Source organism: Methylobacterium sp. A54F, from assembly GCF_053346035.1.
This window is the reverse complement of record NZ_JBKFBF010000008.1, coordinates 55,377-108,760: the sequence shown is the minus strand read 5'-3', so window position 1 is coordinate 108,760 and position 53,384 is coordinate 55,377. Positions and strand designations below refer to the sequence as shown.

Annotated in this window: 61 protein-coding genes, 1 tRNA gene and 1 other RNA gene (2 of these 63 cut by a window edge); 23 read left to right on the top strand and 40 right to left on the bottom strand. The window is 71.9% G+C overall.

From position 1 onward, the window contains the following. From ACLBXP_RS14810 to ACLBXP_RS14790, 5 genes are all read right to left on the bottom strand, one after another. A protein-coding gene (locus ACLBXP_RS14810; RefSeq protein WP_447668487.1) for a S1C family serine protease crosses the window boundary here: on the bottom strand, positions 1-412 show its beginning. Its footprint begins 800 nt before the window's first position; only the first 412 of its 1,212 coding nucleotides appear in the window; its start codon is at positions 410-412; the stop codon falls past the left edge of the window. 28 nt (positions 413-440) lie between these two features. Then, complete coding sequence (locus ACLBXP_RS14805) at positions 441-788, bottom strand: hypothetical protein (RefSeq protein WP_447668486.1); 348 nt, start codon at positions 786-788, stop codon at positions 441-443. Between the two features lie 563 nt (positions 789-1,351). Next, positions 1,352-1,594 (bottom strand): hypothetical protein, encoded by a 243-nt coding sequence (locus ACLBXP_RS14800; protein ID WP_447668485.1) that lies wholly within the window; start codon positions 1,592-1,594, stop codon positions 1,352-1,354. Positions 1,595-1,611: 17 nt separating this feature from the next. Continuing rightward, entirely contained in the window at positions 1,612-1,887 is a 276-nt protein-coding gene (locus tag ACLBXP_RS14795; protein WP_447668484.1) for a hypothetical protein, read from the bottom strand. 498 nt (positions 1,888-2,385) lie between these two features. Next, positions 2,386-2,898, bottom strand: coding sequence for a hypothetical protein (locus tag ACLBXP_RS14790; protein WP_447668483.1), 513 nt, complete (start codon positions 2,896-2,898; stop codon positions 2,386-2,388). A 498-nt stretch (positions 2,899-3,396) separates the two neighbouring features. On the opposite strand from ACLBXP_RS14790, the gene ACLBXP_RS14785 reads away from it, so the two are divergent. Then, on the top strand, positions 3,397-4,497 hold the full coding sequence (locus ACLBXP_RS14785) for an acyltransferase family protein (protein ID WP_447668482.1): 1,101 nt from the start codon (positions 3,397-3,399) through the stop codon (positions 4,495-4,497). 831 nt (positions 4,498-5,328) lie between these two features. Here ACLBXP_RS14785 and ssrA read toward each other — a convergent pair. From ssrA to ACLBXP_RS14760, 5 genes are all read right to left on the bottom strand, one after another. Continuing rightward, positions 5,329-5,501, bottom strand: a transfer-messenger RNA (tmRNA) gene (gene ssrA / locus ACLBXP_RS14780). A 202-nt stretch (positions 5,502-5,703) separates the two neighbouring features. Beyond that, positions 5,704-5,931 (bottom strand): hypothetical protein, encoded by a 228-nt coding sequence (locus ACLBXP_RS14775; protein WP_447668481.1) that lies wholly within the window; start codon positions 5,929-5,931, stop codon positions 5,704-5,706. A gap of 196 nt (positions 5,932-6,127) precedes the next feature. After that, positions 6,128-6,202, bottom strand: a tRNA-Gly gene (locus ACLBXP_RS14770). 127 nt (positions 6,203-6,329) lie between these two features. Continuing rightward, positions 6,330-6,800 (bottom strand): NUDIX domain-containing protein, encoded by a 471-nt coding sequence (locus tag ACLBXP_RS14765; protein ID WP_447668480.1) that lies wholly within the window; start codon positions 6,798-6,800, stop codon positions 6,330-6,332. A gap of 7 nt (positions 6,801-6,807) precedes the next feature. Beyond that, positions 6,808-7,506 (bottom strand): fumarylacetoacetate hydrolase family protein, encoded by a 699-nt coding sequence (locus ACLBXP_RS14760; RefSeq protein WP_447668479.1) that lies wholly within the window; start codon positions 7,504-7,506, stop codon positions 6,808-6,810. A 132-nt stretch (positions 7,507-7,638) separates the two neighbouring features. Between ACLBXP_RS14760 and ACLBXP_RS14755 the strand changes: the two genes are divergently transcribed. The 3 genes from ACLBXP_RS14755 to ACLBXP_RS14745 all read left to right on the top strand — a co-directional run bounded on the left by ACLBXP_RS14755 (position 7,639) and on the right by ACLBXP_RS14745 (position 10,985). Beyond that, complete coding sequence (locus ACLBXP_RS14755; protein ID WP_447668478.1) at positions 7,639-9,081, top strand: FAD-binding oxidoreductase; 1,443 nt, start codon at positions 7,639-7,641, stop codon at positions 9,079-9,081. Positions 9,082-9,368: 287 nt separating this feature from the next. Next, entirely contained in the window at positions 9,369-9,662 is a 294-nt protein-coding gene (locus ACLBXP_RS14750; protein ID WP_447668477.1) for a DUF2218 domain-containing protein, read from the top strand. Between the two features lie 63 nt (positions 9,663-9,725). Continuing rightward, complete coding sequence (locus tag ACLBXP_RS14745; RefSeq protein WP_447668476.1) at positions 9,726-10,985, top strand: aminopeptidase; 1,260 nt, start codon at positions 9,726-9,728, stop codon at positions 10,983-10,985. Positions 10,986-11,007: 22 nt separating this feature from the next. Here ACLBXP_RS14745 and ACLBXP_RS14740 read toward each other — a convergent pair whose 3' ends face one another. From ACLBXP_RS14740 to ACLBXP_RS14685, 12 genes are all read right to left on the bottom strand, one after another. Continuing rightward, complete coding sequence (locus ACLBXP_RS14740) at positions 11,008-11,781, bottom strand: DUF1223 domain-containing protein (RefSeq protein ID WP_447668475.1); 774 nt, start codon at positions 11,779-11,781, stop codon at positions 11,008-11,010. 7 nt (positions 11,782-11,788) lie between these two features. Next, on the bottom strand, positions 11,789-12,790 hold the full coding sequence (locus ACLBXP_RS14735) for a lipid A biosynthesis lauroyl acyltransferase (RefSeq protein WP_447668474.1): 1,002 nt from the start codon (positions 12,788-12,790) through the stop codon (positions 11,789-11,791). A gap of 120 nt (positions 12,791-12,910) precedes the next feature. Next, positions 12,911-13,933, bottom strand: a complete 1,023-nt coding sequence (locus tag ACLBXP_RS14730) for a zinc-binding dehydrogenase (protein WP_447668637.1) — start codon at positions 13,931-13,933, stop codon at positions 12,911-12,913. Beyond that, complete coding sequence (locus tag ACLBXP_RS14725; protein WP_447668473.1) at positions 13,933-14,328, bottom strand: type II toxin-antitoxin system PemK/MazF family toxin; 396 nt, start codon at positions 14,326-14,328, stop codon at positions 13,933-13,935. Before ACLBXP_RS14725 ends, ACLBXP_RS14730 begins: the two co-directional genes overlap by 1 nt. Next, positions 14,315-14,668: a hypothetical protein gene (locus tag ACLBXP_RS14720; protein WP_447668472.1), complete on the bottom strand. Its 354-nt coding sequence runs from the start codon at positions 14,666-14,668 to the stop codon at positions 14,315-14,317. The genes ACLBXP_RS14725 and ACLBXP_RS14720 overlap by 14 nt, the downstream gene beginning before the upstream one ends. A gap of 53 nt (positions 14,669-14,721) precedes the next feature. After that, the gene (locus tag ACLBXP_RS14715; RefSeq protein ID WP_447668471.1) at positions 14,722-15,015 is read right to left on the bottom strand and encodes an SH3 domain-containing protein; all 294 of its coding nucleotides are present in this window, start codon (positions 15,013-15,015) and stop codon (positions 14,722-14,724) included. A 42-nt stretch (positions 15,016-15,057) separates the two neighbouring features. Beyond that, a complete protein-coding gene (locus tag ACLBXP_RS14710; RefSeq protein WP_447668470.1) occupies positions 15,058-15,807 on the bottom strand; it encodes an SDR family oxidoreductase in 750 nt (249 codons plus the stop codon). Next, positions 15,804-17,084 (bottom strand): beta-ketoacyl-ACP synthase, encoded by a 1,281-nt coding sequence (locus ACLBXP_RS14705; RefSeq protein ID WP_447668469.1) that lies wholly within the window; start codon positions 17,082-17,084, stop codon positions 15,804-15,806. The genes ACLBXP_RS14710 and ACLBXP_RS14705 overlap by 4 nt, the downstream gene beginning before the upstream one ends. A gap of 68 nt (positions 17,085-17,152) precedes the next feature. After that, positions 17,153-17,701, bottom strand: coding sequence for a formaldehyde-activating enzyme (locus ACLBXP_RS14700; protein WP_447668468.1), 549 nt, complete (start codon positions 17,699-17,701; stop codon positions 17,153-17,155). Between the two features lie 94 nt (positions 17,702-17,795). Next, positions 17,796-18,929, bottom strand: a complete 1,134-nt coding sequence (locus ACLBXP_RS14695) for a beta-ketoacyl-ACP synthase (RefSeq protein ID WP_447668467.1) — start codon at positions 18,927-18,929, stop codon at positions 17,796-17,798. Further along, positions 18,926-19,393 carry a 3-hydroxyacyl-ACP dehydratase FabZ family protein gene (locus ACLBXP_RS14690; RefSeq protein WP_447668466.1) on the bottom strand — a complete coding sequence of 156 codons (468 nt, stop codon included), beginning with the start codon at positions 19,391-19,393 and terminating at the stop codon, positions 18,926-18,928. The genes ACLBXP_RS14695 and ACLBXP_RS14690 overlap by 4 nt, the downstream gene beginning before the upstream one ends. A gap of 22 nt (positions 19,394-19,415) precedes the next feature. After that, positions 19,416-19,733, bottom strand: coding sequence for an acyl carrier protein (locus tag ACLBXP_RS14685; RefSeq protein ID WP_447668465.1), 318 nt, complete (start codon positions 19,731-19,733; stop codon positions 19,416-19,418). 270 nt (positions 19,734-20,003) lie between these two features. Here ACLBXP_RS14685 and ACLBXP_RS14680 point away from each other — a divergent pair, with 270 nt between their 5' ends. Next, positions 20,004-21,140: an AI-2E family transporter gene (locus tag ACLBXP_RS14680; protein ID WP_447668464.1), complete on the top strand. Its 1,137-nt coding sequence runs from the start codon at positions 20,004-20,006 to the stop codon at positions 21,138-21,140. 63 nt (positions 21,141-21,203) lie between these two features. Here ACLBXP_RS14680 and ACLBXP_RS14675 read toward each other — a convergent pair whose 3' ends face one another. The 6 genes from ACLBXP_RS14675 to relB form a co-directional block, all read right to left on the bottom strand. Then, on the bottom strand, positions 21,204-21,935 hold the full coding sequence (locus ACLBXP_RS14675; protein ID WP_447668463.1) for a metal ABC transporter permease: 732 nt from the start codon (positions 21,933-21,935) through the stop codon (positions 21,204-21,206). A 171-nt stretch (positions 21,936-22,106) separates the two neighbouring features. Beyond that, on the bottom strand, positions 22,107-22,469 hold the full coding sequence (locus tag ACLBXP_RS14670; protein WP_447668462.1) for a DUF4189 domain-containing protein: 363 nt from the start codon (positions 22,467-22,469) through the stop codon (positions 22,107-22,109). A 153-nt stretch (positions 22,470-22,622) separates the two neighbouring features. Continuing rightward, entirely contained in the window at positions 22,623-23,291 is a 669-nt protein-coding gene (ccmB, locus tag ACLBXP_RS14665; protein WP_447668461.1) for a heme exporter protein CcmB, read from the bottom strand. Then, complete coding sequence (gene ccmA, locus ACLBXP_RS14660) at positions 23,288-23,905, bottom strand: heme ABC exporter ATP-binding protein CcmA (protein ID WP_447668460.1); 618 nt, start codon at positions 23,903-23,905, stop codon at positions 23,288-23,290. Before ccmA ends, ccmB begins: the two co-directional genes overlap by 4 nt. 128 nt (positions 23,906-24,033) lie before the next feature. Next, positions 24,034-24,303: a type II toxin-antitoxin system RelE family toxin gene (locus ACLBXP_RS14655; protein WP_447668459.1), complete on the bottom strand. Its 270-nt coding sequence runs from the start codon at positions 24,301-24,303 to the stop codon at positions 24,034-24,036. Next, positions 24,287-24,511: a type II toxin-antitoxin system RelB family antitoxin gene (gene relB, locus ACLBXP_RS14650; protein WP_447668458.1), complete on the bottom strand. Its 225-nt coding sequence runs from the start codon at positions 24,509-24,511 to the stop codon at positions 24,287-24,289. The genes ACLBXP_RS14655 and relB overlap by 17 nt, the downstream gene beginning before the upstream one ends. Positions 24,512-24,816: 305 nt before the next feature. Here relB and acnA point away from each other — a divergent pair, with 305 nt between their 5' ends. The 5 genes from acnA to ACLBXP_RS14625 all read left to right on the top strand — a co-directional run bounded on the left by acnA (position 24,817) and on the right by ACLBXP_RS14625 (position 29,661). Then, positions 24,817-27,516 carry an aconitate hydratase AcnA gene (acnA, locus tag ACLBXP_RS14645; protein WP_447668457.1) on the top strand — a complete coding sequence of 900 codons (2,700 nt, stop codon included), beginning with the start codon at positions 24,817-24,819 and terminating at the stop codon, positions 27,514-27,516. Positions 27,517-27,690: 174 nt separating this feature from the next. Next, a complete protein-coding gene (locus ACLBXP_RS14640) occupies positions 27,691-27,879 on the top strand; it encodes a DUF1508 domain-containing protein (RefSeq protein ID WP_447668456.1) in 189 nt (62 codons plus the stop codon). A 204-nt stretch (positions 27,880-28,083) separates the two neighbouring features. Continuing rightward, complete coding sequence (locus ACLBXP_RS14635) at positions 28,084-28,884, top strand: heme ABC transporter permease (protein ID WP_447668455.1); 801 nt, start codon at positions 28,084-28,086, stop codon at positions 28,882-28,884. 7 nt (positions 28,885-28,891) lie between these two features. Further along, positions 28,892-29,059: a heme exporter protein CcmD gene (gene ccmD / locus ACLBXP_RS14630; protein WP_447668454.1), complete on the top strand. Its 168-nt coding sequence runs from the start codon at positions 28,892-28,894 to the stop codon at positions 29,057-29,059. After that, positions 29,056-29,661: a DsbE family thiol:disulfide interchange protein gene (locus ACLBXP_RS14625; protein ID WP_447668453.1), complete on the top strand. Its 606-nt coding sequence runs from the start codon at positions 29,056-29,058 to the stop codon at positions 29,659-29,661. Before ccmD ends, ACLBXP_RS14625 begins: the two co-directional genes overlap by 4 nt. 55 nt (positions 29,662-29,716) lie before the next feature. Here the strand turns inward: ACLBXP_RS14625 and ACLBXP_RS14620 are convergent, their stop codons facing one another. Further along, positions 29,717-30,328: a septation protein A gene (locus ACLBXP_RS14620; RefSeq protein WP_447668452.1), complete on the bottom strand. Its 612-nt coding sequence runs from the start codon at positions 30,326-30,328 to the stop codon at positions 29,717-29,719. A 90-nt stretch (positions 30,329-30,418) separates the two neighbouring features. On the opposite strand from ACLBXP_RS14620, the gene ACLBXP_RS14615 reads away from it, so the two are divergent. After that, entirely contained in the window at positions 30,419-30,679 is a 261-nt protein-coding gene (locus ACLBXP_RS14615; protein ID WP_447668451.1) for a type II toxin-antitoxin system VapB family antitoxin, read from the top strand. After that, the gene (locus tag ACLBXP_RS14610; RefSeq protein WP_447668450.1) at positions 30,676-31,065 is read left to right on the top strand and encodes a type II toxin-antitoxin system VapC family toxin; all 390 of its coding nucleotides are present in this window, start codon (positions 30,676-30,678) and stop codon (positions 31,063-31,065) included. Before ACLBXP_RS14615 ends, ACLBXP_RS14610 begins: the two co-directional genes overlap by 4 nt. A 3-nt stretch (positions 31,066-31,068) precedes the next feature. Here the strand turns inward: ACLBXP_RS14610 and ftsY are convergent, their stop codons facing one another. Further along, positions 31,069-32,472, bottom strand: a complete 1,404-nt coding sequence (ftsY, locus tag ACLBXP_RS14605; protein ID WP_447668449.1) for a signal recognition particle-docking protein FtsY — start codon at positions 32,470-32,472, stop codon at positions 31,069-31,071. 43 nt (positions 32,473-32,515) lie between these two features. Between ftsY and ACLBXP_RS14600 the strand changes: the two genes are divergently transcribed. Continuing rightward, positions 32,516-33,211: an RluA family pseudouridine synthase gene (locus tag ACLBXP_RS14600; protein ID WP_447668448.1), complete on the top strand. Its 696-nt coding sequence runs from the start codon at positions 32,516-32,518 to the stop codon at positions 33,209-33,211. A 32-nt stretch (positions 33,212-33,243) separates the two neighbouring features. Here ACLBXP_RS14600 and mtaB read toward each other — a convergent pair whose 3' ends face one another. Next, on the bottom strand, positions 33,244-34,491 hold the full coding sequence (mtaB, locus tag ACLBXP_RS14595; RefSeq protein WP_447668447.1) for a tRNA (N(6)-L-threonylcarbamoyladenosine(37)-C(2))-methylthiotransferase MtaB: 1,248 nt from the start codon (positions 34,489-34,491) through the stop codon (positions 33,244-33,246). Positions 34,492-34,498: 7 nt separating this feature from the next. After that, positions 34,499-35,386: a diaminopimelate epimerase gene (gene dapF, locus ACLBXP_RS14590; protein WP_447668446.1), complete on the bottom strand. Its 888-nt coding sequence runs from the start codon at positions 35,384-35,386 to the stop codon at positions 34,499-34,501. 223 nt (positions 35,387-35,609) lie between these two features. Here dapF and ACLBXP_RS14585 point away from each other — a divergent pair, with 223 nt between their 5' ends. From ACLBXP_RS14585 to ACLBXP_RS14570, 4 genes are all read left to right on the top strand, one after another. Further along, positions 35,610-36,386: a GyrI-like domain-containing protein gene (locus ACLBXP_RS14585; protein ID WP_447668445.1), complete on the top strand. Its 777-nt coding sequence runs from the start codon at positions 35,610-35,612 to the stop codon at positions 36,384-36,386. Positions 36,387-36,483: 97 nt separating this feature from the next. Further along, positions 36,484-37,311, top strand: coding sequence for an endonuclease III domain-containing protein (locus ACLBXP_RS14580; RefSeq protein ID WP_447668444.1), 828 nt, complete (start codon positions 36,484-36,486; stop codon positions 37,309-37,311). A 72-nt stretch (positions 37,312-37,383) separates the two neighbouring features. Continuing rightward, positions 37,384-38,448 carry a tryptophan--tRNA ligase gene (trpS, locus tag ACLBXP_RS14575; protein ID WP_447668443.1) on the top strand — a complete coding sequence of 355 codons (1,065 nt, stop codon included), beginning with the start codon at positions 37,384-37,386 and terminating at the stop codon, positions 38,446-38,448. After that, complete coding sequence (locus tag ACLBXP_RS14570) at positions 38,445-39,137, top strand: haloacid dehalogenase type II (RefSeq protein ID WP_447668442.1); 693 nt, start codon at positions 38,445-38,447, stop codon at positions 39,135-39,137. Before trpS ends, ACLBXP_RS14570 begins: the two co-directional genes overlap by 4 nt. Positions 39,138-39,149: 12 nt before the next feature. Here ACLBXP_RS14570 and ACLBXP_RS14565 read toward each other — a convergent pair whose 3' ends face one another. The 8 genes from ACLBXP_RS14565 to ACLBXP_RS14530 form a co-directional block, all read right to left on the bottom strand. After that, positions 39,150-39,803 (bottom strand): pyridoxamine 5'-phosphate oxidase family protein, encoded by a 654-nt coding sequence (locus ACLBXP_RS14565; RefSeq protein ID WP_447668441.1) that lies wholly within the window; start codon positions 39,801-39,803, stop codon positions 39,150-39,152. Between the two features lie 165 nt (positions 39,804-39,968). After that, complete coding sequence (gene ilvC, locus ACLBXP_RS14560; protein WP_447668440.1) at positions 39,969-40,988, bottom strand: ketol-acid reductoisomerase; 1,020 nt, start codon at positions 40,986-40,988, stop codon at positions 39,969-39,971. A gap of 13 nt (positions 40,989-41,001) precedes the next feature. Further along, a complete protein-coding gene (locus ACLBXP_RS14555; RefSeq protein ID WP_447668439.1) occupies positions 41,002-41,688 on the bottom strand; it encodes a TetR/AcrR family transcriptional regulator C-terminal domain-containing protein in 687 nt (228 codons plus the stop codon). 91 nt (positions 41,689-41,779) lie between these two features. Then, positions 41,780-42,424, bottom strand: a complete 645-nt coding sequence (locus tag ACLBXP_RS14550; protein WP_447668438.1) for a glutathione S-transferase family protein — start codon at positions 42,422-42,424, stop codon at positions 41,780-41,782. Then, a complete protein-coding gene (locus tag ACLBXP_RS14545; protein WP_447668437.1) occupies positions 42,421-42,792 on the bottom strand; it encodes a type II toxin-antitoxin system PemK/MazF family toxin in 372 nt (123 codons plus the stop codon). Before ACLBXP_RS14545 ends, ACLBXP_RS14550 begins: the two co-directional genes overlap by 4 nt. Beyond that, positions 42,785-43,063: an AbrB/MazE/SpoVT family DNA-binding domain-containing protein gene (locus ACLBXP_RS14540; protein WP_447668436.1), complete on the bottom strand. Its 279-nt coding sequence runs from the start codon at positions 43,061-43,063 to the stop codon at positions 42,785-42,787. The genes ACLBXP_RS14545 and ACLBXP_RS14540 overlap by 8 nt, the downstream gene beginning before the upstream one ends. A 65-nt stretch (positions 43,064-43,128) precedes the next feature. After that, positions 43,129-43,671 carry an acetolactate synthase small subunit gene (ilvN, locus tag ACLBXP_RS14535; protein ID WP_447668435.1) on the bottom strand — a complete coding sequence of 181 codons (543 nt, stop codon included), beginning with the start codon at positions 43,669-43,671 and terminating at the stop codon, positions 43,129-43,131. A 25-nt stretch (positions 43,672-43,696) separates the two neighbouring features. Next, positions 43,697-45,472, bottom strand: coding sequence for an acetolactate synthase 3 large subunit (locus ACLBXP_RS14530; RefSeq protein WP_447668434.1), 1,776 nt, complete (start codon positions 45,470-45,472; stop codon positions 43,697-43,699). A gap of 408 nt (positions 45,473-45,880) precedes the next feature. Here ACLBXP_RS14530 and ACLBXP_RS14525 point away from each other — a divergent pair, with 408 nt between their 5' ends. The 6 genes from ACLBXP_RS14525 to cheB all read left to right on the top strand — a co-directional run. Then, positions 45,881-46,408: a chemotaxis protein CheW gene (locus tag ACLBXP_RS14525; protein ID WP_447668433.1), complete on the top strand. Its 528-nt coding sequence runs from the start codon at positions 45,881-45,883 to the stop codon at positions 46,406-46,408. A 26-nt stretch (positions 46,409-46,434) separates the two neighbouring features. Beyond that, positions 46,435-48,081 carry a CheR family methyltransferase gene (locus ACLBXP_RS14520; RefSeq protein WP_447668432.1) on the top strand — a complete coding sequence of 549 codons (1,647 nt, stop codon included), beginning with the start codon at positions 46,435-46,437 and terminating at the stop codon, positions 48,079-48,081. After that, positions 48,078-48,617, top strand: a complete 540-nt coding sequence (locus tag ACLBXP_RS14515; RefSeq protein ID WP_447668431.1) for a chemotaxis protein CheW — start codon at positions 48,078-48,080, stop codon at positions 48,615-48,617. The genes ACLBXP_RS14520 and ACLBXP_RS14515 overlap by 4 nt, the downstream gene beginning before the upstream one ends. 59 nt (positions 48,618-48,676) lie before the next feature. Continuing rightward, positions 48,677-50,347: a methyl-accepting chemotaxis protein gene (locus ACLBXP_RS14510; RefSeq protein WP_447668430.1), complete on the top strand. Its 1,671-nt coding sequence runs from the start codon at positions 48,677-48,679 to the stop codon at positions 50,345-50,347. 15 nt (positions 50,348-50,362) lie between these two features. Beyond that, the gene (locus tag ACLBXP_RS14505) at positions 50,363-52,681 is read left to right on the top strand and encodes a hybrid sensor histidine kinase/response regulator (RefSeq protein WP_447668429.1); all 2,319 of its coding nucleotides are present in this window, start codon (positions 50,363-50,365) and stop codon (positions 52,679-52,681) included. 112 nt (positions 52,682-52,793) lie between these two features. Then, positions 52,794-53,384 carry the 5' portion of a chemotaxis-specific protein-glutamate methyltransferase CheB gene (cheB, locus tag ACLBXP_RS14500; protein WP_447668636.1) on the top strand. It continues 477 nt past the right edge of the window, so only the first 591 of its 1,068 coding nucleotides appear in the window; the start codon lies at positions 52,794-52,796; its stop codon lies beyond the right edge, outside the window.

Here is a 53,384-nt window from a genome sequence, read left to right as displayed (position 1 = left end):
GGTCGGCCACGAAGCGCTCGCGCAGGCCCGACTGGAACAGGCCCCGCGCGTCGCCCCGCTCGAAGCCCGTGAAGGTCCCGCGCCACTTCCCCTGGCCCGTAGTGGACATCTGAAGATCGTACTGGCCGCCGACCTCGATCGACCGCCACTTCGGATTGGTGAAGGCCACGTAGGACGTGCCGCGCGTGCCGCCGATGCCGAACCACATCGTGGTGCCGTCCCCGTAGGTGGCAGCGGCCAGGCAGCCGCCGACCGACTCGCTGTAGCCGATCGACCATCCGGCGACCTTCCCGAAGGTCCGGTCCACCGTCAGGTTCGGCGGAGCCGGGGAGGCGTGCGACGGTGCGGCGACCATCGACGCGGCGGCCAGCATTGCGGCGCCGGCGATGCTGCTGCGGCAGGTCCTCGTCATGTCCGGGCCCTTCCCTCGAACCTGCGGCTCAGCGACCGTTGCTGACGGCCGTCGTGACAGGAGCCTGGGATTTCGCGAAGGGATCGGCGGAGGCATCGACGACCTGCGCACCCTTCGTGGTTGCCGCAGGCGTGCCGCGCACGCGGGCGACGCGCGTCCTGGGGGCAGCCCGGACATGGCGGGGCCGGCCGTAGACGACGACCGTGCGCGGGCGCGCATGCTGCATCATCGAGCCCGCGATGACCCCGCCCAGCACGCCGCCGGCGATCCCGCCCAGGAAGGAGCCCGCATTCTGCGCGCGAGCATCGGTCGGAGCGAGTGCAAGGGATAAGGCAGCAACGGTTGCCGTAAGCATGAGCAAGCTTTTGCTGAGCATGACGATGAGCCCTCGACAATGGTGAAGGTGCTGGCGCGGACTCGGAGTATTCTTGCGTTCCGGCAGCCGAGCGAGAGCTGCTCAGGACGTCCGCCCCTCGCTCACGAGCTTAGCCGTAGCCCTTAGGTTGTGAAGGGCTGACCCGAGGATTCATCGGGAATTGGATAACGCTAAACTACGTAGTCGAGGCGCAAGACAGGCGAACCACAGGTAGCTGCCAAGAAAACTCTCGCCTGGACCCGGCCGTACTTCGGTTGCATTGGCAATTACAATGCAATCCGCCCGTCCTCCGCGAACGGCGGACCGAGGGTGATCCGTCGTGCCGGGCATCGGGTGCCGGTCAAGAATGTGCTCACCTGCGGCATCGGAGGCGCCGATCACCGGCGGAACGCCCGGCGCCACCCCTCATGGGATCCGCTGTCGGCGGTGCGACGACTGGACGGGCGCGATGGGGCACCCCGTACGCGCAACCGCCCTCGATCCAGGCGACTGCGCGCGGCGGAGCGCCGGAGCCTCTCCCCGCGAGCGCGCCCGAACGGCACCCGGCCGCCTGCGGGCCGCCGTCAGTCTCCCGGGGCCCAGTCGATTGCCGGGCGTTGGGAGAGGATCCGCTCGAAATAGTTCGCCACGGCCTGGGCGCCGTCCGCGTGCATCATGGCGACCGGATGCGCGAGGTAGGCCCGCGCGAGGTCGGGGGGCAGGGTGCCGGCCTGGAGCGCGTCGAGCACCGCGTCGATGAAGGCGTCGTTCGCCTCGTTGAAGTCGCTCGACAGCTTCCTGCGGTCGTTCAGGGCCTTGATCGGCATCGTGCTGCCTGTCCTCGTCAGCGCCGGGCGGCCATCATGTCGTGGGTCAGGACGGTGAGCTTGCCGATCAGGCTGGTGATGTCCCGGGGGCTGCAGGACCATTGCGTGCCGACCGCCTCGCCGTCCGCCGACACCGAGACGACGGCCACCGAGCGGAGCTTGCCCTCGCGCGCCAGGGCCAGCTGATCCTGCAGCACCTCGATCACCGAGGCGACCGTCTCGTCGGCGACGACCGGTGCGATCCGGGCCGGAAAGGCCAGGACCTCGCCCTTCGTTCTGCTCTGCTTGCTCATGCGAACCCTCGTACAACGCCGCGTGCTTACCGCGCTTTGACCGATGGGTTCGGGGGATGTGTGGCAGCTTGACCTTTCAGGGCACAGTTCCGGGGTCACCGTGTCCCCGTTGCATCAGGGCGATGCGCCCGGGCCACGCCGGGGCCCGGCTCGGCACCCGCGATCGCCGGCAGGCCGGGCGGGATCGGGCCGTGGATGAGGGGCGTCAGTCCCGCGAATGGGGGCCGCGGCCGGCCTTGATGAACCTGCCGACCAGGAGGCCGACCGGAATCGAGAGCACGAGCCAGTTGCGGGCCAGGCGAAGCAATCTGGGCATGCAGCGCTCCCGTGTTGCGCAGCCGTATCCTGCACGACGCGGCCGGCGACCAAAGGTTCCTGGGCTGGCGTTCGCGGGACCGATCCGCGTCCGTCGTTCGCCAGGGCGAGGCTGAGCACGGCGCGTCGGCTGCGACCGTTCAGGCCCCGTCGAGGCCGGCAGGGTCTCGCCGGCACCGTCCCCTAGCGCCAGTCGTAAGGGTTGATGGGCTCGACGGCGTCACGGAGGGCCTCCACGAGCGGCTCGCGCCGCAGGCCGAGCTCGTGATCGATCGCTCGGAGGAAGGCCTCCCGGCCTGCCTGGAGGTCGCGGGCGAGACCGTCCTGCGGCCGAGCCAGCTCGACATGGGGCGGGTTCACCGAGACGGCGTAGCCGATCCCGCAGGTGGCCGCGGCGGACGTGACCGGGTCGCCGAGGCGGTAGCAGATGTAGACGCGGGTGAAGGGTTCCCCCGCGCGCTGAACGGCCTGCCAGCGCTCCAGCCGGAAGCGACCGGCGCGGACGCGCTCCGCGTAGGCCAGGGTCTCCGCCACCGTCACGTAGCCGTTGGTCTTGTGCGCCCGGACGAGGCCGACCGCCGCCTCCGGCGCGGGCAGGAACGGGTCGGGGGCAACCGCGCGCGGCCGCGCATCCGCGCCGGCGGTCGCACCGAGGCTGTGAACGACGACGGCGATCGGGAGCAGGATGCGACGCATGGTCGGGAAATAGCCGGCACCGCCCGCCCGTCGAGGGTCGCGGGGTGGTCTGCGACCGAGCCTGCCAGCAGGCCGGGGCTCGGTCGGCCGCGCTGCCTGCACCGACCTGTGACTGAGGAACGCGACGGCCGAGGTGTCGCCACGCCGCCATGCCCGCTGCGCGCGGTCGGACACGCCTCGGCTCGCCACGAACGGCTTGACCGTCTCGCGCAGCATGGACCGCCGCGCGGCGCGGAGCTTGGTGACCGAGGCCGACATGTCCCGGATGACGGCGGGGAACTTCTTCCCTCTCTCGAGCGCGATCTGCGCGAGCCGCACAGCGACGCGGCGCTCGTCTCCCTCTCGCTTTTCAGGCCCCTGACCCGAACGGGAGGGGAAAATCCGAAGTCTCTGTGAGGCGCACATACCTCTAAGGGTTGAACAAGTAGGTAATTGGAGCCTCGCTCAAATCGGGTATCTCTTCGACTAACACCGCGTGGCACGCCAGCGAGCCTTACGATGCACGTTTTTCGGACTGGCGATCATATCTTAGACAAAAGCAAGTTCTCAGACGTTTCTGTGCGAACGCTCATCAACGCGTCACAAGCGTTTGGAATGGTACTCATCATTTCCTACCATATTCATATTCTCTTATCGCCGATGAGCTTGTCACACTGGCGGTTTTATCAATTACTCGGGTTTTTCGGCGTGTTTCTGATGCCGATGTTCTTCCTGTTCGCAGGGTTATCTCTCTCCCGGATTTGGAGGCATAAATCATATTGCTTCGCAAAATCCAGGCTTATTTCTTATTCATGGCTTTTTTTGTTATGGTCTGCAATATATACTTGCGAAAATATCATATTCGGTGTCATTCAAGGAAAGAATATTCACGGTCTAATCATAGATCTCATGAAAGAGTTCCTGTATCCAACTTCTTTTCTATGGTTTATTTATAATCTATGCATATATATTGGTATATCAAGGTTCATACCGTACAGAAATCGATATTTATTCTTGACTGCGGTGCTATTGATGCAAGTCGTGTGCAGTGTGTACGATAGTCGAGATATGGATCGATTTATCAAGTGTCTGCTGTTCTTTTCCATCGGATATGTATTGCCGAATTCAGTCAAAAAGTTCATTACGGTTGTTACCATTCCGCGAGCGCTCGTTGCATGCTTTGTTTATACGGTTCTCTATGCAGCCTCCTCGGAAGACAATGGATTATTTCGGCAATTGGTCGATTGTGGCATGACTTTCTTGGGTGTGTACTGGTTTTCTCAGGCTTCAGTAATATTCTACATTATATTAAATTCCTCTCATGCGAACAAGCTGGCCTGCATGAATCTGCAAATGTATCTCATGCATATGCCAATATTGTTGTTGATCGTTATGCCGATCAGGATTTCAGGAATTCATATAAACAATAATATCCTGACTGTCGTTGCTCCAATTATATATCTGTCGGTGACATTGATTGTATGTTTTAAGATCCATAATTTGCTGAAAGCGTACAGCAGCCTGTTCTCGCCGCCTCAACTGGCGCGAAGGATCGGCGCGAGCATTCTCACGCGAATATCCAGCCTTCTGCATCGAACGCCGGCTTGGTCGGCGCAATGAAAAAAACGTGCCGCAGAGAGCGTGGGTCGGAACCCGCGAGTGGTAACGTGTGGGTTCGATAGGTCGCGCGGTGGAGGCGAGGCAGTTCGAAGGCAACTGTGCATCGCCGGGAAGCGAGGTCGTACCGTCGCGGAGAGGCTGCGGGGCTTCGTCGTTCCGGCCCGCGATCCGCGCTCCCCGATCCGGCGGGAGGACGGGTGCGGATCGGCGAGCGCGGACGGCCGGTGGGGCTCCGGCAACGCAGGATAGCTGATCGACCTCGGCGTGACTGTCGGGGTGAGCCTGACAAGGGGCGCACGCGGATCCGCCCGCGGCCGCGGTACCTAGGCACTATTCCGCTCTTCAGCGTAGAACCGTCAGACCTCAAGAGCAGCACGTTCCGGAATGTTGGATGATAGTCGAAACAAGGGAACCGACCATGCTCATACGAAAATTTCTAAGAGTATCACTCCGCAAGACCGGCACCGGGAACTTAATACAAAGTCGACCGACGAGATGGTGGAGATTTGTCTATCACTGGTAGCAAGGTCAATTTCTGCAATGCGCCGAAGCCCAATGCCAAGGAACAGCATCGGCCGCTCTTGGCGGCTGCTCTGATCGCATCGAGAGATTTCGAGGGATTGAAGGTGGGTCCCGGGGCCGAAGCCCCGGGTTCTGTTTCTACGGCTACCCTGCCGCAAGATGCTTACGCCGCGAGGCGGGCATCCATGACAACGTTATCGTTGGCATTTAGTTTTTGGCCCTATTGCCCGAAACGAGGTTCGCTCGCGTCAGACGAGGAGTACCTACCTCAAAGTCGCATTGTACCTTGCCGAGGCAAGATCAAACTCGCGGAGCCTTTACCGTCCAGTCGATCCTGTTTCGCCCCCATCAGGAACACCCTGGCAGCGCACGGCTCGCAACGACGGCCGTTTGCCCTGACCCCCGTGCGGTATCCGGGGCAAGGTGTTCTTGGTGGAGGCGCCGGGCACTGCCCCCGGGTCCTGAAACGTTATTACGAACCGGTCATCAACCGTGCCTGGATCCTAGCGATTTCAGGATCCGAGGTCCAGTCCAGCGGGAGCAGGTGCGGATCGGCGAGCGCGGACGGCCGGTTCGGGGCCGGCGCCGCGGAATAGCCGCACGACCTCGGCGTGGCTGTCGGGGTGAGCCTGCCAGGGGGCGCCGCGCGGGGATCCGTTCGCGGCCGCAGCACCGAGGCCGAGCCTAGTCGGCCGCGCCGAAATCGCCCCATTGCCGGCGCGCCGCGGACCACGCCTCAAGGTCTCGCAGCGGCAGTCGCACCTCGATCACGAGGTCATCGTCGAGCAGCCCCGGGACGATCTCGGTCGTCGCGTCGGGGAAGGCGGCCGTCACGGCGGCCTCGATGCGGGTGATGCGCGCCGCCCGGTCGGAGGTCGGCTCCACGATGATGTGCTTGATGATGCGGATCATGCCTGCCTGGGCCGGGCTGACCGGCGCGTGCCTCTTCGCGTCCCGACCCCAAGTCGCGCGCGACGTCTCGCGCGCCCGCGGCATGCCGCCGCTCGGACCGTCGTCGCTCGCGGTTCCACCGCGATCCCGCACCCGACCCCAAACGACTAAGGCCGCCCGGAGGCGGCCTTTGAGTCATTCGGTCGGTTGGGAAAATTGGAGCGGGCGAAGGGATTCGAACCCTCGACCCCAACCTTGGCAAGGTTGTGCTCTACCCCTGAGCTACACCCGCTCTCTCGGCGGTGCCGCTGGCGGCTCTCGGCCCCGGCGGCCCCGGACGGCGCTCTCTAAACACCATCTCGCCGGCCCTGGCAAGCGCCCGGGGCGAAGGTTTTTCGAGCCGGCATCGGATTCGCGGGTCACCACAGCTCGGCGGCCGGCAGCCCCTCGCGGATCTCGCGCAGGCGCTCGCGGGTGGCCCGGGTCGTTCCCTCCGGCAGGGCGTCCGGGGGGAAGAACGCGCAGGCCGCGATCTCGCGGTCGGGGGCCTTGCGGGATCCGGCCGCGATGGCCGGGGCGACGTAGAGCGCCACGTGGTCCCGCCCGGCCGCCGCGAGGTTGCGGTAGAACCCGTGCAGGCGCAGCGGCACCGACGGGTCCGGCACGATCGCCGCCTCCTCGCGGAACTCGCGCAGCATGGCGGCGCGGGCGGTCTCGCCGGTCTCGACGCCGCCCCCGGGCAGGTGCCAGCCGCTGATGTAGGTGTGCTGCACGAGGCAGACGCGGCCCTGCGCATCGAAGGCGGCCCCGCGCACGCCGAGGGTCATGCCCCGCGTCGCGAGGGCACCGAGGTGGAACAGGCGCCGGAACAGTGGCCGGTCGAGGATCATCGGCGCGTCAGACCACCGCGAGGCGGATCGCGCCGAGGCCCGCCACCGCGGCCTCCATGGTCTGGCCGCGCCGCACCGGCCCGACGCCGGAGGGCGTGCCGGTGAAGATCAGGTCGCCGGGCTGCAACTCGAAGTAGGCAGACAGGTAGGACACCTGCTCGGACACGGACCAGATCATCTCGGACAGGTCGCCGGACTGGCGCACTTCCCCGTCGACCGACAGGGTGATGGCGCCGCGGGCCGGGTGTCCGAGCGCCGACGCGGGATGGAGCGGGCCGATCGGGCCGGAGGCATCCGCGGCCTTGCCGAGGTCCCAGGGGCGGCGCAGGCCCTTCGCCTCCTCCTGGAGGTCGCGCCGGGTCATGTCGAGGCCGATCGCGTAGCCGTAGACGTGGTCGAGGGCGCTCTCGGCGGGGATGTCGCGGCCACCGCGCCCGAGGGCCGCCACCAGCTCGACCTCGAAGTGGTAGTTCTCGGTGCGCGGCGGATAGGGGTGCTCGACGGGCTCGGTCCCCTCCACGATCTGCAGGGCGTCGGCGGGCTTCATGAAGAAGAACGGCGGCTCGCGGTCCGGGTCGTTGCCCATCTCCCGGGCATGGGCGGCGTAGTTGCGCCCGACGCAGTAGACGCGGCGCACCGGGAACAGGTCCGCGCTGCCGACGATCGGGAGCGCCGTGCGCGGCGGGTTCTGGATGACGGAGAGCATAAGTGGCCTCTTCGACCTCGTTCGGGGGGACGGTGCCGCGCCCCTGCAAGGCGTCCGTCGCTCCGCTAATCTAGGCGCCATCGCGCGCCCTGAAAGCGTCGGCGTCGCGCGCGCCGTCCCGGATCCCGAGCCATGACCGAAGCCTCCGACTCCCTGCTGACCCGGCTCGGCGCGCGCCTCGGCCCCGCCAACGTGCTGCAGGCCGAGGCCGACCTCGCGCCCTACCTCGTCGAGTCCCGCGGCCTCTATCAAGGCCGCGCCCGCGCCGTGCTGCGCCCGGGCTCGACCGCCGAGGTCGCCTTCGCGGTGGAGGCCTGCGCTGCGGCGGGCGTCCCCGTCGTGGCGCAGGGGGGCAACACCGGCCTCGTCGGCGGCGGCGTGCCCCAGGGCGGCGTAGTGCTCTCCCTCGCGCGGATGACCGCCGTGCGGGCCCTCGACCCGTTCAACGCCACGATCACGGTGGAGGCCGGCGCCATCCTGGCGGAGGTCCAGGCGGCGGCCCGCGCGGCCGGGATGCTGTTTCCCCTCGCCTACGCGGCCGAGGGCTCGGCGCGGATCGGCGGCAACCTCGCGACGAACGCGGGCGGCACCAACGTGCTCGCCTACGGCAACGCCCGCGACCTCGTGCTCGGGCTCGAGGTGGTGCTGGCCGACGGACGGGTCTGGAACGGCCTGAAGGGCCTGCGCAAGAACAACGCCGGCTACGACCTGAAGAACCTCTTCGTCGGCTCGGAGGGCACCCTCGGCATCATCACGGCGGCGGTCCTCAAGCTCTTCCCGCTGCCGGTCTCGCAGGCGGTGGGCTTCGTGGGCCTCGCCGACGCGCGGGCGGCGCTCGCCCTGTTCGGGGCACTCCGCCGGGAGGCCGGCCCGGGGCTCACCGCCTTCGAGGTGCTGCCGCGCTTCGGCCTCGAGACGGTGCTGCGCCACACCCCCGGCACGGTCCGGCCGCTCGCGGGCGACCACGCCGCCTACGCCCTCGTCGAGTTCTCCTCGGCCCGGACCGGCGCCGACATGGCCGAGGCCCTGGAGGCGGCCCTCGGGGCGGCGCTCGCCGAGGGCACCGCCGAGGATGCCGTGGTCGCCCGCAGCGAGGCCCAGAACCGCGCGCTGTGGCGCCTGCGCGAGAGCCTGCCGGAGGCCCAGAAGCACGAGGGCGGCTCGATCAAGCACGACGTCTCGGTGCCGCTCTCGCGACTGCCCGATTTCCTGGAGCGGGCCACGGCCGCCTGCGAGGCCGCCATGCCGGGCCTGCGCGTCTGCGCCTTCGGCCATTTCGGCGACGGCAACGTCCACTTCAACCTGAGCCAGCCCGTGGGCATGGACCGCGCCGCGTTCCTGGCCGCCTGGGGCCGCTTCAACCGGATCGTCCACGACATCGTGGCCGAGCTCGACGGCTCCATCGCGGCCGAGCACGGGGTGGGGCTGATCAAGCGCGACGAGCTGCAGCGCTACGGCGACCCGGTCGCCCTCGACCTCATGCGCCGCCTCAAGGCGGCCCTCGACCCGGCCGACATCCTCAACCCCGGCAAGGTGATCGCCCTGTCGGCGGATGCACCGCCGGCCCTGCCCTGAGCGGAGGGCCCGGAGCGTCGCGACGGACCCGCAATCCGACTTGCGGGCGACCTATTGTGCGTCGCACAAAGACGGGGCAGGATGGACGCTCGCACCGCGCCATGAAACGGCTGCAAGGCCGGTCCAGGGTGCGGCCCACGATCCCGGGGACGCGACCGGACGGGACGGCACGGCGTTCGCATTATCGGAGCCTTAACGGCTCTCGGCGGAGTGTTAGGGTCCGCTTCATGATGCAGCGCACGCCCCGCCGGCCGATCCGCGAACCGCTCTGAGCGTAGGAGACGAGAATGCCGACCTCCCAGGCCCGTGTGCAGACCGCCGAGGCCAGCCGCTACCTGCAGCAGCTCTGCCGACACTGGAGCCACAAGTTCGCCGTGGAGGCGACCCCCGAGCACGGCACCGTGCCGTTCGGCGAGAACCGGGTCTGCACCTTCGACGCCGAGCCCGACGCCCTGCTGATGCGCATCGCCACGCCCGATCCCGCCGGCCTGACCCGCCTCGAGAACGTGGTCTCCGACCACCTCGCGCGCTTCGCCTTCCGGGAGAACCTCGGCGAGATCACCTGGTCGCGCGCCGCTTGATTCATCCGCCCGCCTGACGATCTTGGGGCGATCCCCCGGAACGAGGCGGTGCGAGGTGACGAGATGACGGTGCACACGAAGCCGGCGGCGGCCCTGCCCTTCGCCGAGCGCCTGGAGCGGCTCGCTGAGGTCGCGGTCCGGGTCGGACTGAACCTGCAGCCCGGGCAGGAGCTGGTCCTGACCGCCCCGCTGGAGACAGTGCCGCTCGCCCGGGCGATCACCGAGCAGGCCTACCGGGCCGGCGCTTCTCTGGTCACGACCTTCTACGGCGACGACGCGGCGACGCTCGCCCGCTTCGCCCACGCGCCGGACGAGGCCTTCGACGCCGCGGCCGGCTGGCTCTATGCCGGCATGGCGGAGGCCTACCGGAACGGTGCGGCCCGCCTCGCCATCAGCGGCGACGATCCCTCGCTGCTCGCCGGCCAGGATCCCGCCAAGGTCTCGCGGGCCAACCAGGCGCGCTCGAAGGCCTACGTGCCGGCGCTGGAGCTGATCGCCAACTTCGCCACCAACTGGACCATCGTCTCGGCGGCGACCCGGCCCTGGGCCCGCACGGTCTTCCCCGACCTGCCCGAGGAGGAGGCGCTGGCCCGCCTCTGGGAGGCGGTGTTCGCGGCCTCGCGGGTGAACGGGCCGGATCCGATCGCCGAGTGGGGCGCCCACAACGCGGGCCTGCATGCGCGCCGCGATATCCTGAACGGGCGGCGCTTCGCCGCGATCCGCTTCCGGGGGCCGGATACGGACCTGACCGTCGGCCTCGCGGACGACCACGAATGGGCCGGCGGCGCGGCCACCTCCCGCACCGGCATCACCTGCAACGCCAACATTCCCACCGAGGAGGTCTTCACCACGCCGCACCGGGCGCGGGTGGAGGGCCACGTCGTGAGTACGAAGCCCCTGTCCTATCAGGGCACGCTGATCGACGGCATCCGGGTGCGGTTCGAGGAAGGCCGCATCGTCGAGGCGGCGGCGCGCACGGGCGGCGACGTCCTCGCCAAGGTGCTCGACACGGACGAGGGCGCGCGCCGCCTCGGCGAGGTCGCCCTGGTGCCGGCCTCCTCGGCGATCTCGGCCTCGGGGCTCCTGTTCTACAACACCCTGTACGACGAGAACGCCGCGAGCCACATCGCCCTCGGGCAGTCCTATGCCAAGTGCTTCCGCAACGGCGGCCGGGATTTCGGGCCAGACGACCTCGCCGCCCGGGGCGCCAACCGCAGCCTCATCCACATCGACTGGATGATCGGCTCGGGCGCGGTCGACGTCGACGGGCTCGCGGCCGACGGCACGGTGGTCCCGGTCATGCGGGCGGGCGAGTGGGTCTGAGGGCGCGGCGCCCCGGCCTTTCCTAGAGGCGCGGCCCCTTGGCCGCGCCGAGGATGCGGCCCGGGCGGCCGTTGGCGCTGCCCTGGAGCATGATCACGTAGCTGTCGGCCTCGGCGACCTGCGCGGTGCTCGCCGGAACCTCGAAATGCGCGGCCTGGCCCGCCCAGGCGCCGAGGCGGTGCAGGCCGCGCACCACGTTGACGTAGATCGCGACCCGGCCCTTGTTCTCGCCCCGCTCGATCGAGACCGGGCGGTTGCGCAGCACCGGCACCAGCCAGACCTCCCCCTTGGCCGGGCCGCCCCCGGCCTCCGCCCCGACATCCACGACGATGCGGTCGCCGCGCTCCTCGCACCGCACGCTCACCGGCAGGGGGCCGCCCGTGCCCCCCTCGCGCATCAGGCGCTCCAGGGCGCCCCGGTCCGAGCCGACCGCCGAGGCGCCGCCGTTGACGATCACCTGGGGGGTGAAGATCTGCCGCGCCCCCTTCAGGCTCGCGTAGGCGCGCTGGCGCTCGGTGAAGGGCGGCTGAGCCAGGGTGTCCTTCCAGCCGAGGTAGTCCCAATAGGTGACGGGCAGGGTCAGGGCGAGCACGTCCGGGCGCCGGGCGAGGTCCCCGATCACCTGATCGGCCGGACGGCAGACCGCGCAGCCCTGGCTCGTGAACAGCTCGATCACCGCCCGCACGGGCTCGCCGGCCCGCGCAGGCTCGGCTGCGCGGCCCTGGCCGGCGGAAAGCGCGAGGCCGGCCGCGAGGCAGACCGTGAGGCGTGCGCAGGTTCGACGATCGCCCGTCATCGACCCATCAGAGCGCGCCTGCCCGCGCCTGGGAAGTCACGTTGGCTTGAGAGCCCGCGCCGGGCGCCGGCACCCGGGCCTTCGGCAGCATCGCCGGGCGCCAGCGCCGGTGCATCCAGAGCCACTGGCCCGGGTTCTCCCGCACCCAGCCCTCGACGACCCGCGTCATCGCCTGCATCGCCCCCTGCACGTCGACGAGGCCCTCGGCGTCGCGCGGCAGGTCGAGGGGCGGCGTCAGCTCCAGGGTGAAGCGGACGCCCGGCCGGCGCACCACGCGGGCGCCGTGGACCGGGCAGTCGTGATGCCGGGCGAGCTTGCCCAGCAGCGGGTTGACGAGGCAGGGCTGCCCGAAGAACTCCACCACCACGCCCCGGGTGAAGTGCTGGTCGATGAGCTGGCCGAGGTGGCCTCCTCGCTCCACGACCCCCTGCATGGCGAAGGCCGCGCCGGGCCCGGCGGCGGCCAAGCCCCCCATGGTTTCGCGCCGCACCTCCTGGACGAGGCGGGCGGCGGCCGGGTTGTTGGGCGCCCGGAACACCGCCGTGGTCTCGAGCCCGAACTTCGCCGCGCAGATCGCCGGCAGCTCCCAGTTCGCGAGGTGGGCCGCGAAGACGAGCCCCGGCGCCCCGTCGTCGCGCAGGGCGTAGAAGTGGTCGATCCCCGAGACCGCCATGCGCTGCGTCTCGGCCACCGCCGGGTCGTAGTCGAAGAGCGTGGCGAGATGGGCGTATTCGGCGCCCGTGCGGCCGAGATTGTCCCAGGCCTCGCGGGCCGTGGCCTCGGCCCAGGCGCCGTCGCGCTCCGGAAAGGCCGCGCGCAGGTTGGCGAGGGCCGTGCGGTGGGCCGGCAGGCGCGGTCCGACGATCCGGAGGAGCCGGCCGCCGAGATCGCTCGCCCGCTCCGGCCCGAGGCTCCGCGCCAGCCAGAACAGCAGGCGGATCAGCGGAATCATCGCGAGGCCCGCGAGCCGCGGCAAGGTCCGCTTCAGGAGGAGAGCGAGGCGCAGCAACGGGCAACCTTGGGATAGGGCCGACCGAGGCCCCGGTCGGTCAGGCCTTAGACCATGCCGGCGCGCGTTCGGACAAGCCGTTGCACCGGCGCCCGCGCGGGAAGAGCTTGCGGGGAGCGATCAGAGCGTGACGAGGATCTTGCCGAATACCTTGCGGGATTCGAGCCGCTCCAGCCCGTCCCCGAAGGCCGCGAGGGGATAGACCGTGTCGACCACCGGGGTGAGGCCCTCGGCCATCTTGGCGAGCGAGTCCCGGATGTTGCGGATCGAGCAGCCGAACGAGCCGGTGATGCGGTACTGCTGCTGGAACAGCTGCATCAGGTTCATGGTGGTCGAGACGCCAGACGTCGAGCCGCAGGTGACCAGGCGCCCGCCCCGCTTCAGGCAGAGCAGCGAGCCGTTCCAGGTGTCGGGGCCGACGTGCTCGAACACCACGTCGACGCCCTTCCGCTTCGTCAGCCGCCGCACCTCGCCCTCGAACCGCTCGGTGCGGTAGTTGATGACGTGGTCGGCGCCGAGCTCGGCCGCCTTCGCGCCCTTCGCGTCGTCGCCCACCGTCGTGAAGACCGTGCAGCCGAGCGCGCGGGCCATCTTGATCGCCGCGGTGCCGATCCCCGAGCCGCCGGCATGGACGAGGATGCTCTCGCCGGGCTCAAGCCGCGCGTTGTCGAACAGCATGTGCTGGACGGTGCCGAAGGCGATCGGCGCGCAGGCCGCGTCCGTGTGGCTCACCCCGGCCGGCACCCGCACGACGAGGCGGGCCGGCATGGTGACGAACTCGCGGGCGAAGCCGTCGATGTGGAAGCCCATGACGCCGGAGACGTCCTCGCAGAGGTTGTCGCGGCCCTCCCGGCAGGCCCGGCAATGCCCGCAGGTCTGCGCGCCGTACATCGCGACGGGGTCGCCGGGCGCGAATCCCTCGACCCCCGCCCCCACCTCGGCGATCTCGCCGGCCGCCTCGGCGCCCACGGTGAGCGGGAGCCGGCGCTTGGCGAAGGCCATGCCGCGGAAGCCCCAGACGTCGATGAAGTTCAGGCCGACGGCCCGCACCCGGATCCGGACCTCCCCGGGCCCGGGCGCCGGCGCCGCCTCGACCTCGGTCAGGCGCAGGTCGCGGTCGCCGAAGAGCTGGAGGGCTTGCATCATCGTGATTCCGATTGCGTCGAGGCGTGCGGGCCGAGCGGATCGACCGGCTCGGGGGCTCCGTACAGGATGCCGTCCAGACGCGCACGCACCGCGTGCCCGTCGATGTCGGACAGGTGGCCGATCCGCCGGCCGATCCCGCCGAATGCCAGGGTGAAGACCTTCCAGCGGATGACGGACCGGTGCTGCAGTCCCGCCGCTGCCAAGTCGGTGATCGCGTAGTCGCTCGGCCAGTGACTTCCCGCCCCCGTCGTGATCATCGCCGCGATCAGGTGGCCGTGCATGGCGTTGAAGGCTCCCGTCGACAGGACGAGGATCGGACGCGGCTTGCGTTGGGGAAGATCCAGAAAGGGAAACAGGGCCGTCAGGACATCGAAGCGCTCATAACCCGTCATAGGCCGCCGCGTCCTCGGGGCTGTTCCACTCGCTCAGCGTCGCGGACAGCGACAGGAGGTAGGGGTCGGCTGATCCCGCCTCGGCCTCCACCGTGATCATCGCACCGCGGCGGCTCAGGATCGCTTTCCAGAACTCGGAAAAGGCAGGGTCCGGCTTCACTCCGTCCGTGGGCCGCCCGTCGCGCCCGTTGCGCATCTTGCGGAACCGGACCGGCTGCCCGTCGATGCGCAGCACGATCGCATCGTCGGCCGGAAGCGCACGGATCCGGCGAGCCAGTTCAGGGTCGCCCTCGATGTGGCGTGCCCAAACCACGTCGTCGCGGATGATCATCGTCGCCATCACACAGCCTCCGGCCGATTCTTACTCAGGCACCGTCCTGCCTTCAATCTTGGTCACTCCGGCGCGAGGTAGCGCCGCCGCGCCCAGCCCACCGTGCGGCCGAACCTGACGCGGCACCAGGTGGTGCGGCTCGGGGTGTCGTTGGTGCAGCCGAAGCCGAGGAGGCGGCGGCCGACCGGGATCTCGCCGACGGTCGGGGCGGCCGGATCGGGCGCTTCGCGGATCGAGAGGGCCTCGCCGCGGGGCAGCCCGTCGACCCGGAACGGCTCGGGCTCGGCCCGGGCGGGCGCCGCCAGGAGGAGGCAGGCGGGGAGCAGGCAGGCCGCGCGGCGGAGCGGGATCAACATGTCGGGATCAACATGGCGGGATCGTCTTGAGACTCGGGGCCGTCAGGCGCGGTGCACGCCCATCATCGCGGTCAGCCCGCCGTCGACGGGCAGGACCGCGCCGGTGATGTAGCCCGCCGCCGGTTCCATCAGGAAGCGCACGAGCCCCGCGACCTCCTCGGGCGCCGCGAAGCGCCCGGCCGGGATCTGGCGCTCCATCGTCGCGCGGTGGGCGGCGTAGGGCGCCATCATGGCGGTGTCGATGAAGCCCGGCGCCACCACGTTGACGGTGACGCCGCGCTTCGCCGTCTCGATGGCGAGCGTTCGGCAATAGGCGATCAGCGCCCCCTTGCTGGCCGCGTAGGCGGCGTTGCCGGGGTTGGCCCGCAGCGCCGCCACCGAGCCGATCGCCACGATGCGCCCGTCCCGCCCCCGGATCATGCCGCGCACCAGGGCCTTGGCGATCCGGGTCAGCGACCAGAAGTTCACCTGCATGGCGGCCTCGGCCCGCTCCTGATCGAGCATGGCGGCGAGCGCGTCCGCGCTCTGGCCGGCATTGTGGACGTAGCCGGAATAGCCCGCCTCCCCGGCCGCCTCGCAGAAGGCGTCGAGGGCGGCGCGGTCGGCGAGATCGACGGCATGGGCCGCGAACACGCCCTCCGGGTGTGCCGCGCGCAGCTCCGCGAGCAGCGCCTCGGCCGCCGCGCCGGAACTCCTGTACGTGAAGTCGACCCCGTGACCGGCCGCCGCCAACGCGCGGACGGTCGCGGCGCCGAGGCCGCCCGCGCCGCCGGTGACGAGGACGCGCCTCACGGCTCCGCCCCGAGCACCAGGCAGGTGTTCTGGCCGCCGAAGCCGAAGGAGTTCGACAGGACGCGGGCGACCGGCGCGTCGCGCGCCTCGGTCACCACGTCGAGGGGAATGGCGGGGTCCGGCACCGCATAGTTGATGGTCGGCGGGATGCGCCCGTGCCGGATCGTCAGGAGCGAGACCGCGGCCTCGATGGCGCCCGCCGCCGTCAGCGTGTGGCCGATCATCGACTTGTTCGACGAGATCGGCACCGTGCCCATGCGCTCGCCGAACACGGCGGTGAGGCCCAGCGCCTCCATCTTGTCGTTCTCAGGGGTCGAGGTGCCATGGGCGTTGACGGTGTCGATCCCCTCCGGCCCGACGCCGGCATCGTCAAGGGCCGCTCGGATCGCCGCGATGATCGGTGCCCCGTCCGGGCTCGATCGCGTGCGGTGGAAGCCGTCGCCCTTCTCGCCGCAGCCGAGCACGTAGCCGAGGATCGGTGCGCCCCGGGCCCGGGCGGCCTCGGCATCCTCCAGCACCAGGGCGGCGGCGCCCTCGCCCATCACGAAGCCGTCCCGGTTCTTCGAGAACGGCTTCGAGGCGGCCTCCGGTGGATCGTTCTGGGTCGAGAGCGCCGAGAGCAGGGAGAAGCGGATCAGCGATTCCGGGTTCACCGATCCGTCCGTGCCGATGCACAGCGCCGCCGTCACCTCGCCGCGGCGGATCGCCTCCACGCCGAGCTGGATCGCGGTGGCGCCGGACGAGCAGGCGGTGGAGAGCGAGATCGGCGAGCCGCGGGTGCCGAAGCGGTCGGCGATGCGATCGGCCACGGTGCCGAAGATGAAGAGGTCGTGCCAAGCGTCGAAGCGGCGGGTCGCGGCAGCCCGCTGCAGGCCCGCGTAGGTCACCGCCTCGTCCCCGGCGCCGGCCTCGGCCAGCGCCTGCCGCTGCGGCCACTCCATCTCGACGGGCGGCACCGCGATGAACAGGGCGCCGGGGAAGTCGCCCGGCCGGCCGATGCCCGCCTGCGCCACCGCCTCCTCGGCCGCGGTCTCCGCGAAGCGCTGCGAAAGGAGCGGCGCCACGAGCGGGTCGGTGTCGAGGAAGTCGACGGTTCCGGCGATGCGGGTCCGCAGGCCCTCGGTGGGAAAGCGCCGGATGGCGTGGATCCCCGAGCGTCCCGCGGTCAGCGCCGCCCAGTTCTCGGCCTGCCCCCGCCCGAGCGAGGTGACGAGGCCGATGCCGGTGACGGCGACGAGCGGGCGCCCCCGGGCGTCGCGGTGGGAGGGTGCTGTCATGGCATCGTCTTAGAGGCTGTCGGCCCGGCGTTTCCAGTCCCGATCCGCACGGGCCGCGGGCGCCGACCTCAGATCTTCCCGTCGAGACCCATCTGATAGTACTTGTGCACGATGGTGTCCTGGTTCTCCAGGAGCCAGTCGATCGAGGGCTCGTTGGTCATCGCCTTGCGGATCGCCTCGGTCATGCCCTTGCGCTGGATCTCGAACAGCGCCTTGTGGTCGACCGTCTCGGCCTGGATCACGCCGGGGCTGAGCCAGACCGAGCAGATGATGCCGAGGTCGTTGGCCCGCTCCTTGGGGATGTAGCCTGCCCGCACGGCGTCGAGGACGCCGTTGGCGATGGCGAACTGGACGGTGCCCATCAGGATCGAGGTGTACTTGCTCTCGGTCACGCTGACCTTGGACACGCACAACGTCACCGGCCGCACCATGATGTCGGTGTTCAGGAGCGCGAAGACGCGGCTGTGGCCGACCACCTGATCGCCCGTGAGCGTCGCCAGCGCCGTGCCGACCGGCCCGTCGAGCTCGCCGATGATCACCTCGGGCTCGGAGGCGGTGTTCGGCGGGCCGCCCGCGACGAGGGCCTCGCCGGCGCGGAGGATGATGCGTTCGCTCATGGGCTGTCCTGTTGACTGGGCTGTCCTGTTGGCTGGCCGGGCGGGGGTGTCTCACACGTTCGCGGGCGCGGGTCCACCCCGGCGCCGCGGGGGCTCAGGCCGCGGCGAGCACCCGCACGAGGCCCTCGCCGCGGCGATGGCCGACCGCGGTGACGGCGACCTCCGGCAGGCCCCGCTCGGCCACCAGGGCCGCGGCGAGGGCGGTGCCGAGGGGGCTTGCGACCTCGAGCCCGTGTCCGGCGACGTCGCCCAGCGCCGTCAGCGGCACGTCCGGAGCCAGGCGGGCGAGCGCCGCGGCCTCCTCGGCGGTGATCCCCGCGCAGCCGGTGGCGCCGGAGAGGATGGCGGCAGGGCCCGAGATTCCGGCCTCGGTCCAGAGCCGGGCGAGGCTCGTCTCCACGCTGCCGGCCTCGCGCCGGGTGCGGTCGCTCGCCACCGGCGCGATCCGGGCGAGCGCCCGGGCGCCGCGGGCCCGGGCCGCCTCGGCGGCCTCCAGGACCAGGAAGGCCGCGCAGCTGCCGAGGATGAAGCCAGCCTCCTCACCCTCCCCCCGCGCGAAGACGGGGCGGAAGTCGGGCCTGGCGAGGTAGCCGCCCATCTCGTGGATCACCAGCACGTCCGGCCGCTCGGCGCTGTAGGAGCCGCCGACCAGCATCGCCTCCACCTGGCCCGCGGCGATGCGGGCCTGGGCGATGCGCAGCGCGTCGGTGCCGGCCGCCTCCTCGCCCATGAAGGTGCGCGAGGCCCCCGTGACGCCGTGCACGATGGCGATGTTGCCGGCGAGCAGGTTCGAGAGCTGGGCGAGGAACAGGGTCGGGCGCAGGTCGTTCTGCAGGCGCTCGTTGAGGTAGGCGCCCGCGTCCCGGGCCTCGCGCAGGCCGGTGAGGATCGCGCCGTCCACCGCGTAGTCGCGCTCGCCGCCGCCGGCCGCCACCACGAGATGGAGGGCGGCCTTGAAGGCGGCATCCCCCTTCACGCCGGCCGCGTCGAGGGCGAGGCCGGCCGCGTAGACGCCGAGGCGCTGCCACGCCTCCATCTGGCGCTGGTCCGACTTCTTCGGGATCTGACCGTCGAGGGCGAGCGCCGGGGCGGGGTGAACGGGATAGGGCGCGAAGGTCGCCGCGTCCGTCCGGGGCGGCTCCCCCCCGGCGAGCGCGTCGAGATGGGCCTGCACCCCCTCGCCCGCGCAGGAGACGAGGCCGATCCCGGTGACGACGACGTCCCTCACGCGGCCGCTCCCGCGCGCAGGAGGCCGATCCGCTCGGCGCGCTCGCGCATCGGCGCGTCGAGGCCCGCCGGGAACGGCATGGTGCGGAAGCGGAGCTCGGCGTCGCACAGCGCCTTGCCGGCGTGGCGGATCGCGGCCTTCGTCACCGCGTAGCCGGAGCCGTCGTGCTCCAGGCTCGCCTCGACGGCGAGCTCGGCGCCCGGGCCCACGAAGGAGCGGAAGCGCGCCTTGTCGACGCCCATCAGGAACGGCATCTGGGCGAAGTCGAGATGGGCCAGCACGAGATAGCCGGAGGCCTGCGCCATCGTCTCTGTGAGCAGCACGCCCGGCACCAGGGGGTGGCCGGGGAAGTGGCCCTCGAAGACCGGGCTGGCGAGCGGCACCCGGGCCAGCGCCTCGATCCGCCCCGCGGCGCGGTCGAGCCGCACCACCTCGTCGATCATCTCGAAGTATTCGAGGCGCATGGGCTGTCCCGCGTCCCGGCCGTCAGGCCTTGGCGGCCTTCTCGGCCACCAGCGCGTCGATCCGCGCGCAGAGGTTCTTCAGGACGAAGTACTCCTCGGCCGGGACCTTGCCCTCGTTGACCTCCTGGGTCCAGCGCTCCAGCGGCAGCTTGATCCCGAAGGCCTTGTCGACCGCGAACGCGATGTCCAGGAAGGCGAGGCTGTCGATGCCGAGGTCGTCGATGGCGTGGCTCTCGGGGGTGATCGTGTCCCGCGGGATGTCGGCGGTGTCCGCGATGATGTCGGCAACCCGGTCGAAGGTGCTCGAAGCGACAGTGCTCGTCTTGGCCTGGTCAGACATTCGTTCTCGCCGTCTCTCGGGGTGTCCGCCGGGCACGTCCCCCCGCCCCCGCGAGTCCCGCGCCACGCACAAAGCCACGGCGGCGCCGGGCGGGCGTCCCGTCCATGGTCCTGATCTCTGGCGGCGACCTCTACACGAGGGGGTGAGGCCCGGCAACCGCGGCCCGCGCGGGCATTCCGCGGTGCACCGGGACGCCCTACATCAGCGCGCGCCGCACCCGTCCCGCCAGGGGCCGGGCCGCCGGCGAGAGGCCAGTCGAGAGATGCCTTCATGACCGCGACACCGCGCCCGGGCCGGGAGCCGACCAGAGGGCTGCCCCGAGACCCGGCGGCCCCCGGAGCACCCCCCGGGGCCGCCCCCTCGCAGGGCATCGCCCGGGTCACCCTGGTGCTGGCGCTCGCCGCCCTCGGCCTGTGGATCCTGCACGGCTTCCTGCCGGCGCTCGCCTGGGCGGTGATCCTCGCCATCGCCCTGGGGCCGCTCTACGCCCGCGTCGAGCGGCGCTTCCCGCCGGGCCCGCACAACATTCTTCTGCCGCTCCTGGCCACCCTCCTCGTCGCCCTCGTGTTCCTCGCGCCGCTCGTGCTCCTCGGCGTGCAGGCGGCGCGGGAGGCGCACGAGGTGCTGGGCTTCGTGCGCAGCGCCGAGGCGAACGGGATCCCGGCGCCCGAGGCCCTGCAGCACCTGCCCTTCGGCGCGGCGCAGGCGACCGACTGGTGGAACCAGACGCTCGGCCACCCGGAGGCCGGCTCGGAGCTCGTGCGCCGCCTCGACAACGGCTCGGTGCTCGGCCTGTCGCGCAACCTCGGGCGCGAGGTGGTGCACCGGGCCGTGCTGTTCGGCTTCAGCCTCGTCGCCCTGTTCTTCCTGTTCCGCGACGGGCGCGCGGTGGCCGCCCAGGTGCTCACCGCCTGCGACCGGCTGTTCGGGCCCCGGGGCGAGCGGGTGGCCCGCCAGATGGTCGCCTCGGTGCACGGCACCGTGGACGGCCTCGTCCTCGTCGGCCTCGGCGAGGGCGTGCTCCTCGGCATCGTCTACTTCTTCGCCGGCGTCCCGCACCCGGTCCTGTTCGGCGCCTTCACGGCGGTCGCGGCGATGATCCCGTTCGGGGCGCCCGTCGCCTTCGGGCTCGCGGGGCTCCTGCTCTTCGCCAACGGCGCGGCGGTCGCCGCGATCGTCGTGATCGCGGCGGGCTTCGTCGTGACCTTCGTGGCCGACCACTTCGTGCGGCCGGCGCTGATCGGCGGGACGACGCAGCTCCCGTTCCTGTGGGTGCTCCTCGGCATCCTCGGCGGCGTCGAGACCTTCGGGCTGCTCGGCCTGTTCCTCGGCCCGGCCGTCATGGCCGCCCTGGTCCTCCTCTGGCGCGAGTTCACGCAAGGGGCGCAGGCCCGGCCCATCGCCTAAGGAGGGCCCGGAACGCGAAGGGGCGCCCCGCGGGCGCCCCTTTTCCTTTTCAATCGATCCGGATCACATCGGCGGGGTCAGGCCGTCCTTGCCCACCGCGACGAACTTCGCCCCGAGCTTCCCGCCGTCCTTGGCGGCGATGATGAAGACCTTGGAGCCGGGCTTGGCGATCGCCTGGTCGGCCGGCTCGAAGGCGACGATCGGGGCGTTCGGCGGCACCACGATCTGCTTCGACTGATCCTTGTTGTAGGTGACCTTAAGGGTCTTGGCGCCGTCCGCCGCGCCGGACTTCTCGACGGTGCCGTTGGTCATCGCGCTCTTCACCTTGGGAGCGCCGCCCGTGCCAGTGCTCTCCACCGTGCCGTTCGTCATGGCACTCTTCACCTTCGGCGCGCCGCCCTCGACGGTGCCGTTGGTCATCGCGCTCTTCACCTTGGCGTCACCGCCGGCGGTGTGGTCCGTGATGGCGTCCCAGGCGTAGTTGCCCTCGCCGGTGCCGCGCATCGACTCGGGGAACAGCACCACCTCGAGGGCCGTCATCGGGTTCTCGCCCTTGGTGGCGGTGCCGATGAAGACGCCGTCCTTGATCTGGTCGAGGCTCGAGGGCACCACCCAGGCGTACTTGGCGCCGTCCGTGGCGATGGTCTCGCTCTTGCCGTCCTGGGTCTTCACGGTGATCCCGCCGGCGTCGGCGCTCTCGATCGTGCCGCGCACGCGCTGAAGCTCGGGAGCGGCCATCGCTCCGGTGGTCAGGGCCAGAAGGCCCGCGAGGGCGGCGGTGGTGATGCGCTTCATGTCTCGTCTCCCGGGTTGGGGTGCCCCCGAGATGGGGCGATGTTCCTCATCGACAAGATTTGACGCAATTGATTGCCGTGCCACTTTGTTTGCGTGATGCGGGAGGTTCCGGCAGGGCAAGGTTGAGGGACGGCCGGGCCGAACGCGGCCCGGCCGTCCCTCAGGCGGGCCTCACTCGCACTCGGAGAGCACGAGCTTGCAGTTCGGGCACTGGTCGAACGCCATCTGCTTGGCAGCGCCCTCGGTGCGGCCCCAGCCGACGCCGTAGCTCGTGCGGTTCGAGACGTAGGCGCCGCAGCTGTCGAAGCGGGCCACCACCTTGCAGCCGTTGTTGCCGACCTTCCGGCACTCGCGGAGGGCGGCCGCGCCGGCCTCCTCCCGCGTGTCGCCCCAGCCGATGCCGTACCCCTCGTCGCCCGCGGCCTGGCCGCGCTCCGTGTCGACCGCGAAGGCGCCGGCCGCCAGGGCCGTGGACGAGCCGAGAGTGGACGAGCCGAGACATGCCGCGAGCAGTGCGGCTGCGATGAACTTCATGGAAAATCCCCCGATCGTGGCGCGCACCGGCGGTTCAGGGCCCCGGCTTCACCGCGCGTGCGGCATCCTGTCCTAGGATAGGTCGGAGAGCCATCGCCCAGGCGTTCAAATGTCTTGCCCCGGCGTCCCGGCCCGCCGCTGCCCGGTCCGGTGTTACTCGGCCCAGCGCAGGGCCGCGGCCGACGCGAAGGTGCCGATCACCGCGGCGATGAGGCTGAGCGCCGCCAGGATCGCGAGGGGCGTCGCGAGCGGCACCGTGCCGCCGAGTGCCGACTGGGCGGCCGAGACCCCGAAGATCAGGGTCGGGATCATCAGGGGCAGGACCAGCACGGCGAGGATCAGGCCGCCGCGGCGGATGGAGGCCGTGAGCGCCGCGCCCACCGCGCCCACGAAGGTCAGCGCCGGGGTGCCGACGAGGAGCGTCAGCGCGGTGGCCGCCATGGCGGTGCCGTCGAGGGCGACGAGGAGGCCGAACAGCGGGGAGGCGAGCGCCAGCGGCAGGCCGGTGGTCAGCCAATGGGCCAGCACCTTGGCGAGCACCACGAGCTCCAGGGGCGCGGGCGCCCCGGTCATCAGGTCGAGGGAGCCGTCCTCCTCGTCCGCCTGGAACAGGCGGTCGAGGCCGATCAGCGTGGCGAGCACCGCGGCGAGCCACAGGATGGCCGGGCCGATCCGGGACAGGAGGTTGAGGTCGGGCCCGAGCGCGAAGGGCACGAGCGCCACGATCATCAGGAAGAAGACCAGGGAGAGGCTGCCCGAGCCCCCCACCCGGGCGGCGAGCGCGAGGTCTCGCCGAACGAGCGCCGCGAAGCCGCGGATCATCGCGCGGCCTCCGGCCGGTCCGCGCCGATGCGCAGCTCGCGGGCATCCGCGAGCCCGAGGGCCTGGTGGGTCGCGGCCACGACGAGGCCGCCCTCGGCCCGGTGCTCGGCCATCAGGGCGGCGAGCAGCCCCTGCGAGGCGAGGTCGAGGGCCGCCGTCGGCTCGTCGAGGAGCCAGAGCGGCCGGCGGCAGACGAGGAGGCGCGCCAGCGCCACCCGCCGCCGCTGACCGGCCGAGAGATAGGCCACCGGCAGCTTCAGCGCGTGGGCGAGCCCGAGGCGGGCGAGCGCCTCGCGGGGCGTCAGGCGCGGGGCGCCGAGGAGGTCGCGGGCGAAGGCGAGGTTCTCCTCGGCCGTCAGCGCGGCCTTCAGGCCGTCGCGGTGTCCGATCCCGTGCAGGCACTCGGGCAGGCTCGCCTCGCCGACGCCCGCGACCCGGATCGCGCCGGCATCGGGCCGCAGGCGCCCTGCGAGGATCGCCAGCAGCGTCGACTTGCCGGCCCCGTTGCGGCCGGTGACCATCAGGGCCTCGCCCGGGCCGAGCGCGAAGGACAGGCCCGAGAAGATCCGGCGCCCGGCGCGGCGGGCGGCGAGGTTGTCGACGGTCAGGTTCATGGCACCCGGGGCGAGGAGAGGCGCGAGCCGGCGGCAGGGCTACGCCCGACCCGATCGGGTCGCGAGCCTCATCGCACGGCTTGCGGCCGGAGGCGAGGACCCTCCGTCACGCGTCCCCGCCCGGCACCTCAGCGGTAGATCTCCCGCCGGTGGCCGACCTTGACCACGAGGATGCGGACGGCCTCGTCCTCGATCGACGCGATGATGCGCAGGTCGCCGACGCGGTATTTCCAGAAGGCGCCGAGCCTCGCGCCTCTCAGTGCCTCGCCGACGGACCGCGGGTCGGGGAGGGGCGCAAGCCGGTCCCTCAGGAAGCGGATCACCCGCTCGGCCGCTTGCCGATCGAGCTTGGCGAGGTCGCGCTCGGCCGCGCGGGCGACCTCAATCCGCCAGGCCATACCGGTCGATCAGGTCCGACAACGGCAGGGTCCCGCTCTCGCCCCGCTTCAGCGCCGCGAGGCGAGCCTCCGCCTCCTCCGCATCGACGCGATCCTGCACGTGCTCCAGGATCGCGTCGCGCACGTAGGCGTCCCGGGTCCGGCCGGACCGCGCCGCGAGCGCATCGAGGTGGCGTTCGATCTCGGGGGGCAGGTCGACGGTGAGCATGGGCGTCTCCGCGGGGCGCGTCGTGTCCGGGCCGGATGGGCAGCGGGGTCCGGATTTCTCCACCCGACAGCCGCCCGCCCGTGTCACCCCGTACCGTAGCGGGCAGATTCGAAACGTTCTATAGACGCCCCCAGGCTGCGCCGCGCGATTCCTCGGGCGTCCAATTCGCCCTCGCGCAACATCCGTCCGGGCACCCCCGGAGCGGCGCGTGCTCCCGACGGGAGCGCATCCGGCCGAACACACGATTCGTGGCGCAGGTTATGCCTGCGCGTGTTCGACAAACGCCAGCGAGGATCAGACTAGCCGTGGCATCGCTCGACAGCTTCAAGGCCCGCCAGACGCTCGACGCGGGGGGCAAGACCTACACCTACTACTCCATTCCGGAAGCCGTGAAGAACGGCCTGGCCGACGCCACCGCGCTGCCCTTCTCCATGAAGGTGCTGCTCGAGAACCTGCTGCGCTACGAGGACGACCGCTCGGTCAAGCGCGCGGACATCGAGGCTGCGGTGGCCTGGCTCGGCAACCAGGGCAAGACGGAGACCGAGATCGCCTTCCGCCCCGCCCGCGTGCTGATGCAGGACTTCACGGGCGTGCCGGCCGTCGTCGACCTCGCGGCCATGCGCGACGCCATGGTGGCGCTGGGCGGCGACCCGCAGAAGATCAACCCGCTGGTGCCCGTCGATCTCGTGATCGACCACTCCGTGATCGTCGACGAGTTCGGCACCCCGAAGGCGCTCGGCGAGAACGTCGCCCTCGAATACGAGCGCAACGGCGAGCGCTACACCTTCCTGAAGTGGGGCCAGACGGCGTTCCGCAACTTCTCGGTGGTGCCCCCGGGCACCGGCATCTGCCATCAGGTCAACCTCGAATACCTGTCGCAGACCGTCTGGACGAAGTCCGAGGACGGCTCGGACGTGGCCTATCCGGACAGCCTCGTCGGCACCGACTCGCACACCACCATGGTCAACGGCCTCGCGGTGCTGGGCTGGGGCGTCGGCGGCATCGAGGCCGAGGCCGCGATGCTCGGCCAGCCGCTCTCGATGCTGATCCCCGAGGTCGTCGGCTTCAAGCTGTCGGGCAAGCTGCCCGAGGGCACCACCGCCACCGACCTCGTGCTCACCGTCACGCAGATGCTGCGCAAGAAGGGCGTCGTCGGCAAGTTCGTGGAGTTCTACGGCCCCGGCCTCGACGACATGGCGGTGGCCGACCGCGCCACGATCTCCAACATGGCCCCCGAGTACGGCGCCACCTGCGGCTTCTTCCCCGTCGACCGCAAGACCATCGACTTCCTCAAGGTGACGGGCCGCTCCGACGAGCGCATCGCGCTGGTGGAGGCCTACGCCAAGGCGCAGGGCATGTGGCGCGACGCCGACACGCCGGACCCCGTCTTCACCGACACGCTCGCCCTCGACATGGGCGACGTGCGCCCCTCGCTCGCCGGCCCGAAGCGCCCGCAGGACCGGGTGCTCCTCGACGGCGCCAAGGCCGGCTTCGCCGACGCCATGGAGCGGGAGTTCCGCAAGGCCGCCGACATCGCGAGCCGCTACGCGGTCGAGGGCACCAACTTCGACATCGGCCACGGGGACGTGGTGATCGCGGCGATCACGAGCTGCACCAACACCTCGAACCCCTCCGTGATGATCGGCGCGGGGCTCCTCGCCCGCAACGCGGTGGCCAAGGGCCTCACCACCAAGCCGTGGGTGAAGACCTCGCTGGCCCCGGGCAGCCAAGTGGTGGCCGAGTACCTCGACAAGGCCGGCCTGCAGGAGAGCCTCGACGCGCTGGGCTTCAACCTCGTCGGCTTCGGCTGCACCACCTGCATCGGCAATTCCGGCCCGCTGCCGGCGCCGATCTCCAAGGCCATCAACGACAACGACGTGGTGGCCGCGGCCGTGCTCTCGGGCAACCGCAACTTCGAGGGCCGCGTGAACCCCGACGTGCGGGCGAACTACCTCGCCTCCCCGCCCCTGGTGGTGGCCTACGCGCTCGCGGGCTCGCTCCAGGTCGACCTCACCAAGGATCCGCTGGGCCAGGGCGCCGACGGCAAGCCCGTCTACCTCGCCGACATCTGGCCCTCCTCGGCGGAGGTGAGCGCCTTCATCGAGCGGAACATCACCTCGGCGCTGTTCAAGAGCCGCTACGCCGACGTGTTCGGGGGCGACGAGAACTGGCGGGGCGTCGCGGTCGAGGAGGCCGAGACCTTCGCCTGGAACCCCGGCTCCACCTACGTGCAGAACCCGCCCTACTTCGTTGGCATGGAGAAGACGCCGGCGCCCGTCACCGACATCGCGGACGCGCGCATCCTCGGCCTGTTCCTCGACTCGATCACGACGGACCACATCTCGCCGGCCGGCAACATCCGGGCGGCCTCGCCGGCGGGCGCCTACCTGCAGGAGCACCAGGTGCGCGTGCAGGACTTCAACCAGTACGGCACGCGCCGCGGCAACCACGAGGTGATGATGCGGGGCACCTTCGCCAACATCCGCATCAAGAACCAGATGGTGCGGGACGAGGGCGGCAACGTGGTCGAGGGCGGCTGGACCCTGTTCCAGCCCTCAGGCGAGCGGATGTACATCTACGACGCCGCGCAGCGCTACGCCGAGGCCGGCACGCCCCTCGTCGTCTTCGCCGGCAAGGAGTACGGCACCGGCTCGTCCCGCGACTGGGCGGCCAAGGGCACCAAGCTCCTCGGCGTCCGCGCCGTGGTCGCCGAGAGCTTCGAGCGCATCCACCGCTCGAACCTCGTGGGCATGGGCGTGGTGCCGCTGGTCTTCCAGGGGGAGACGAGCTGGGCCTCCCTCGGCCTCAAGGGCGACGAGACCGTGACGATCCGGGGCCTCGCGGGCGAGCTGAAGCCGCGCCAGACCCTGATCGCCGAGATCACGTCGGCGGACGGCACGCGGCAGGAAGTCCCGCTCACCTGCCGGATCGACACCCTCGACGAGCTCGAATACTTCCGCAACGGCGGCATCCTGCCCTACGTGCTGCGCTCGCTCGCGGCCTGACAGCCCCGGGCGGCACCCGTTGCGGGCCCTCTCCCGACAGGGAGGGGGCCTTTTTTATCTCAGGTTGCCCTTGAAGGTCGAACCCGTCGATACAACCTCTGCCAAGCTGACCTAGAGTTGGCTTGTTCGCTGGATCCGCGTCGCCCATCGACCCGGACACATGAGGTTCACCACATGGCTGATGTGACTTACCCTTGCTATAAGATGACGCGAGATAGCAAAGGCCACTGGTATTGGGTCTACTACGCGAAGAATGGTGAGGCAATCTCTCGCAGTAGTGAAAGCTATGTCGCGCAGAGCGACTGCAATCACGGGATCAAGCTTAACAAGAACTCGACGAACGATCCTGTTTATACAGTTTGAGCATGGGATCGGTTCTCGCATGCCGTCATGCTCGCGTCCCTCGCCGCTGGCAGGGACGCGAGCGGTTCGAATAACCCTAGGTTGGCCGCATGTGTCGTCGGCCACGCGGATCTCCGGGCATCCCCACCATCCCGATGCCCCTTCCCCTGGCGGACCGACGCGCCGCATTGCTGCTGCACCGCACCCCGCGCTAAAGCGGCAGGCATGTGGACGCGCCTTTTCACGAATCTGGCCAATCCCGGACGCTTCATGCGCTGGTCGGGGACCGCGCTGCCCTGGCTCGCCGGGTTGTCGGCCCTGCTGCTGGCGGTCGGCCAGTACCTGACCTGGTTCGTGGCCCCGCCCGACTACCAGCAGGGCGAGACCGTGCGGATCATGTTCATCCACGTCCCGGCCGCCTGGCTCGGCGTGTTCTTCTACGGCGCCATGTCGCTCTCGGCGATCGGCACCCTTGTCTGGCGGCATCCCCTCGCGGACGTCGCCCAACGCGCCGCGGCGCCGATCGGGGCGGCCTTCACCCTGATCTGCCTCGTCACCGGCTCGCTCTGGGGCAAGCCCATGTGGGGCACCTACTGGGTCTGGGACGCGCGCCTCACCTCCATGCTGGTGCTGCTGCTGATCTACTGCGGCATCATCGCCCTCTGGCGCACCATGGAGGACCCGAACCGGGCGGCCCGGGCGGTGGCGATCCTCACCCTCGTCGGCGCCGTGAACCTGCCGATCATCAAGTTCTCGGTGAACTGGTGGTCGACGCTGCACCAGCCGGCCTCGATCCTGCGGATGGGCGGCTCGACGATCGATCCCTCGATGCTCTACCCGCTCCTCGTGATGATCGCCGCCGCGACGCTCCTCGGCGTGACGCTCCACCTCTACGCCATGCGCACCGAGATCCTGCGCCGCCGGGTCCGCACCCTGACGATCCGCGAGGCCGAACGCCTCGACGCGGGCGCCACCGGGCTCGCACCGGGACCCGGCGCCGCCCTCCCCCTCGGTCAAGCGCTCTGAGCCCGCCATGACCCTCGGATTGCCGGACCTCGGGCCGCATGCCGGCTTCATCCTGGGCGCCTACGCCTTCACGGCCCTGGTGATGGGCGGGTTCATCCTGAACGCCGTCCGCGACCAGCGGGCCCAGAAGCGCGCGCTGGCGGACCTTCAGGGCGGCGCGGAGCGCGACCGGTGAGCGCTCCGCAGCAGGCCAGCCCCGAGCCGGTGCGGCGCTCCCTCCTCCTGATCGTGCCGCTCCTCGCCTTCGCGGCGCTCGCCGGGATCTTCTTCCTGCGCCTGCGCTCGGGGGCGGACCCGGCCGCGATCCCCTCGGCGCTGATCGGCCGGCCGGTGCCCGAGTTCCGGCTCGGCGCGGTGCCGGGCCTCACCGGGCCGGACGGCCGGCCCGTCCCGGGCCTGTCGAGCGACGATCTCAAGGGCGCCGTCACCGTCGTGAACGTCTGGGCCTCCTGGTGCGCCCCCTGCCAGATCGAGCATCCGATGCTGATGCGGCTCGCCCGCGAGCCCGGGATCCGGCTCGTCGGCATCGACTACAAGGACGCGCCCGAGAACGGGCGGCGCTTCCTCGCCCGCAACGGCGTACCCTTCTCGGCGGTCGGCCTCGACGAGAGCGGCCGCGTCGGCATCGATTTCGGCGTCTACGGCGTGCCCGAGACCTTCATCGTCGGGCCGGACGGCGTGATCCGCGACAAGCTCGTGGGCATCGTAACGCCGGAGAACCTCGGCAGCGTGCTGGCCAAGATCCGCGCCGCCGGCAAGGTCGCCGCCGCGCGCTGAGGCCGCGTCGCGCCCGGCCCGATCCCTTCGGGCAGGGTCAGCCTCGGGCTCCCCCTCAGGCGGCCGGGCCGTCCTTGCGCTCGTAGCGGGTCAGCAGCGGCGTCTGCGCGAGCGCGAAGGCGACGGTGAGCGGCATGATGCCGAAGACCTTGAAGTTCACCCAGAAATTCTCGGTCTGCGTGCGCCACACCACCTCGTTGAGGACGGCGAGGGCGAGGAAGAACAGCCCCCAGCGGAAGGTCAGCTTGCGCCAGCCCTCGTCGGTGAGCGCAAACATGCTGTCGAGGACGACGGAGAGGAGCGACTTGCCGAAGGCCAGCCCCCCGAGCAGGACGAGCCCGAACAGGGTGTTCACGATGGTGGGCTTCACCATGATGAAGGTCTTGTCCTGCAGCGCGAGCGTCAGGCCGCCGAACACCACCACGACGACGCCGGACACGAGCGGCATGATGGGCAGGCGCCGCACCAGGGCGAAGTGGATCGCCAGCGCCGTCACGGTGGCGACGATGAACAGGCCGGTGGCCACGAACAGCTTCTGGCTCTCGGCGACCCCGAAGCGCTCCGCGTAGGCGTTGCCGAGGAAGAACAGCACCAGTGGCCCGAGTTCCAGGGCGAGCTTCGGCAGCGGGGCGAGGTGGCGGCGCGGGGGGACGGATTCGATCTGCATCAACCGGGCAGCCCTGGGGCGGGCCCTGGCCTCGTGGCGGCGGCCCCGCTAGAATTCCTGACGAGGCTCTGTATCGGCGGCAGGCGCATCATGTCCATCACCATCGAGGATCCGGAGGTCGAGAGCCTGCTCGGCGACCTGACCGCCTGGACCGGCCGGCGGGAGCCCGACCTCCTCCGGGACCTGCTGCTGCGCGAGCGGGCGCGGCTCGAGGCGGAGCGTGCCCGTCGCGTCGGCGAGGGGTTGTCCTCGGACGAGATCCTGCGACGCGATTGGAACGCCCGGCCCCTCGTCGACCCGCGACCGGTCGAGGAGATCCTGGCCTGGGACGAGAACGGCTTGCCGGCGTGATCGTCGTCGACAGCTCGGCCTTCGCAGCGATCCTGTTTCATGAGCCCGAGGCGGAGCGCCTTTCCGGGATCCTGGCGCTTGCGGAGCCGCGCTACATGGCTGCGCCGACCTACCTCGAATGTGCGATCGTGGCTTCGCGCCGCGAGGACGGCCGCCGTCTCCTCGATGCCTGGCTCGACGCTCGGGGCATCACCATCCATCCCCTCGACGAAGCCCTCGCCCGCCGGGCGGCCGACGCGTTCGCGCGCTACGGCAAGGGCCGCCACCCGGCTGGGCTGAACTTCGGGGACTGCTTCGCCTACGCGCTGGCCACGGCGCTCGACGCGCCGCTGCTCTACAAGGGCGACGACTTCGCCCGCACGGACGTCGTGGCGGCCGGCCCCTGAGCCTCAGTCCTTCTCGAGCCCCGCGATGGCCCGGGCGAAGTCGCGCGCCGTGAAGGGTTCGAGGTCCTCGACGCCCTCGCCGACGCCGATGAAGTGGACGGGCAGGCCGAACTTCGCGGCGAGCGCCACCAGGATCCCGCCCCGCGCGGTGCCGTCGAGCTTCGTCATCACCAGGCCGCTCACCGGGGCCGCCTGCGAGAACAGCTCGACTTGGCTCAGGGCGTTCTGGCCGACCGTCGCGTCGAGGACGAGGAGGGTGGCGTGGGGCGCCTCGGGGTCGCGCTTGCGCATCACCCGCACGATCTTCTCCAGCTCCGCCATCAGGCCGGCCTTGTTCTGGAGCCGGCCGGCCGTGTCGATGAGGAGCACGTCGGTGCCCTCGCGCTGCGCGGCCTCCAGCGCGTCGAAGGCGAGGCCGGCCGCGTCGGCGCCCTCGGGCCGGGTGATCACCGGCGTGCCCGTGCGCTCGCCCCAGACCTTGAGCTGGTCGACCGCCGCCGCCCGGAAGGTATCGCCGGCCGCGAGCATCACGCTGCGTCCCTCCGCCCGCAGCTTGAGGGCGAGCTTGCCGATGGTGGTAGTCTTGCCCGCACCGTTGACGCCGACCATCAGGACCACGAACGGCTTGCGCGCGGCATCGACCGCGAGGGGCTCCGCGACGGGGGCGAGGGCCCGCTCGACCTCGGTAGCGAGGATCTCCCGCACCGCGTCCGGCGAGATGCCCTTCTCGTAGCGGCCCTTGCCGACCGCCTCCGAGATCCGGGCCGCGGTCTCGATGCCGAAATCGGCCTGGATCAGGGCATCCTCCAGGTCCTCGAGGGTCGTCGCGTCGAGCTTGCGCTTGGTGAAGAGCCCGGTGACCCGGTCCGACAGGTTCGAGGAGGTGCGCCGCATGCCGGAGGTGAGGCGGCCCCACCAGCCGCGCGCCTCCGGCTCCTTCGCGGCGTCGTTGGCGATGGCGGCGGCCGCGTCGACCGGCTGGATGTCGGTCTCGCTCGGGCCTTCCGGCACCGCGGGCGATCCACCCGGAAGGGGCGCGAAGCTCGCCGTGGTGGTGTTCGCCGGCTCGGCACCCCGTTCGGGCGGGTCGCCCGCGGTGCCGGAGGGCGGCCGCTCCGGCTCGCCCTCGATGGGCTGCAGGTCCGCGCCCTCGATCTCGTCCGGCACGGCATTACGGCCGGGATCGTCGGGGGCGGGCTCGCTCGGGGGCAGCGGCACCGCCCGCAGGTCGTCCGCGCCGGTGGCGAAGTCGGGCCGGCCCTCGGCGGGCGAGGCCGTCGCGTCCGCGGGCGGCTCGCCCCCGGGCGACGTGTCTTCGGTGCTGCTCTTCTCGGGGAGGCTCTCCTCGGTGCTGCCCTTGCGCCCGAACAGGCGGCCGAACCAGCCCGGCTTCTCGTCTCCGTTCATGAACGTCCTTGCTCCCGCGGGCCGGAGGCCATACCCGGCGCGCATGTCCACCGCGCTGCCGTCAGAGATAGGGCCCCGGCTCCTCTACCGCGATGCCCTCCTGCTCGTCATCGACAAGCCGGCGGGGCTGCCCGTGCATCCGGGCCCGCGAGGCGGGGAAACCCTCACCGACCACCTCGACGCCCTGCGCTTCGGCCTGCCGCGGCGGCCGGAGGCGGTGCACCGGCTCGACCGCGACACCTCGGGCTGCCTCGCGCTTGGGCGCCACGCCAAGGCGCTCGCGCGCCTCAACCGCCTGTTCGCCATCGGCGCGGCGGAGAAGCGCTACTGGGCGATCGTGGAGGGCGGGCCGCCCGAGGAGAGCGGCGCGATCGACCTGCCCCTCGCCCGGCGCTCGGAGGATCCCCGCTCCTGGTGGATGAAGGCGGATCCGTCCGGCGACCCGGCGCTGACGCGCTGGCGGGTCCTCGGCCGCGCGCCGGACGGCTCCGCCTGGCTGGAGCTCGAGCCCGTCACCGGACGCACCCATCAGCTTCGCGTGCATTGCGCGGCGCTGGGCTTCCCGATCCGGGGCGACGCGATCTACGGGGGCGCACCGCGCTCGGGCGGGCCGGGCCTGCAGCTCCACGCCCACCGCCTCGGCCTGCCGCTCTACCCGAAGCGCCCCGCCATCGTCGTCGAGGCGCCGGCGCCGGACCACATGCGGCCGGGGCTCGCCGCCTGCGGCTGGAGCGGGTAGCGCCAGGCCCGCGCGGCGCCTGGGCGAAGGCGTCAGGCCGCGATCAGGGCCCGCCCGTCGTGGCCGGTGATCCGCACGTCCACGAGGCTGCCGGGCTCGGCGGCGAGGCGCACCGGGGTGAAGCCCTCGGTGCGGCCGGTGCCGCCGCGCTCCGCGAGCACCCGGCGGAGGGCCCCGACCTCGCCGTCGAGGTGGCGGTGGAGGGCCGCCGCGCCGGCCGCGCGCAGCCGTGCCGCGCGGTCGCGCACGGCCTCCGGCGCGACCGCCGGCATCCGCGCCGCCGGCGTGCCGGGGCGGGGCGAGTAGGGGAAGACGTGGAGGTGCGTGAGGCCGCACGCGTCGACGAGGTCGAGGGTGCGGGCGAACCCGTCCTCCGTCTCCGTGGGGAAGCCCGCGATCAGGTCGGCGCCGAGCACGAGGCCCGGGCGCAGGCGGCGCGCCTCGCGGCAGAAGCGGATCGCGTCGGCGCGCAGGTGCCGGCGCTTCATCCGCTTGAGCACGCGGTCGTCGCCGGCCTGGAGGGACAGGTGGAGGTGGGGCATCAGGCGGGCCTCGGAGGCGAGCGCCTCCATCAGGGCCGGATCGGCCTCGACCGAGTCGATAGAGGAGAGGCGCAGCCGCGCGAGGTCCGGCACCCCCGCGAGGATCGCCTGGACGAGGCGCCCGAGGCCCGGCGCGCCGTCGCGGTCGCGCCCGTAGGCGGTGAGGTCGACGCCGGTCAGCACCACCTCGCGCCCGCCATGCGCCACGATGCGGGCGACCTGATCCACCACCGCCTCGGGCGCCACGGAGCGCGAGTTGCCGCGCCCGAACGGGATGACGCAGAAGGTGCAGCGGTGGTCGCAGCCGTTCTGCACGGGCACGAAAGCCCGCGTGTGCCCCGAGAGGCCCGTGACGTGCGTCGCGGGCGCCTCGCGCACCGCCATGATGTCCTCGGCCGGCGCCCGGTCGCGGTTCGGGGCGCCCGGCGTCCAGGTGGTGGCCCGCAGCTTCTCGGCGTTCCCCACGAGGCGGGCGACCTCGGGCATGGCGGCGTAGGCGGCGGTCTCGACCTCGGCGCCGCAGCCCGTCACCACGATCTCGGCTTCGGGCCGCGCCCGGGCGATGCGCCGGATCGCCTTGCGGGCCTGCCGGCCGGCCTCCGCCGTGACCGCGCAGGTGTTCACGATGACGCGCTCGCCTGCCCCCGGCGTCCCGGCCTCCCCGTGGGGGGCGCTGCGCATCACCTCCGATTCCACCGCGTTGAGGCGGCAGCCGAAGGTCAGGATCTCGACGGGCACGCGCGCCTCAGTGCAGGTGCGCGAACAGCTCGGGCGCCAGCGTGCCCTCGCCCTCGAGGAACACCGGGCCCGTCATCAGCACGTGGTCGTCGGCCCGCCACTCGATGAACAGGTCGCCGCCGGGCAGGCTCACTGTCGCCTGGCGGCCGATCATGCGCAGGCGCGAGGCCGCCACCACGGTCGCGCAGGCGGCGGTGCCGCAGGCGAGCGTCAGCCCGGCGCCGCGTTCCCAGACGCGCAGCTTGATCGCCTCGCGCCCGGTCACCCGGGCCACCGAGATGTTGGCGCGCTCGGGGAAGACGGGGTGGTTCTCCAGCATCGGGCCGATCCGGGCTAGGTCGAAGCTGTCCGGGTCGCGCTCGGTGAAGAACACGGCGTGCGGGTTGCCCATGCTGACGACGCCCGGCGAGTGCAGGATCGGATCGTCGATCGGCCCGATCTGCAGCTCGATCCGGCGGGTGTCCGGAAAGGGATCGCGCAGCGGGATCTCGTCCCAGGCGAGGCGCGGGCGGCCCATGTCCACCGTGAAGGAGCGGTCGGCCACGCGCTTGACCTCGACGAGGCCCGCCACGGTCTCGAGGGTGAGGCGGCCGCTCTCGGCGGGCCGCGCCATGGCGGGGTCGTCGAGCATCGCGAAGGCGACGCAGCGGGTGCCGTTGCCGCAGGCGCCCGATTCCGAGCCGTCGGTGTTGTAGATGCGCATGGAAGCGTCGGTGCCGGGCCGCAGGGGGTCGTGCAGCACCATCAGCTGGTCGAAGGCCGAGTGGGTGTCGCCCGCGATGGCCTGGGCCTCCTCCGGCCGGACGCGCAGGTCCGAGCCGCGCAGGTCGAGCACCACGATGGCGTTGCCGGCACCGTGCATCTTCAGGAATCGTCTGTGGGCGAGTGCGCTCATGCTCGGTCGGATCGTGCCGGGGCCTCGTGTCTGTCCGGCCCGCTATATGGCAATGCGCGCGCCCGCGCACCCGTGCCGGGTCGCGGGTCTGGGTCGCGGGTCTGGGTCGCGGTCCTGCGCGGGCGAACTTCCACCTCGCGATGGCCCCGGTTCGACACTACCTTGGCGCACGAGGGCCCTCCCGCCGGATGCGGGGGCGGCCCGTTCCTGCCGGAGCGCCTCCTTGACCCGCCCCACGCCGTCCCTCGCTCTCGCTGGCGCCCTCGCCACCGCCCTCCTCGCCGCCCTGCCGGCGGTCGCGCAGGACAAGCCGGCGGCGCCCCCGGCGGGCGCCGCCCCGCCGCCCTCCACGGCCCCCTCCCCCGCGGAGACGAACCCGCTGCCGACCACCACGGTGCCGGATACCGGCAAGCCCGACCCGAACCGGACCACGGCCCCCGCCCCCGACAAGGCCATCGCGCCGCCGACCGGTGCTCCCGTCCCCGGCGCGCCCGCGGCGCCCCGCGCCACGCTGGTGCCGGCGCCGGCGGATGCCGACGACGTGGACGCGGTCTCCCTGCCGGCCAAGCCCGCGGCGATCCTATCCGGCAAGACCAAGTGGGAGGAGGCGCTGCCGACCCTCAAGGCCAGCTTCGCGCGCATCGAGGCGGATCTCGCCAAGGCCGGCATCGCGCCGGCAGGGCGGCCGATCGCCGTGTTCACCCGCACCGACGACGACGGCTTCCAGTTCGAGGCGATGGTGCCGGTCGAGCGGATGCCGGATCCCAAGCCCCCCGAGGGCGAGGGCGTCCGCTTCGGCACCACCCCGAGCGGCAAGGCGCTGCGCTTCTCCCACAAGGGCAGCTACGACGAGATCGACGGCACCTACGAGACCCTGACGGCCTACCTCGACGCCAAGGACGTCGTGGTGCAGGACCGCTTCGTGGAGGAATACGTCACCGACCTCACCGACAAGACCGACGCCAAGCTCGACGTGAACATCTACGCCCTGGTGAAGTAACGCGGGCTGCCGGTGACGGGCGCAGCGAAGTGACGCGCCCGGCGAGCCGACGGGACGGGCCCCGGAACCCGCGGCCCGGATCGGAGATTCGCCCCTCATGGCGAGCAGCAGCCCCCTTCTGGGCCGACCCCTCACGAACCACGCGCCGATCGAGGGCCCGCGCGCGGACCCGAACCCGCCCGAAGCCCGGCCCGCCCCGCGCCGGCGCGCCCGCCCGGTGGCGGCTCCCGCCGATCCGGCGCTCGCCGAGAAGGCGCTGGCGGTCCATGCCCGGCTCTGCCCGGTCTACGGCTGCCCGATCCCGTACTTCCACAGCCTGGACCCCCTGAGCGAGCTCGTCTCCTCGCTCCTCTCGCACCGGACCCGCAACGCCGATTCGGGGCGCGCCTTCAAGGCCCTGCGGGCCCGCTTCCCGGACTGGTCGGACCTCCTCGACGCGCCGGTCCCCGAGATCGAGGCGCTGATCCGCGGCGTCACCTGGCCGGAGCTGAAGGCGCCCCGCATCCAGGCGATCCTGCGCGCGGTCCAGGCACGCCACGGCAGCCTCGACCTCGGCTTCCTCGCCGGTCTCGGGGTCGAGGCGGCGCGCGCCTGGCTGGAGGCGATTCCCGGCGTCGGTCCTAAGACCAGCGCGGCGGTGCTCTCGTTCTCGACGCTGCGGATGCCGGCCTTGCCGGTCGACAGCCACCATCACCGGGTCGCCCAGCGCCTCGGCCTCGTCGGCCCCCGCATCGACGTGGGGCCCGCCCACCCGATCCTCCGGGCGCAGCTCCCGGCCGACTGGAGCGCGCAGGACCTCTACGACAATCACGAGATCCTGATGCTGCACGGGCAGAACGTCTGCCACCATGCGCGTCCGGCCTGCGGGCGCTGCGTTCTCGTGGACCTCTGCCCCTCGCGGCGGGTCGACCTGCGGGAGCCTTGACGGGGCGAGGGGGGGCGGTCAGAACCCCGCGATCGCCGAGCGGGGCATCCGGCGGGCAGGGGGCGTGCGGGCATGGCCGCGTTCAAGGAACTGGTCTTCTCGGGCGTCCAGCCGACCGGGAACCTGCACCTCGGCAACTATCTCGGCGCCATCAAGCGCTTCGTCGAGATGCAGGCCAGGGCCCAGTGCCTCTACTGCGTGGTCGACCTCCACGCGATCACCCTCTGGCAGGACCCGGACGCGCTGCGGAGCCAGATCCGCGAGGTCACGGCGGCCTTCATCGCGGCGGGCATCGACCCCCGGCGCTCCATCGTCTTCAACCAGTCCCAGGTGCCGCAGCACGCCCAGCTCGCCTGGGTGTTCAACTGCGTCGCCCGCCTCGGCTGGCTGAACCGCATGACCCAGTTCAAGGACAAGGCCGGCAAGGACCGGGAGAACGCCAGCGTCGGCCTCTACGACTACCCCGTGCTGATGGCGGCCGACATCCTGGCCTACCGGGCGACGCACGTGCCGGTCGGCGAGGACCAGAAGCAGCACCTGGAGCTGACCCGCGACATCGCGCAGAAGTTCAACAACGACTTCTCCGCCGCGATCGCGGCGCAAGGCCACGGCGAGGGCTTCTTCCCCATCACCGAGCCGCTGATCGGCGGCCCGGCCGCGCGGGTGATGAGCCTGCGGGACGGCACCAAGAAGATGTCGAAGTCGGACCCCTCCGACAATTCGCGCATCAACCTCACGGACGATGCCGACGCCATCGCCCAGAAGGTGCGCAAGGCCAAGACCGACCCGGACGCCCTCCCCTCGGAGGTCGCGGGGCTCGCCGGCCGGCCCGAGGCCGACAACCTCGTGGGCATCTTCGCGGCGCTCGCCGACACCACCCGAGAGGCCGTGCTCGGCCAGTACGGCGGCGGCCAGTTCTCGGCCTTCAAGGGCGCGCTCGTGGAGCTCGCCGTCGAGAAGCTCGCCCCCCTCGGCGCCGAGATGCGCCGGCTCACCGCCGACCCGGCCCACATCGACGCCATCCTGGCCGACGGCGCGGCGCGGGCGGAGGCCATCGCGGCCCCGAACCTCGCCGCCGTCTACGACATCGTCGGCTTCGTGCGGCGGGGCCAGGCCCGGGACCCGGGGGCGGCGTGACGCTTGCCGGGGCGCTCGTCTTCGACGTCTTCGGGACGCTGGTGGACTGGCGCTCGGGGGTCGCGCGGGAGGCGGAGCGGCTGATCCCCGGCCTCGACGGGGGCGCCTTCGCGGATGCGTGGCGCGCCCGCTACCAGCCCTCGATGGAAACCGTGCGCTCCGGCCGGCGGGCCTACGTCGACCTCGATGTCCTGCACGCCGAGTCGCTCCCCGCGGTCGCGGCGGCGTTCGGCCTCGGCCCGCTGCCCGAGGCGGTCGCCCGCGACCTCGTGCAGGCCTGGCACCGGCTCGATGCCTGGCCCGAGGTGCCGGCGGCCCTCGCGCGCCTGCGGACCCGCCACCTCCTGGCGCCCCTCTCCAACGGCCCGGTCCGGCTGATGGCCGATCTCGCCCGGCGCAACGGGTTCGTCTTCGACGCGATCCTCGGAGCCGGCCACTCGCGCGCCTACAAGCCGATGCCGGTCGTCTACCGCGACGCGGTGGCGGCCCTCGGCTTCCCGGCCGGGGGCACGCTGATGGTCGCCGCCCACTCGGACGACCTCGCGGCGGCCGCGGCCGAGGGCCTCGCCACCGCCCACGTCGCGCGCCCCCGCGAGCACGGGCCGGCGGGCGGCGAGACCGCGCCCGCCGGGCCGGTCACCCACGCGGTCCCCGACCTCGCGGCGCTGGCGGACCGCCTCGGCTGCTGAGTTCAGCGACGCCTACGCCTCGCCGCGGGCCACCAGCGCCTCGTACTCGGAGACCTCCAGGCGGCCTTCCTTGGCGACGCGGGCCTTGTCGGCGTCGCTGATCACGTCGCCGGCGAGGTCGAGGCGCTTCCAGGCGGCGAGCGGGGTCTCGCGGCCGGGGCTCGGCACGTACTTGTTCTGCGCGACCTTCTGGTACTTGTGGATGTAGCGCGGGCAGTTGACCCAGATCTTGGTGACGTCGACGCGCACCAAGTACTTGGCCTCGGTGTACTCGGCCATCAGCGGGTCGTCCCGCAGCAGGCTCGCGCGGCCCTGGACGCGCACCCGGTGCGGCGTCTCGAAGTCGATGAACAGCAGGCCGACCTTGGCCTGCCCCTCGATGTTGCCCATCGAGTAGAACATGCCGTTCCCGTCGAAGCCGGGGAAGACCAGGCTCGTCTCGCCCGTCACCTTCACGAAGCCCGGCGCGCCGCCCTTGTAGGAGACGGTGGGCATGCCGTCCGGATCGACGGTCGAGAGGAAGAACATGTCGCGCGAGCCGATGAAGGCGGCCTCGTCGGGCTGGATCGCCTCGTGCACCCAGTCGGTATCGAGCCGGTTCGCGAGCTTGACCGTGCCGAACTCGTTCTGCAGCGCGCGGTGCGCCTCCGAGTAGAGTGACGCCATCGTTTCCTCCCGGGCCCTCCTTGCACGCGGGGCCGCTGCCGGATGATGGCCGCAAACCCGGGCCGACCGCAACCGCCGCGCCCATGCGAAAAGGCCGGCCCCGCGATCCGCGGAGCCGGCCCTTCGCTCGAAGCGGCCGGGCGGCGCCCGGCACGCCACGCGCGGTCAGTTGCGGGACTTGTCCACGAGCGCCTTCTCGGAGATCCACGGCATCATGCCGCGGAGCTTGGCGCCGACCTCCTCGATCGGGTGGGCGGCGAGCTTGGCGCGGGTCGCCTTGAACGAGGTCTGGTTGACCCGGTTCTCCAGCATCCAGTTGCGGGTGAAGATGCCCGACTGGATGTCGTTGAGGACGCGCTTCATCTCGGCCTTGGTCTCGGGCGTGACGATGCGCGGGCCGGTGACGTACTCGCCGTACTCGGCGGTGTTCGAGATCGAGTAGTTCATGTTGGCGATGCCGCCCTCGTAGATGAGGTCGACGATCAGCTTCACCTCGTGCAGGCACTCGAAATAGGCCATCTCGGGGGCGTAGCCCGCCTCGACCAGGGTCTCGAAGCCGGCCTTGATCAGCTCGACGAGGCCGCCGCAGAGCACGGCCTGCTCGCCGAACAGGTCGGTCTCGCACTCCTCCTTGAAGGTCGTCTCGATGATGCCGGCGCGGCCGCCGCCGTTGGCGGAGGCGTAGGAGAGGCCGAGGTCGTGGGCGTTTCCGCTCGCGTCCTGGGCGATGGCGATCAACGTCGGCACGCCGCCGCCGCGCAGGTACTCGGAGCGCACGGTGTGGCCCGGGCCCTTCGGGGCGACCATCAGCACGTCGAGGTCCTTGCGGGGCTCGATCAGGTTGAAGTGGACGTTGAGGCCGTGGGCGAACAGCAGGGCGGCGCCCTGCTTCATGTTCTGCTCCAGCGACTCCCGGTAGATGTCGCCCTGCAATTCGTCGGGGGTGAGCATCATCACGACGTCGGCCTGCTTGGCGGCCTCGGCGACGGACATCACCGTGAAGCCCTCGGCCTCGGCCTTGCGGGCGGTCGCGGAGCCTTCGCGGAGCGCGATCACGACGTCCTTGACGCCCGAGTCGCGCAGGTTAAGCGCGTGGGCGTGGCCCTGGCTGCCGTAGCCGACGATGACGACCTTCTTGCCCTTGATCAGGTTCAGGTCGGCGTCGCGATCGTAGTAAACCCGCATCGGTCTCTCCCTTTCAGGTTGTGTGCGTGGCGTCGGGGGTGTGGGGTGCGCCCGGCCCGTAGAGGGCCAGGAACTGCTCGACGGCGCGGCTCGCGTCGCGCCGGATCTCGACCGGATCCGGCGCGACGGCGTCGCCCAGCAGGAGCCGGATCTGCACGTCGCGGCCGACGAGGCCGAAGAAGGTTCGGAACGCCGTCTCGCTGTCCTCGAAGGCGAGGAGCCCGGCGGCGCGCCCCGCCTCCAGGACGGGCTTGACCCGCTCCCCGATGACGAAGCGCCCGTTGGCGAGGACGATCGCCCCGAGGTTGCTCTTGCGCGAGCCCGCATGCCCGATGGCGATCCGGTTGAGGGCCACCGAGGTGCTGCTCGTGATCACCGAGAGCCAGGTCGCGGCGAAGTCCCGCAGGCTCTCGGTGAGCGTCGCGACGTCGAGGAACGCCGTCGCGTAGCGGCCGGCATGGACCCGGGAGGCCTGCCACCGCACCGTCGCGGTGAGGAGGCCGTCGCGGTCGCCGAACCACTTGTAGAGCGTCTCCTTCGAGCAGCTCGCGCGGCGGGCCACCGCGTCCATGGTCAGCTGGTCGCCGCCCTCAACCATGAGGGCGAGCACCGCGTCGAGCACCGCCTGCTGGCGGGCCGAGGGCGCGGCCTGGGCCGCTTCCGGCGGCGTCTCATGCTGGTCCTGCGTGGCGGCTCGCATCGTTCCGGGCTCAGTACCGTACCGTACGGTACGTGCGTTAGGCCGATTCGGGGTGCGGCGCAAGCGGAGCCGGACCGGAATTCGCGCGCCGTCAGGCCGGGAGGTCGAGACCCTCGCGGGCGAAGACCCGCTGCACGGCGGGGCGACCCGCCATGGCGCGGGCATGGGCCGTCCAGGCCGGGAAGCGCTCGGCCATGTCGAACCGCAGCGCCGGGCCGCGGCCCCAGATCCAGAACAGCAGGAGATAGGGATCGACCACGCTGTAGCGGTCCCCGACCGCCCAGCCGCCGTTCGAGAGGCGCACCTCGGTCATCGTGCAGAGGTCGCCGTAGGTGTCGGCGCCCCGCGCGCGGATGCCCGGGTGGGCCGCCTCGTCGGTGCTGTAGCGCTCCGCCCGGCGGACGTGCGCGTAGGCGGGGTGATGGTTGGTCGAGAGCCAGCCGAGCCACTCGTCCGCCACCGCCTGCTCGCGCAGCCCGGCCGGCCAGAGCCCGGCCTCGGGGTGGGCGCGGGCGACGTGGCGCATCAGCGCCGTGTTCTCGGTGAGCACCCAGCCCTCCTCGTAGAGCGCCGGCACGCGGCCGCGCTCGTTGACGGCGAGGTACTCGGGCGCCCGCTGGTCGCCGGCCTGCAGGTTCAGCCGCACGGTCTCGAAGGGCGCGCCGGTCTCCTCCAGCACGATGTGGGCGGCGAGCGAGCAGGCGCCGGGGGCGTAGTAGAGGGTGCGGGCGGTCATGGGGATTCCTGGTTCGGCCCGGGCGGAATGTCGAGCAGTTCGGCCAGGGTCAGACGGATCCTGAGCAGAAGGTCGGCCGGCACGGAGCCGACGCGGCGGAATCCGCGCGCGGCCCGGTCGACGCAGCGGATCTGGTCGATCAGCACGGCCCCGCCGACCGCGAGACCGTCGGGCAGCAGCACCTTCGTCGGCCAGGGCGTCACGTTCCGGGTGATCGGGCAGATGATCGCCGTCTCGTTGCGCCGATGGAATTCTTCGCCCGACAGCACGACCGCCGGCCTGACGCCGCTCTGCTCCCGGCCAAGGGTCGGGCGCAGATCGACCCAGACGAGGTCGCCGGCCGAGAGCGGCGCGGCGTCGTCAGTCATCGCGGATGATTTCCGCCCCGACATCCGGACCCCAATCGATCACCGCGGGCCGATTCTCGGGTCCCAGGCGATCCATCTCGGCGATCATGTCCGCGAGGGTGGGGATCGGCTCGCCGTTGAGGGTGCGCCGCGGCCGGCCTCCGGGCCCGGCGGCGCCCGGCTTCAGCACGACGGGCAGGGCCTGTCCTTCGCTGATGCCGGCCTGCGCGGCCTCTTCGGCGACGAGCTCCACGGCGAAGTCGTCGCCGCGCCGAACGATCTTGGCATCCATGGCCGGATCTCCCGGATTGCGTAAACCACCAACCTAGCAGAGCCGCAGCCGGGACGCCCGGCCTCCTACAGCGGCTCCGCCCCGCGGCCCATGGCGGCGATGCCGGTGCGGCAGATCTCGACGAGGCCGATCACGCTCATCAGGCGGATGAAGCGGTCGACCTCCTCGGTGGAGCCGGTCAGCTCGAACACGAAGGAGTTCAGCGTCGCGTCGAGGGTCTTGGCCCCGAAGGCGGCGGCGAGCCGCAGGGCCTCCGAGCGGTGGTCGCCCTCGCCCACCACCTTCACGAGGCAGATCTCACGCTCCAGCGCGTTGCCCTGGAGCGTGAGGTCCACGACGCGGTGCACCGGCACGAGGCGGTCGAGCTGGGCCTTGATCTGCTCGATCACCGCGTTGGTGCCCGTCGTCACGATGGTGATGCGGGAGAGGTGGCGCGCCTCCTCCGACTCCGACACCGTCAGGCTCTCGATGTTGTAGCCGCGGCCGGAGAACATGCCCGAGATCCGGGCGAGGACGCCCGGCTCGTTGTCGACGATCACCGCGAGGGTGTGCCGGTTGACGGGCTCGACCCGCACCGGGTCGGGGTAGTGCGTGTTCATGGCGTTCATGCCCCTGGGCTCCCCTGTATCCGGCTCAGACCAGCATCTTGCCTTCCTCGGAGATCACGTCTCCGAGCTCGACGCCGGTCTCGCCGAGGTAGTCGGAGAGCAGCATCTCGTTGTGGGCCTTGCCGGAGGGGATCATCGGGAAGCAGTTCTCGGTCTTGTCGACGATGCAGTCGAAGATCACCGGCCCGTCATAGGCGAGCATCTCCGCGATCGCGCCGTCGAGCTCGCCCGGCTTGTCGCAGCGGATGCCCTTGGCGCCGTAGGCCTCGGCGAGCTTCACGAAGTCCGGCAGGCTCTCCGAGTAGCTCTGCGAGTAGCGCGAGCCGTGCAGCAGCTCCTGCCACTGGCGCACCATGCCCATGTACTCGTTGTTGAGGATGAAGATCTTGACCGGCAGGCGGTACTGCACGGCGGTCGAGAGCTCCTGCATGTTCATCAGGATCGAGGCCTCGCCGGCGATGTCGATCACGAGCCCGTCCGGGTGGGCGAGCTGCGTGCCGATGGCGGCGGGCAGGCCGTAGCCCATGGTGCCGAGGCCGCCGGAGGTCATCCAGCGGTTCGGCTCCTCGAACTTGAAGTACTGGGCCGCCCACATCTGGTGCTGCCCGACCTCGGTGGTGACGTAGGTCTCGCGGTCCTTGCAGGCCTCGTAGAGGCGCTGCACGGCGTATTGCGGCTTGATGATCGTACCCGACGGCCAGTAGGCCAGGCACTCGCGCGCCCGCCAGGTGCGGATCTTGCCGAACCACGGCTCGAGGTCCGCGGCGTCCGGCCGGCGCGGGGCGGCGCGCCAGGCCTCCAGCATGTCGGCCAGCACCGAGGCGCAATCGCCGACGATGCCGACGTCGACCTTGACGACCTTGTTGATCGAGGAGGCGTCCACGTCGATGTGGATCTTCTTCGAGTAGGGCGAGAAGGCGTCGAGCCGGCCGGTGATGCGGTCGTCGAAGCGGGCGCCGACGCAGATCATCACGTCGCACTCGTGCATCGCGAGGTTCGCCTCGTAGGTGCCGTGCATGCCGAGCATCCCGAGGAACCGGTCGTCCGAGGCCGGGAAGGCCCCGAGGCCCATCAGCGTCGAGGTGACGGGGAAGCCCGTCTCGGCCACCAGCTCACGCAGCAGGCGCGAGGCCTCGGGGCCCGAGTTGATGACGCCGCCGCCGGTGTAGAAGACCGGGCGGCGCGCGCCGGCCATCAGCTCGACCGCCGCGCGGATGCGGTCGGCGTCGCCCTTCACGGCCGGGCGGTAGGTCTTGTGCTCGGAGGAGGACGGCTTCTCGTAGAGGCCGCTCGCGAACTGCACGTCCTTCGGCAGGTCGACGACGACGGGGCCGGGCCGGCCGTTCGCCGCGACGTAGAACGCCTCGTGCAGGATGCGCGGCAGGTCGTCGATCGATTTCACGAGGTAGTTGTGCTTCGTGCAGTGGCGCGTGATGCCGACCGTGTCGCATTCCTGGAACGCGTCGGTGCCGATCAGGTGCGTCGGCACCTGGCCCGTGATGCAGACGAGCGGGATCGAGTCGAGCAGCGCGTCAGTGAGGCCGGTGACGATGTTGGTGGCGCCGGGGCCCGAGGTGACGAGGACGCAGCCGACCTTGCCGGAGGAGCGCGCGTAGCCCTCCGCGGCATGGACCGCGCCCTGCTCGTGGCGCACCAGCACGTGCTTGACGGCGTTCTGGTGGAAGAGCGCGTCGTAGATCGGAAGCACGGCGCCGCCCGGGTAACCGAACAGCGTATCCACGCCCTGATCCTGGAACGCCCGGATGACCATCTCGGCCCCGGTCATGACCTCGCCGCTCATGCCTTCCTCCTTGAACCTGTCCTCGAACTCCGCTGCGACCGACCCTGCCGCGGGCAACAAAAAAGGGCCCCGATCGGGACCCTGCATGCGCCACCGGCCGGATCGCGGACCCTGTCGTCAGGCCCGCCCCGTCAGTGGCGCTTCCGCTACGATGAGAACCGTGCGCATCGGTGTTGTCCGGATGACCTTGCCGCCACGCCCGAGATCGGCGTGAGTCGCTGAAAAAGCGTCGGGTCTCATAGCGGAGCACCGCACCGCGGTCAACGCCCGGACGAGCGATTCGCCGATCCGGGCCCGCGGCCCGGCGCAGCCGATTGCGGCCCCGCCGCGCCCGCCCTATCACTGGCCGACACAGGGGCGCGGGCGAGCGGGCCGGCGTCCCTCTCCAGGGGCCGCCGATCGCCGACCATGACCGCCGACGCAGCGACGGCCCGCGCGGGCGCCACCCCCCTCGCCTACCTCCTCCTCGACGTCGCCGGGACGCCCTGCGCGCTGCCGCGGAGCGCCGTCTCCGAGATCCTGCCGCTACCGGACCTGCATCGCCCCCCCGCCACCGGAGGCAGCCTCGCGGGCTTCCTCAACCTCGGCGGCGAGCCGGTGCCGGTGATCGACCTGGCGGCCCTGTTCGGCCTGCGGCCGGGCGGGCCAACCGACTCCGGAACCGACCCCTACGCCCACATCGTCCTGGCGGCCGACCGCGCGACCGGCTTCCTGGTGGACCGCGTCGCCGACCTCGTCACGGTGGCCCCCGACGCGCTGCGGCCCGTCCCCGACGACCGGACCCTGAACGGCTGCGTCGAGGCCGGACTGTCCTGGCACGACCGGCTCGTCCACGTGCTCGGTGCAGGCCGCATCCTCACCGCGGAGGAGCGGGCGCGCATCGCGGCGCTCACGGCGTCGGCGCGCGAGCGCCTCGCCGGCCTCGGCGCGGTCTGAGCGACGCAGGCACCGATGAGGCGGTCATGAGCCGGGCGCGGGTGAACCCGCACGACGACCCCGCCTACGCGGCCCTGAAGGGCCGCGTCGTCGCGCGGACGGGGCATCACTACTACGCGGATAAGGACGACCTGCTGTTCGACCGCCTGCGCCGGCGGTTCAAGGCCTGCGGCCTGCGCGACTGCGCGGGCTACCTCGCCCGCCTCGACGACCGCGAGGCGGGGCCGGCGGAATGGGCGGCCCTCGAGGCCGAGATCACCATCGGCGAGACCTTCTTCTTCCGCTACGCCGAGCAGTTCGCCGCCCTGCGGGAGACGATCCTGCCGGGCCTCGTCGCGGACCGGGCCGTCGAGCGCACCCTGCGCGTCTGGAGCGCCGGCTGCTCCACCGGCGCCGAGCCCTACTCGCTGGCGATCCTGGCCCACGAGCTCCTGGGGCCGGCGCTGCCCGACTGGCACGTCTCCATCCTCGGCACCGACATCAGCCGCGACGCGCTCGCCACCGCGCGGGCGGCGGAGTACGGCCGCTGGGCGCTCCGGACCCTGCCGCCGCAGGAGCGGCTGCGCCACTTCCAGGTCATCCCGCCGCGCCCGGGGGGCGCCCTGCGGGAGGGCGGCTACGCCCTGCGCCCGGAGTTCCGGCGCATGGTCCGGTTCGAGCGGCAGAACCTCCTCGCCCTGCTCGACGGCAGCGGGCCGGTGCCGCCGGGCGAGTTCGACCTCATCCTGTGCCGCAACGTGCTGATCTACTTCCACGCCGACACGGTGGCGGGCATCGTGCGGGCGCTGGGCCGCAGGCTCCGGCCCGGCGGCTGGCTGCTGATCGGCCACGCCGAGCCGAACCCGGCCTTCTCGGGCTGGCTGAGCGCCGTGAACCTGCCCGGCACGGTGGCCTACCGCCGGCTGGAGGACGGGCCGCCGGCCCTGCAGGGCGCCCCGCTGCCGGCCCCGCGGGCCGGGGCGATCCTCGGAGTGCAGCCGATCGCCCGCGTGCCGGGGCCGGACGTGCTTGCTCCAAATGCGTTCGGACCGCTTCCGGTGAGCGGCGGCGGGCCTGAGGGAGGGCTTGGCGACGGCGTGCTGCTGTCCGAAACGACGAGCCTCGCTCCGGCCGGCGCGGACGCGTCGCCCCCGGGGGGCAGCGACCCCGCGCCCGGCCGGCCCTCGCCCGCCGAGCGGCCCGCGCCTCCCGAGACCTCCCCGCCCGCCTCCACACCCGGCTCCACCCACATCTCCACCCTCTCGGACGGCGAGGCGCCCCTGCCGGTCGAGGAGGCCCTCGCGCGCATCCGGGCCCTGTCCGATGGCGGCGAGACCGGGCAGGCCTGGCGCGAGCTCCAGGCGATCCTGCTCCACACGCCGACGGACCCGCGCCTGCGCTTCTACGAGGGACTCCTCGCCCGGGGCCTCGGCCGCGAGGCGGAGGCCGAGCGCGGCCTGCGCGCCGCGCTCTACCTCGACCGGGACTTCGTGATGGCGCATTACCACCTCGGGCTCCTGCTCATCGCCCTCGGGCGGCTTGCGCCCGCGCGCCGGGCCCTCGACAACGCGGTGGCCTTGGCGCAAGCGCTGGATCCGGCATCCGTCCTGCCCGAGGCGGACGGGGCCTGCGCGGGCGAGATCGCCGAGAGCGCGCGGATCGCGCGGGCCGGCATCGGACGGGGAGCGGCGTGAGCGGAGCACGGCAGCAGGAGGCCCGGGAGGCCGCGCGCGTCGCAGCGCTCCGCGAGGCCCGCACGCAGGCCCTGGCGCGGCGGGGCGCGACCGCCGAGCGCGCCCGCGAGGGTCGGGCCGTCCTCGTCTGCGCCTGCGGCTCCGAGCGCTTCGGCATCCCGACCGGCGAGGTTCTGCGCGTCCTGCCGCTGCGGGCCTGCACCCCCCTGCCGGGCGCCCCGCCCGCGATCCTCGGCATCGTCGCGCTGTCGGGCGCGATCGTCACCGTGGTCGGCCTCGCCGCGGCCCTCGGGCGGCCCGGCGCCGCGGCACCCGAGGCGGGGCACCTGCTGCACCTGAGCGGGCCCGTCCCGATCGCCCTCGCGGTCGACCGCGTGCTCGGCACGGCGCAGGCCGGCACGGAGGCGGCGCCCGGCCTCGACGGCCTGGGAAGCGCTGCGGTTTCGGGCTATGCCCCCGCCGGTGACGAACCGTCCGGCCTCGGCGACTTCACCGTCATCGACCTCACGCGGCTCCTGCGGCGCTACCTGCCGTGAGCCGCCCTGCCCCGGCGGCCGGCCGTGCCGCCTCAACCGGATCCGGAGCCTGACGCCGCGTGTCGATCTCGATCGGAAAGCGAATCCTCCTCGGGTTCGTCGCCATCACCCTCGTGCTGATGGCGCTCGGCATCTACGCGCTCTCCCAGATCGGCGCCGTCCGGGACACCACCGACGCGATCGTGTCCCGCGACCTCGCCATCGCGCGCCAGCTCGACGACCTCGCCAACAAGGCGCGGGACATGGGCATCCTCCGGCGCAACGCCGTGATCGCCGTCCTGATGCGGCGCACGGATGGCGGCATCACCGAGGAGGCGCTCGACGGCTGGCGCCAGGCGGCCGCGGAGGCGGACGTGCTCCTCGGCCAGGTGGTCCGGTCTTCCGGGGGCTTCGCCGAGACCGCGACCTCGCCGGCCCGGGCCGCCATCTGGAAGCGCCTCTCGACCACCGCGGGTGAGGCGGCCACGGCCTTCCGGCAGCTGCGCACCGGCAGCGAGGCGCAGATCGCCGCGATCCAGGCCAAGGACGTCGATGCCGTGGAGGCCCGCAACGACAGCCTCAACCGGGTCCATGACGGCTTCCTGAGGAGCATCGAGACCACCCGCAACGTCCTCGACGAGGGCGTCGTCGCCGGCCAGCGCGCCGTCCAGGACGTCTACGAGCGCAGCCGCATCTCCATCGCGCTGACCCTCGGCGCCTGCGTGCTCCTGGCCATCCTGATCACCGTCCTGATCAGCCGCGCCGTGGTGCGGCCGCTCGAGCACGTGATGGCCTTCGCCGAGCGCGTCGGGTCGGGTGACCTCTCGGGCACCCTCGATGCGCGGGGCGCCGACGAGATCGGCCGCCTCGGCCGGACCCTGAACGGCATGGTGGCGGGGCTCGCCGACCTCGCCCGCACGAACCGCGCCGCCACCGCCGACCTCAACGCCGCCGCGGCCGAGATCCGGGCCTCGGCCCAGCAGCAGGCGGCCTCCGTCGAGGAGCAGTTCGCGGCCGTCCAGGAGACCGCCGCGACCGTCGACGAGATCACCCATTCGGGATCCCAGATCTCGAAGCGGGCCGGCGAGGTGATCGCCAGCGCCCAGGCCACGGCGCAGACCTCCAAGGCGGGCCTGCGCGCCGTCGCCGACACGGCCCGCGCCATGGATGCGATCCGCGAGCAGGCCGAGGCGGTGGCCGGCAACATCGTCGCGCTCTCGGAGAAGACCCAGACGATCGGCGAGATCATCACCACGGTCAACGACATCTCGGAGCGCACGCACCTCCTCGCCCTCAACGCCGCGATCGAGGCGGCGGCCGCCGGCGAGGGCGGGCGCAGCTTCGCGGTCGTCGCGGCGGAGATGAAGCTCCTGGCGGACCAGGCCAAGGGCGCGACCGCGCAGGTCCGCACGATCCTCGGCGAGATCCAGCGCGGCATCAACACCTCGGTGATGCTCACCGAGGAGGCCGTGAAGCGGGCCGCCACCGGCAAGACGCGCTCCGACACCACCCAGCGCACCATCGAGGAGATCACCGCGCGCGTCGAGGAGAGCGTCCAGACCTTCCAGCAGATCGTGGCCTCGACGAACCAGCAGCAGCTCGGCATCGAGCAGGTGATGGGCGCCCTCCAGAACATCCGGCAGGCGAGCCAGCAGACGGCGGCCGGCACCCGCGAGGTCGAGGCGGCCTCCGCGAACCTGACCGAGCTCGCCCAGGCGCTGATGGCCCTCGCCGAACGCTACCGACACTAGGCGGGGCGCGGGCGCGTGGCCGACATCCGCCAGCTCCTGCTCGCCGCCTTCGAGGTCGAGCACCGCGAGCACATCGATGCCATCCGGACGGCCCTCGCGGCCGGTCCCGAGGGGCAGCGGCCGGACTGGAACGACATCTTCCGCCGCGCCCACAGCCTGAAGGGCGCCTCGCGCGCGGTGGACCTGCCGCCCGTCGAGGCGGTCGCCCACCGCCTGGAGACCCTGTTCGAGCGCATCGCCGCCGGGGCCACGACCCTCGACCGCGACGCCGTCGCGGCGACCCACCTCGCCCTCGACCGGATCGAGGCCTACGTCGCGGGCCTGGAGGGGGAGGCCACCCCCACCATGCCGGACGACGCGCTCGCCGCCCTCGACCGGCGCCTCGCCGGCGCCCCGGCGGGGGACGCGACGCCGGAGCCCGCTGGGCCTCTCCCGGAGCCCGCTGGGGCTCCCCCGGAGCCTGCCGGGGCTCCCCCGGAGCCTGCCGGGGCTCCTGCGCCCGAGCCCGCCGCAGCGCCCGAGCCCGCGGCGGCGCCCGAGCCCGACCCGGCGCTCGCCATGGTGCGGGTGCCGGCCGCGGCCGTCGAGGCCCTCTCCCGGGCGACCCACGAGCTGACGAGCACCCTCGGGGGCTCGGCCACGGTGACGGACGGCCTCGCCCGGCTCCTGCGCGAGGCCACGGCCCTGCGCCGGCGCACCGAGGGCCTGCGCGGCCGCGGCGCCCTCGCCGACCTCGCGCGCCGGGTCGGCGAGGGCGAGGAGGAGGCCGCCGCGATCGAGTCCGTCCGGGCGGAGCTGCGGGCCGTGGAGGCCGGGCTCTCGGGCCTCGTCCGCGAGGTCACCGAGCTCGGCCGCCGGCACGCCGGCCTCGCGACCGGCCTCGATGCGGCCGCCGCCCGGGTCCGGCGCGAGGGCGAGCGCCTCGCCCTGGTGCCGGCCGAGACCGTCCTGGCGCCGCTTGCCCGCTCCCTGCGCGAGACGGCCCGCGAGGCGGGCTTCGAGGTGTCGGTCGCCCTGCGCGGCCTCGACCTGCCCGTGGAGCGCGCCCTGCTCCAGGCCCTCAAGGACCCGGTCCTGCACGCTCTGCGGAACGCCCTGAGCCACGGCCGCGAGACCCCCGAGGCGCGCCACCGCGCCGGCAAGCCGCCCGAGCTCGCCGTCACCCTGGAGGTCGCGGTGCGGGGCGGCCACCTCAGCGTGGCGATCCACGACGACGGGCGCGGCCCCGACCTTCCCGCAATCGAGGCGCGGGGACGCCGGAGCGGCCTGCTGGCCCCCGGGGATGCCGCCGATCCCGAGACCCTCCTCGGCCTCGTCTTCGCCCCCGGCTTCTCGACGGCGGCCGCCGTCGACACCCTGTCGGGCCGCGGGTTCGGGCTGTCGGTCGTGGCCGACGCGGTGCGGGCGCTGCGCGGCTCGGTCCGCCTCGCGGCCCGGGCGCCCCACGGCACGTCGCTCGTCATGAGCCTGCCCCTCTCGGCCTCCCGCCGGAGCGTGCTGCTCGTGGAGGCCGGCGGAGCGACCTTCGCCCTGCCCGGCACCGCCGCGGAGCGCCTGCTGCGCCTCGATTCCGCGGCGCTCGGGCGGGCGATGGGGCGTCGCGTCGCGCAAGTCGAGATCTCCGGCGAGAGCCTCAGCCTGCCCGTCTATCCCTTAAGCGAACTCGTCGGCCTGCCGGACACTGCGCCGGCGGGGACCCGGCCCGGGATCCTCCTTCGGACAGCCGCCGGACGATGCGTCCTCGCCGTGGACATCCTGCGGGATGTGCGGACCCTCCTCGTGCTGCCCGCCCCGCCGATCGGCACCGATCCGGGCCTCGTGTCCGGGACGGTGATCCTGCCCGGCGACCTGCCCGCCCTGGTCCTGGATCCCGAGGGCCTCGCCGCGCGGGCCGGCGCGGCGACATCCTCTGGCCCCGCCGAGCCGCGCGGCGAAATCGTCGCTGGAACGAGCGCCGGGAGCCGGCGTTCGACGATTCTCGTCGTCGACGATTCCATCACCACGCGGACCTTGGAGAAGGGCATCTTGGAAGCGGCCGGCTACCGTGTGGTCGTCTGCGTCGACGGGCAGGACGCCCTCGACCGCCTGCGGGCCGAGATCGAGCCGGTCGATCTCGTCGTCGCGGACGTCGAGATGCCGCGCCTCGACGGCTTCGGCCTGCTCGGCGCCCTGCGGGCCGACGCGCGCTTCGGGCGGCTGCCCGTCATCCTGATGACCTCGCGCGGCGATGCCGAGGACGTGGCCCGGGGCCTCGACCTCGGGGCCGACGCCTACCTGACGAAGCAGAAGTTCGACCAGCGCGCGCTCCTCGACACGATCGGCCAGCTGCTGTGATGGGGTGGCGGGTGAGCAGTGAGGAAGGTCGCTCCGGCGCCGCGTCCCGCGCGCCGGGCCGGGCGGCCGCGCGCCGCGAGGGAGGGACGCGGTGAGCCGGGCCGTGCGCGTGATGCTCGTGGAGGACAGCCTCGTGGTGCGCCAGCTCCTCGCCCACATCGTGGGGCGCGACAGCCGGCTGGAGCTGGTGGCGGCCGTCTCCTCGGGCGAGGAGGCCCTCTCGACGATCACCTCGACCCGGCCCGACGTGATCTCGATGGATATCCGGCTCCCGGGCATCGACGGGCTCGAGACGACGCGCCGGATCATGGCCGAGCAGCCGACGCCGATCGTCGTCGTGGCGGACGCCGTGGAGGATTCCTCCCTGCGCATCTCCATGAACGCGCTGCGCGCCGGCGCGCTCTCGGTGGTGGAGAAGCCCGTCTCGACGACCCATGCGAGCTACGAGGCGATCGCGGGCGAGATCTGCACCCAGCTGCGCATCATGGCGCAGGTCCCCGTCATCCGGCGCCGGCCCATCGGCACCGAATGGGCCGCGCGGGGAACCGACCCCGTCGCGACCTCGACCCCGCTGCCGGCGCCGTCCCTCGACCGCCCGACGGTGCTGGCGATGGCGGCCTCCACCGGCGGTCCGCCGGCGCTCGCCCGGGTGCTCGGGGGCCTGCCGGAGGACTTTCCGCTGCCGGTGCTCGTGGTGCAGCAC

Bases quoted from the DNA above. Each gene is read 5' to 3' on its own strand.
- ACLBXP_RS14750 (WP_447668477.1), top strand. From the start codon at position 9,369: ATGCCGACCTCCCAGGCCCGTGTGCAGACCGCCGAGGCCAGCCGCTAC.
- ACLBXP_RS14715 (WP_447668471.1), bottom strand. From the start codon at position 15,015: ATGTTGATCCCGCTCCGCCGCGCGGCCTGCCTGCTCCCCGCCTGCCTC.
- ACLBXP_RS14565 (WP_447668441.1), bottom strand. From the start codon at position 39,803: ATGGCGTCACTCTACTCGGAGGCGCACCGCGCGCTGCAGAACGAGTTC.
- dapF (WP_447668446.1), bottom strand. From the start codon at position 35,386: ATGAGCGCACTCGCCCACAGACGATTCCTGAAGATGCACGGTGCCGGC.
- ccmD (WP_447668454.1), top strand. From the start codon at position 28,892: ATGACCCTCGGATTGCCGGACCTCGGGCCGCATGCCGGCTTCATCCTG.
- ccmA (WP_447668460.1), bottom strand. From the start codon at position 23,905: ATGAACCTGACCGTCGACAACCTCGCCGCCCGCCGCGCCGGGCGCCGG.
- ACLBXP_RS14620 (WP_447668452.1), bottom strand. From the start codon at position 30,328: ATGCAGATCGAATCCGTCCCCCCGCGCCGCCACCTCGCCCCGCTGCCG.
- ACLBXP_RS14755 (WP_447668478.1), top strand. From the start codon at position 7,639: ATGACCGAAGCCTCCGACTCCCTGCTGACCCGGCTCGGCGCGCGCCTC.
- ACLBXP_RS14670 (WP_447668462.1), bottom strand. From the start codon at position 22,469: ATGAAGTTCATCGCAGCCGCACTGCTCGCGGCATGTCTCGGCTCGTCC.
- ACLBXP_RS14705 (WP_447668469.1), bottom strand. From the start codon at position 17,084: ATGACAGCACCCTCCCACCGCGACGCCCGGGGGCGCCCGCTCGTCGCC.
- ACLBXP_RS14640 (WP_447668456.1), top strand. From the start codon at position 27,691: ATGGCTGATGTGACTTACCCTTGCTATAAGATGACGCGAGATAGCAAA.
- ACLBXP_RS14525 (WP_447668433.1), top strand. From the start codon at position 45,881: ATGACCGCCGACGCAGCGACGGCCCGCGCGGGCGCCACCCCCCTCGCC.
- ACLBXP_RS14690 (WP_447668466.1), bottom strand. From the start codon at position 19,393: ATGCGCCTCGAATACTTCGAGATGATCGACGAGGTGGTGCGGCTCGAC.
- trpS (WP_447668443.1), top strand. From the start codon at position 37,384: ATGGCCGCGTTCAAGGAACTGGTCTTCTCGGGCGTCCAGCCGACCGGG.
- ACLBXP_RS14800 (WP_447668485.1), bottom strand. From the start codon at position 1,594: ATGCCGATCAAGGCCCTGAACGACCGCAGGAAGCTGTCGAGCGACTTC.
- ACLBXP_RS14745 (WP_447668476.1), top strand. From the start codon at position 9,726: ATGACGGTGCACACGAAGCCGGCGGCGGCCCTGCCCTTCGCCGAGCGC.
- ACLBXP_RS14805 (WP_447668486.1), bottom strand. From the start codon at position 788: ATGCTCAGCAAAAGCTTGCTCATGCTTACGGCAACCGTTGCTGCCTTA.
- ACLBXP_RS14775 (WP_447668481.1), bottom strand. From the start codon at position 5,931: ATGATCCGCATCATCAAGCACATCATCGTGGAGCCGACCTCCGACCGG.
- ACLBXP_RS14685 (WP_447668465.1), bottom strand. From the start codon at position 19,733: ATGTCTGACCAGGCCAAGACGAGCACTGTCGCTTCGAGCACCTTCGAC.
- ACLBXP_RS14730 (WP_447668637.1), bottom strand. From the start codon at position 13,933: ATGCAAGCCCTCCAGCTCTTCGGCGACCGCGACCTGCGCCTGACCGAG.
- ACLBXP_RS14720 (WP_447668472.1), bottom strand. From the start codon at position 14,668: ATGGCGACGATGATCATCCGCGACGACGTGGTTTGGGCACGCCACATC.
- ACLBXP_RS14680 (WP_447668464.1), top strand. From the start codon at position 20,004: ATGACCGCGACACCGCGCCCGGGCCGGGAGCCGACCAGAGGGCTGCCC.
- relB (WP_447668458.1), bottom strand. From the start codon at position 24,511: ATGCTCACCGTCGACCTGCCCCCCGAGATCGAACGCCACCTCGATGCG.
- ACLBXP_RS14550 (WP_447668438.1), bottom strand. From the start codon at position 42,424: ATGACCGCCCGCACCCTCTACTACGCCCCCGGCGCCTGCTCGCTCGCC.
- ilvN (WP_447668435.1), bottom strand. From the start codon at position 43,671: ATGAACGCCATGAACACGCACTACCCCGACCCGGTGCGGGTCGAGCCC.
- ilvC (WP_447668440.1), bottom strand. From the start codon at position 40,988: ATGCGGGTTTACTACGATCGCGACGCCGACCTGAACCTGATCAAGGGC.
- ACLBXP_RS14600 (WP_447668448.1), top strand. From the start codon at position 32,516: ATGTCCACCGCGCTGCCGTCAGAGATAGGGCCCCGGCTCCTCTACCGC.
- ACLBXP_RS14785 (WP_447668482.1), top strand. From the start codon at position 3,397: ATGCACGTTTTTCGGACTGGCGATCATATCTTAGACAAAAGCAAGTTC.
- ftsY (WP_447668449.1), bottom strand. From the start codon at position 32,472: ATGAACGGAGACGAGAAGCCGGGCTGGTTCGGCCGCCTGTTCGGGCGC.
- ACLBXP_RS14615 (WP_447668451.1), top strand. From the start codon at position 30,419: ATGTCCATCACCATCGAGGATCCGGAGGTCGAGAGCCTGCTCGGCGAC.
- ACLBXP_RS14725 (WP_447668473.1), bottom strand. From the start codon at position 14,328: ATGACGGGTTATGAGCGCTTCGATGTCCTGACGGCCCTGTTTCCCTTT.
- ACLBXP_RS14530 (WP_447668434.1), bottom strand. From the start codon at position 45,472: ATGAGCGGCGAGGTCATGACCGGGGCCGAGATGGTCATCCGGGCGTTC.
- ACLBXP_RS14655 (WP_447668459.1), bottom strand. From the start codon at position 24,303: ATGGCCTGGCGGATTGAGGTCGCCCGCGCGGCCGAGCGCGACCTCGCC.
- ACLBXP_RS14580 (WP_447668444.1), top strand. From the start codon at position 36,484: ATGGCGAGCAGCAGCCCCCTTCTGGGCCGACCCCTCACGAACCACGCG.
- ccmB (WP_447668461.1), bottom strand. From the start codon at position 23,291: ATGATCCGCGGCTTCGCGGCGCTCGTTCGGCGAGACCTCGCGCTCGCC.
- ACLBXP_RS14520 (WP_447668432.1), top strand. From the start codon at position 46,435: ATGAGCCGGGCGCGGGTGAACCCGCACGACGACCCCGCCTACGCGGCC.
- ACLBXP_RS14540 (WP_447668436.1), bottom strand. From the start codon at position 43,063: ATGGATGCCAAGATCGTTCGGCGCGGCGACGACTTCGCCGTGGAGCTC.
- ACLBXP_RS14765 (WP_447668480.1), bottom strand. From the start codon at position 6,800: ATGATCCTCGACCGGCCACTGTTCCGGCGCCTGTTCCACCTCGGTGCC.
- ACLBXP_RS14555 (WP_447668439.1), bottom strand. From the start codon at position 41,688: ATGCGAGCCGCCACGCAGGACCAGCATGAGACGCCGCCGGAAGCGGCC.
- ACLBXP_RS14675 (WP_447668463.1), bottom strand. From the start codon at position 21,935: ATGAAGCGCATCACCACCGCCGCCCTCGCGGGCCTTCTGGCCCTGACC.
- ACLBXP_RS14795 (WP_447668484.1), bottom strand. From the start codon at position 1,887: ATGAGCAAGCAGAGCAGAACGAAGGGCGAGGTCCTGGCCTTTCCGGCC.
- ACLBXP_RS14635 (WP_447668455.1), top strand. From the start codon at position 28,084: ATGTGGACGCGCCTTTTCACGAATCTGGCCAATCCCGGACGCTTCATG.
- ACLBXP_RS14700 (WP_447668468.1), bottom strand. From the start codon at position 17,701: ATGAGCGAACGCATCATCCTCCGCGCCGGCGAGGCCCTCGTCGCGGGC.
- ACLBXP_RS14740 (WP_447668475.1), bottom strand. From the start codon at position 11,781: ATGACGGGCGATCGTCGAACCTGCGCACGCCTCACGGTCTGCCTCGCG.
- ACLBXP_RS14790 (WP_447668483.1), bottom strand. From the start codon at position 2,898: ATGCGTCGCATCCTGCTCCCGATCGCCGTCGTCGTTCACAGCCTCGGT.
- ACLBXP_RS14545 (WP_447668437.1), bottom strand. From the start codon at position 42,792: ATGACTGACGACGCCGCGCCGCTCTCGGCCGGCGACCTCGTCTGGGTC.
- ACLBXP_RS14760 (WP_447668479.1), bottom strand. From the start codon at position 7,506: ATGCTCTCCGTCATCCAGAACCCGCCGCGCACGGCGCTCCCGATCGTC.